The following is a 47,223-nucleotide window of genomic DNA, read 5'->3' as shown; positions in this document are numbered from 1 at the left end:
TCCCAACTCGCAATGACGAGTGGATAGAGCTCTCTCCGTACGTCGAGCAGCTCAACTCGCGGGGGCTCCCCTCACCCGGAATTCGCGCTGCGCGCGGATTCCGACCTCTCCCGGCTGAAGAGCGAGGAGAGGTAAGGACTCACGCGCGCTTGCCGCCGTTCTTCTCGGCTGCGCGGCGCAGGGCTTCGGCGAGCGCGCCGCCGCCAGAGGACTCCTGCTTGCGCGGCGCCGACGATGTCATGCGGGCGGTGTTGCGTGAATTGTCGCGCTGCATGCCGGGCGCATCCTTCTTCTCGCCGACCTCGTCGTCGAGCCGCAGCGTCAGCGAGATGCGCTTGCGTGCGACCTCGAAGTCCAGCACCTTCACCTTGACGATGTCGCCGGGCTTCACCACCTCGCGCGGGTCCTTGATGAAGGTCTTCGACATCGCCGAGATGTGGACGAGCCCGTCCTGGTGCACGCCGATGTCGACGAAGGCGCCGAAGGCAGCGACGTTGGTCACAGTGCCCTCCAGGATCATGCCCTTCTTGAGATGCTTGATCTCCTCGACGCCTTCCTTGAACACCGCGGCCTTGAATGCCGGGCGCGGGTCGCGGCCGGGCTTTTCCAGTTCGCGCAGAATGTCGGTGACGGTCGGCAGACCGAATGTCTCATCGACATAGTCTTTCGGCTTCAGCGTGCGCACGATCTCGCTGTTGCCGATCAGTGCCTTGATATCGCTCTTGGTAGCGCTGAGAATCCGCCGCACCACCGGATAGGTTTCCGGATGCACGCCGGAGGCATCGAGCGGATCCTCGCCGCCGAGAATGCGCAAGAAGCCCGCGCACTGCTCGAACGCCTTCGGCCCGAGCCGCGGCACGTCTTTCAGCGCCTTTCGCGACTTGAACGGGCCGTTGGCGTCGCGATGCTGCACGATGCTCTGCGCGAGGCCCGAGCCTACACCTGACACCCGCGCGAGCAGCGGCGCGGAGGCGGTGTTGACGTCGACGCCAACGGCGTTCACGCAGTCTTCGACCACGGCATCGAGCGAGCGTGCGAGCTTGGCCTCGCCGAGATCGTGCTGATACTGGCCGACGCCGATCGCCTTGGGTTCGATCTTGACGAGCTCGGCGAGCGGATCCTGGAGGCGCCGGGCAATCGAGACCGCACCGCGCAGGGTGACGTCCATGCTCGGCAATTCCTGCGAAGCGAAGGCGGAAGCCGAATAGACCGACGCGCCGGCTTCCGACACCACGATCTTGGTCATCTTCAAGTCGGGCAGGCCCTTGACGAGGTCGGCCGCGAGCTTGTCGGTCTCGCGCGAGGCGGTGCCGTTGCCGATCGCGATCAGCTCGACGTGATGCTTCAGCGCCAGCTTGCCGAGGATCGCGAGCGCCTCGTTCCACTGCCGCTGCGGCTCGTGCGGATAGATCACGGCTGTATCGACCACCTTGCCGGTTGCGTCGATCACGGCAACCTTGACGCCGGTGCGGAAGCCGGGATCGAGCCCCATGGTGACGCGGGTGCCGGCGGGCGCGGCAAGCAAGAGGTCGCGCAGGTTCGAGGCGAACACGCGCACGGCCTCGGTCTCGGCCGCATTCCACAGCCGCATGCGCAGATCGATGTTGAGATGCACCTGGATCTTGGTGCGCCAAGCCCAGCGCACGGTGTCGATCATCCAGCGGTCGCCGGGCCGCTTGAGATCGGCGATGCCGAACCGCTTCATGATCTTCAGCTCATAGGCGCCCGGCACGCCAGGCGGCGGCGCCTCGGCCTCGGCCTGGATCTGGAGGTCGAGGATCTCTTCTTTTTCTCCACGGAACATCGCGAGGATGCGGTGCGAGGGCAGCTTGGTCAGCGGCTCGGAGAAATCAAAATAGTCCGCGAACTTCTCGCCTTCCGTCTTCTTGCCGTCGCGCACCTTGGATGCCATGCGCGCATTGGTCCACATCTCCTCGCGCAAAGCGCCAATCAGGTCGGCATCCTCGTCGAAACGCTCGACCAGGATGGCGCGGGCACCGTCGAGTGCGGCGGCGGCATCCGCGACGCCCTTCTCTGCGTTGACGAAGGCTTCGGCCACGATTTTCGGATCGTTGCCAGGCTCCGCCATCAGCTGGTTGGCAAGCGGCTCGAGGCCGGCTTCCCTGGCGATCTCCGCCTTGGTGCGGCGCTTCGGCTTGAACGGCAGATAGATGTCTTCCAAGCGCGCCTTGCTGTCGGCGGCGAGAATGGTGGCTTCCAGCGCCGCATCGAGCTTGCCCTGTTCGCGGACCGATTCGAGGATGGCCTTGCGGCGCTCTTCGAGCTCGCGCAGGTAAACCAGACGCTCCTCCAGGTTGCGCAATTGCGTGTCGTCGAGCGCACCGGTCGCTTCCTTGCGGTAGCGGGCGATGAAGGGAACCGTGGCGCCGCCGTCGAGCAGCGTCACCGCCGCCTCGACCTGCTCCGGGCGAACCCCAAGCTCCTGCGCAATTTTCAGGTTGATATTCGCCACGCGAGAACCCCTCTATCCAAGCACGCAACGCGGAAACCGAGACCGGGCCGCGGGACGCCGCTTATGGACCAACCAAGGTTGATTCATCAAGGTGCGGCGCGCAACCGTCGACAGAGGTTTTTTCTTGCGGGCGCGATGCGATCTCGCCACAATCGTGCGGGTATGGCGAACGTTGGTGACGTGAAGACTCTATCCCCTTGTCGTCCTGGCGAAAGCCGGGACCCATACCGCGGAATCTATCAATCTCAGTCGGTAGCAGTACCGAACGACGAGTCTTCGCCAAACTGCTCCCTGGGGTAATGGGTCCTGGCTTTCGCCTGCTCTCCAGCGACATCTACGCGAGCCGCCCAGACGCAAGCGACGCTACCAGGCCATGATCAAACTATTTTAGCGCCAATGGGGGCTTTCGCCAGGACGACAACGGGGATTGACAGCCGCCCCCGTTCGACGGCTGGTCTGTCCGCCGGGCCCCTGAACCCCACACGAGGACAATAATGCGGACGACATCGTTCGGCGTCATCAGGATCGCCACCAAGGGCCCCGGCGACGTGTCCGGCCTCATGAGCGTGATCGACTCCGGCGCGATCGATCCGGCATCGATCCTGGCGATCCTCGGCAAAACCGAGGGCAATGGCGGCGTCAATGATTTCACCCGGGAATACGCCGTTGCCGCGCTGTGCACGGCGCTGGCGCCTCATCTCGGCCTGACGCCGCACGAAGTCGAGCAGCGCATCGCCTTCGTGATGTCCGGCGGCACCGAGGGTGTGCTCAGCCCGCACATCACCGTATTCACGCGCCGGGAAGTCGGCGAACAGCCCGCAGGCATCTCCGGCAAACGCCTGAGCATCGGCATGGCGCACACGAGGGATTTCCTCCCCGAGGAGCTCGGCCGTTCCGCACAGATCGCGGAGACGGCCAAGGCGGTGAAGACCGCGATGGAGGATGCCGGGATCGCCGATCCCGCCGACGTCCATTTCGTGCAGATCAAGTGCCCGCTGCTGACCAGCGACCGTGTCGAGGCCGCAAGCGCGCGTGGCAACAAGACGGCGACGACCAGCGCCTACGGCTCGATGGCGTATTCGCGCGGCGCCTCCGCGCTCGGGGTTGCGGTCGCGCTTGGCGAGATCGCATCCGATATCGGCGACGAGGACGTGCTGCGGCGCTACGATTTGTTCTCGAAGGTCGCTTCGACCTCGGCCGGCATCGAGCTGATGCACAATGTCGTCATCGTGCTCGGCAATTCGGCGTCATCGGTGAGCGAATTCGAGATCGGGCACGCCGTGATGAGCGACGCCATCGACTCCGCCGCGGTGATCGCAGCGCTGAACAGCGTCGGACTCGGGATCGCGCCGCAGGCAACCGCGGGGCGCAAGTTCGTCAATATCTTCGCCAAGGCGGAGGCCTCGCCGAACGGCAGCGTGCGCGGCTTGCGCCACACCATGCTGGAAGACACCGACATCAGCTCGACACGCCACGCCCGCGCCGCGGTCGGCGGCCTGATCGCCGGCCTCGCTGGCACCAGTGCGGTCTACGTCTCCGGTGGCGCCGAGCACCAGGGGCCGGCCGGCGGCGGGCCGGTCGCGGTGATCGCAAAGCTCTCGAATTGATGCGTGCGCATGCAATGCCGGCTCGCAAACGACCCCTCCATCCGGCGCAACCCTGCCCTTCGCGCCGGCTCAGTTGATTAAACTGTTCCTGTGCGAAACTAAGATGGTGGCGCACGAAGAGGTTTGGACCGCATGACTTTGCCGATGAGCTGGAACGAATGGGCGCAGCACGATGGCGTGGGGCTGGCGGCGCGCGTCCGCAAGGGCGAGCTCACGGCGAAGGACTTGGCGCGCCAGGCCGCCGCCGGCGTCGCCAAAGTCAATCCGGCGCTGTCGGGCGTGGTCGAGCTGTTCGAGGACGTGATCGCCGACCCGGCCAAGGACGGCGCCAATCTTGCCGGTGTTTTCGCCGGCTTGCCCTTCCTGATGAAGGATTTGGGGCCAACCATGAAAGGGCGGCTTCAGGAGATGGGCTCGCTGCTGATGCGCGGCAATCGCGCCGCCGCCGACACGTTCCTGACTGGTAAATTCCGTCAGGCCGGGCTGAACCTGATCGGACGGACGACGACGCCGGAGTTCGGCGTGTGCAGCTCGGCGGACAATCCCGCCGTTTATGTCACGCGCAATCCTTGGGACACCGACTACACCACCTGCGGCTCGTCGGCGGGTAGCGCGGCGATGGTCGCGGCCGGCGTGGTGCCGATCGCGCATGCAACCGACGGCGGCGGCTCGATTCGCATTCCCGCCGGCGTCAACGGCAATATCGGGCTGAAGGTCTCGCGCGGCGTGTTCTCGCTGGCCCCGCACATGTCGGACCTCACCGGCCTCGTCTCGATCCAGGGCTGCCAATCGCGCTCCGTGCGCGACACCGCCGCCTTTGTCGACCACGCCCGCGGCCCCGCTCCCGGCGAGTTTATGCCGTTCTGGACCACGGCGCAGCCCTACGGCGAGATGATCAAGCGCGATCCCGGCAAGCTTCGGATTGCGCTGTCGCACACCTGGGGCGACTACACCGCGACGCCGCACATCGCCGCCGAGCTGGCCAAGGCCGGCCGTTTCCTCGAAGGCCTCGGTCATCACGTCGACTATGCCCTGCCCGAGCTCGACTTCCGCGCCGCATTCGAGGCGCAGACCACCTGCTACATCAGCAACTTTGCCGTGGTGATCGCCAACGTGCTCGCTGCGCGCGGACTGGAGCGGCCGCCGGAAGATCTCATCGAGCCCGTCAACGTCCGGATCTGGGAAGCAGGCCGGCACACAAGCTTTGCCGAGCGCGCAAAGATGCAGGGCGTGTTCAACACGACGTCGCGCAGCTTCGGTGCGTTCTTCGAGCAGTGGGACGTGATCCTGACGCCGATCACCGCGTTGCCGACGCCGAAGGTCGGGACGAAAGAGTTTCTCACCATCTCCGACAATCCTGACGTGCTCGACTGGTTCGGCAATCTCTGGCGCAACTTTGCGTTTACGCCGCTCGCCAATCTCTGCGGCATGCCCGCGATCTCGATGCCGATGGCGACCCACGAGCACGGCCTGCCGCTCGGCATCCAGGCCATTGCAAAACAGGCGAATGACGGCCTGCTGCTGCAACTTGCTGCGCAGATCGAGCGCGCGCTCGACGGCAAGTGGAACGACGGCAAGAAGCCGAAGGTGCATGTGACGAACGGGTGAGTGCTCATGGCTTCGACTTAGGCGTCTCAGCCGGCGGCCAAATGCCCGTTGCTTTCGTATATTCAGTTTTCATTCGATCGAATGTCTGAGGCCCAATCAATCCATCGGCATTCATGTTCTGCGATGCTTGAAAATCGATGATCGCTTTGCGGTAGGCGTCGTTCCACTCATCATCGATCGCTCCTTGATAGGTGCCAACACGCGACAGGATCATCTTGCCCTGCCGCACTGGAATCAGTCCGGACAGGCCGAGGAAGTCCGGAAGCGTTTTCGGATTGGCGGCCAGCTTGGCGATTTTCTCAGAGTTGAATTGGTTGATCAGCCCGGCATCGACTAGGAATTTAAGATTTTGCGCGGCCTCATCCTTATTCGGGACCGCCAACGCCTTTGCGATCAAGGAAAATTCGAACTTCTCGCGCTCGAGTCTGGTATTCCAGAAGCCTTGCAAGACTGCTCCGGTGCCCGTTCCGATCAGGCCGACCAAGGTTAGCAGCAAAGGTGACGTGAGCCAGGATGGCGTGACAGATCTGTGTTCCTGATCCGGCATGAGAGCCTCCAGTCCGCGGGTCTTCGATCGAGACTAGCGCAGGCCGCGAGCTTACGGTAGTGGACCGGCAATGTTACACGTTACCGGTGTCCCTGCGCTTTTCCCGAGTCGATCGCAACGGGCCAGTTCCCAGGCGTTGAAGTGCAGCCTCAATTCTTCACCGCCGGAATCTCTTCCGTCGGCTGCTGCCGCCCCTGCTGATACATCGCGAGCGCCTTGTCGAGCGCTTCGCGCAGCGCCAGCGCCGCGGCCACGCTGCAGCGCAGATGAGCGGTCTGGACCACGTCGACCCTGACGGCGGCGCCGACCGGCATCAAGAGGTTCGCGGCGAGCTCAATCTGGATCGCACCGTTGTGATGGCCGAAGCAGGAGGCGCCGTCGAAATAGACGATGGGCGCCCGCTCCGCGCTGGAGCTCGAAATGGTGACGGGACCCTGGCTGGTGGCGGGCGTCTCGGGATCGGCCATGGGCACTCCTTGGCAAGCAGTGGACGAACAGGACGTCCACCATCGTTGCTTCGCCCGGCTCTGTCGAGGCCAAACCGCCCTGGCGGACCAGGCTTAGACGGCGCATGCGAGGTTTTGCGTGGCGCTCGGCACTGGTCTAGAACGTCACCATGTCCACCTCTCCGACCACGCTCCCGTTCGAGGAACTCGCCGAGGCCATCCAGGGCCGCCGCTCCGACTACGGCCATATCAGCGGTCTCCAGCTTGACCGGTTCGCGCCGGGCGAGGCCTGGTCGAGCCTGCCCTACCGGCCCGTGTTCGTCGGCGACACCGAGACCGGCGTGCTGCATGGCGGCGTCGTCACGGCGATGCTGGACGAGAGCTGCGGCATGGCGGTGCAGCTCGCGCTCGACGGCACAAGCGCGATCGCGACGCTGGATCTGCGCATCGACTACCAGAAACCGGCGACCCCGGGCCTCGACATCAAGGCGCATTCGGTCTGCTATCGCACCACCCGCTCGATCGCGTTCGTGCGCTCCACCGCCTATCAGGAATCCGAGGGCGATCCGGTGGCGACCGCGACCGCCTGCTTCATGATCGGCGCCAATCGCACCAACATGCTGGCGGACGGCAGGATGGATTCGCGCAACATCCCGACGCTGGATGCGCCGGAGGATCCGGACGGCGCGTTCGCGAGCAGCCCGTTCGCGCGCTGGCTTGGCATCCGCATCAACGACGACGGCACGCTGATGATGCCGTTCTCGCCAAAGATCATCGGCAATCCAATCCTGCCCGCGATCCATGGCGGCATGACCGGGGCCTTGCTCGAGACCACAGCGATCGTCGGCGTGAGGCGCGAGCTCGGGATCGCCGCACTACCAAAACCGATCGGACTCACTGTCAACTATTTGCGTTCCGGCCGCGCGCTGGACAGCTTTGCCAATGTCTCGATCGTCAAGCAGGGCCGGCGCATCGTCGCCTTCGAGGCGCGGGCCTGGCAGGACGATGCGAATAGGCCGATCGCCTCCGCCTTCGGTCATTTCATGCTGCGCCCGACGCCCGGAAGCGACGAGGAATAGGCGTATTTTACTTGACGGACGGGGTTTGCGGCCACAACGATAGTGCGTATCCTGCGAGAGGAATTGGGTTGCGGCATCCGCTCGACATCGTCGCCATGTTCGCCGCCATCTGGCTGTTGGCAGCGATGATGCTCGACGCGCTGACGCCGAAGGAGCTGACGACGGTCATGATCGGCATCGCGATCGGGCCAGCCATCGTCATCACCGCCGTGTTCTACTATCTCCGCTGTCCGCGCCTGGATTTCGCGGTGATGTTCGCCGCGCTCTGGCTGATCTCCGACATCGCGATTGCCTTCATCTCGCCGAAGCAACTGCCGCATTTCCTGATCGCGCTGGGCTTCGTCCCGGCGCTGCTGATCGGCATCGTGCTGCATTGGCAACGCTTCCAGCGCCGCGACGAGCAGCTGCCTCAACCCTCGGCCAAGCGCAGCTAGCGCATGATCGCGGTTTAGCGCGGCAGCAGATTCGTCTTGGCGAGGTCAACGACCTCGTCGCCGCGGCCGTTCATCACGGCGCGCAGGACCCAGAGGCTGAAGCCCTTGATCTGCTCGGGCGTAATCGTCGGCGGCATCGACAGCTCCTGCTTGGCGGTGACGACGTCGAGCAGCGCCGGCCCGTTGTGCGCCAGGATCTCCTGCATGGCGCCCGGGAGCTCGCCGGGATCCTCGACGCGTTTGGCGAAGATGCCCATCGCGCGCGCCATCGCCGCGAAATCCGGGTTCTGAAGATCCACATTGGTGTCGACGAAGCCGGCAGCCTTCATTTCCAGCGCAACGAAGCCGAGCACGCCGTTGTTGAAGACGACGACCTTCACCGGCAGCTTCATCTGCGTCAGCGTGATCAGGTCGCCCATCAGCATGGTGAAGCCGCCGTCGCCCGACAGGGAGATCACCTGCCGGCCGGGTTGCGAGGCCTGCGCGCCGATCGCCTGCGGCATGGCGTTGGCCATCGAGCCGTGCACGAACGAGCCGACCAGCCGGCGGCGGCCGTTCATGTCGAGATAGCGCGCGGCCCACACCGTCGGCGTGCCGACATCGGCGGTGAACACGGCATCGTCGGAGGCGTGGTCGCTGATGACCTTCGCCAGATATTGCGGATGGATCGGCTTACTCCCCGGCGTGCCCTTGGCCAGCGAGTCGAGGCCTTCGCGCGCTTTCTTGTAGTGCCCGATTGCGTCATCGAGATGCTTGCGCTGCGTCTTGCTCTTGAGGAGCGGCAGCAGCGCCTCGATGGTCAGCTTGACATCGCCGACGACGCCGAGATCGATCTTGCAGCGCCGACCAAGATTTTCCGGACGGATGTCGATCTGCGCGACCTGGCAGTCGGTCGGAAAGAACTGCTTGTAGGGGAAATCGGAGCCGAGCATCACCAGGGCGTCGCAGGCGTGCATGGCGGCGTAACCGGAGGAGAAGCCGATGAAGCCGGTCATGCCGACATCATAAGGATTCTCGTATTCGACATGCTCCTTGCCGCCGAGCGCATGCACGATCGGGCTCTTCAGGGCTTCGGCAAACTGCATCAGCGGCGCATGCGCCCCGGCGCAGCCGCGGCCGCAGAACAGCGTGACACGCGCGGCGCCGTTCAGGAGGTTGGCGAGCGCCTTCAGCTCGCCCTCCGCCGGCACGATCTTCGGCGCCGACAGCGCAAGGCCGCGCGTCGTCGACAGCGCGCGCTTCGGCGGTGCACGGAAGGCGACATCGCCGGGCATGCCGACGACGGCAACGCCGCGCAAGCCGACAGCGGCGCGGATGGCGTTTTCGAGCACGTAAGGAAGCTGGCTCGGGTCCGAGACCAGCTCGCAATAATGGCTGCATTCCCGGAACAGGTTTTGCGGATGGGTTTCCTGGAAATAGCCGCTGCCGATCTCGGCGGTGGGAATCTGGGCGGCGATCGCCAGCACGGGAACCCGGCTGCGATGCGCGTCGAACAGGCCGTTGATCAGATGCAGATTGCCCGGGCCACAGGAGCCGGCGCAGACCGCAAGGCTGCCCGTCATCTCGGCTTCACCAGCCGCGGCAAAGGCCGCGACCTCCTCGTGGCGAACATGCACCCATTCGATCGTACGACGGCGCCGCAGCGCTTCGGTTAGAGCATTCAGGCTGTCGCCGACAATGCCGTAGATCCGCTTGACGCCGGCCTGTTCGAGCGTTGCCGCGAACAGATCGGCCACGTTGTTGATCGCCATGTCGGTCTCCTGCTGTCCCGCGCCACATTGTACGATGCTGAAACATCAACATCGCGACAATATGAGGGACAACAGACCAGGCAGGATCACGGCTTGTTTATTGCCGGCTCAGTCTTTCGCAATCGCCCGATCGTAAGCGGCGATCGTCGCCCTGGCGCGGGCCGCGACATCGGCGGCCGTCATGCCGGGCTTGTAGAGGCTGCTGCCGAGCCCGAACGCCGTCACGCCGCCGTTGATGTATTCCGAAAAATTCTGATCGGAGACACCACCGACGGCGGCGATCATCACGCCGGCCGGAAGCACGGCGCGGATCGCGGCAATGCCGGATGCGCCGAGCACGCTCGCGGGAAAGAATTTCAGGCTCGACGCTCCTGATCGCGCCGCAAGCAGCGCCTCGGTCGGCGAGAACACGCCCGGCATCGTCACCATGCCGTGTTGATGCGCGCGCGCCAGCACCTCGGTGTCGACATTCGGCGAGACCATGAGCTTACCGCCGACATCGTGAAGTCGATCGACATCCTGCGCCGTCAGCACCGTCCCGGCACCGATCAGGACGCCGGCCGGCGCTTGCTTCGCGGCGGTCGCGATGGAACGAAATGGATCCGGCGAGTTCAGGGGAATCTCGATTGCGGTCATGCCGGCCTCGATGAGCACGCCGACGACGGCCTCGGTTTCCTCGGGCTTCACGCCGCGCAGGATTGCGACCAGCGGCCGCTTCATCGGCGGAAAGGGAACGCTCATGTCAAAATTCCTTCTATCTTGTCCAGATCGCGGCAGCCGCCATCGACAGACCGCGGCGAACGGCTTCATCGGCCTCGAGCGGTGCGGCGCTCACCGACAGTGCGTCAAAGGCCAGCCGATACAGCATCGCCAGCCGTCCCGACGCGACCAGTGTGATGCCCGCTTTCGGCACAGTGCGGGAGAGGCCTGCCGCCAGCTCGATGCCGATCAGCGTGCCCGAAACCGTCTCGCGCGCCGCGGCCGGCGTACCGCCGAACAGGAGCTGCCGCGACCGCGCGCGAAACAGCAGGTTGGCTGCGTAGGCCGGCGCTTCGAACGCGGCGATCACGGCCGCCTTGAAGCTCGCGACGTCCTCGGCCTCGTCGGCACCGGCCACCGCAAGCGACAAGATCGTCTCGCGCGACACCACGCTGAAGAGCTCGCCGGTCATGAAAGTCGAAAATTGCTCGACGGTGCCATTGTTCACACGCACCCACTTCGAATGCGTGCCGGGCATGCAGACCAGCGCCTCACCCGGGGCATCGAGGCCGAGCGCGCCGAGCAATTGGGTTTCCTCGCCGCGCATTACATCCGGCGTATTGGGATCCCGCTGCGCGATGCCCGGCAGAATGCGGATGTCGCGAACCTCGCCAGGCACGCGCGCGGCCTGCTGCAGGATGGCCGAGAGCGGCGCCGGCGTGTCGACATAGCCGGCCTCAACCCAGCCAGTGCGGGCACCGGCCATGCCGCAAACCAGAACGGGCAGATGATCCGGCGCCTCGACCGCAGCAAGATGCGATTGCAGCACCGCGGCGAAGCCAGCCTTGGCCGCAGCCAGCATGCCCTCGCCGCTGCGGCGTTCGGCCAGGACGTCGCCGGCGCGATCGATCAGCCACAGCCGAAAACTGCTGGTGCCCCAGTCCACCGCGACATAGGCGGGTTCAGTCATATCGCTTCTCGTCTCACCAACGGGACGCCGTCTCGCGACAATGAGACGACGACTGCAAATCTGCCCCGAGATATCGGCAATTGCCGGCGCAAACCAGCATTTTCTCGCATCTTCGAGGCATTGGTGGGCTGGCACACCGCTTGCTCAAGTCTCCTCGATCACGTCCGTGAACCGCGCAACAAGACGCGTCAACATCAGATGAGGAAACCCATGGAGATCGGCTATTTCACGATGCCTTCGCACCCGCCGGAGTGCGGCCTGAAAGAAGGGAACGACTGGGACCTGCAAGTCATGCGCTGGCTCGACGAGCTCGGCTATCAGGAGGCTTGGGTCGGCGAGCACCACACCGCGCCGTGGGAACCCAATCCCACCCCGGACCTGCTGATCGCGCAGGCGCTGATGCAGACCAAGAATATCCGCATCGGACCGGGCGGCTTCCTGCTGCCCTATCACCACCCCGCCGAGCTCGCCAACCGCGTCGCCATGCTCGACCATCTCTCCGAGGGCCGGCTCAATTTCGGCGTCGCGGCGTCGGGCCTGCCGAGCGACTGGGCGATGTTCAACGTCGACGGCATGAGCGGGCAGAACCGCGACATGACCCGCGAGGCGCTGGAGATCATCCTGAAGCTTTGGTCCGATCCTGCGCCCTTCACCTACAAGGGCAAGTACTGGACGGTGACCAAGCCGGACACGATGTTCGATTTCCTCAAGCCCCACATCAAGCCGTTGCAGGCGCCGCATCCGCCGATCGGGGTTGCCGGGCTCTCCAAGAACTCGGACACACTAAAGCTCGCCGGCGAGCGCGGCTTTATCCCGATGAGCCTCAACCTCAACCCGGCCTATGTCGGCAGCCATTGGGACTCGGTCGAGATCGGCGCCGCCAAAACCGGACGCAAGCCGAACCGCCAGGACTGGCGGCTGGTGCGCGAGGTGTTCGTCGCCGACACCGACGCGGAGGCCTGGAAGCTCTCCACCGGCGACATGATGGGCCGGATGATGAGCGAATACTTCCTGCCCCTGCTCGGCCATTTCGGCTTCAAGGATTATCTCAAGCACGCGCCCGACGTGCCCGACAGCGACGTCACTGTCGAATATTGCGCCAAACGGAACTGGATCGTCGGCTCGCCCGCAACCGTCGCCGAGAAGATCGAGAAGATCTACGACGAGGTCGGCGGCTTCGGCGTGCTCCTGGTGTTCGGCTTCGACTACAAGCACAAGGCAGAAGCCTGGCACCACTCGCTTTCGCTGCTCAAGAACGAGGTAATGCCGCGGCTGGCGCATCTCGGCTCCGCGAAGAAGGCGGCTTGACCGGAAACGGGTGCGGCGCGACCGTGCCGCACCCGCTTCATTTTCGGAGGCTCAGGCGTGAGCATCGATGCAAAGGATTTCAAGCAGGCGATGCGCCAATGCGCCGGCGCCGTCGCCCTGGTGACGGTGGGGGCCGAGCACGGCACCCGCACGGGGCTGACGGTGACGTCGGCCTGCTCACTGTCGGACAATCCGCCCTCGCTGATCGTTTGCGTCAACCGCAACGCCAGTGCGCACGCGCGCATCCGCGAGGAAGGCGCTTTTGCAATCAACTTCCTGCACGAGGATCACGCGCTGCTGGCGCTGACCTTCAGCGGTCAGAAGGGCGTCAACGGCGACGACCGTTTTGCCTTCGGCCAGTGGACGCGCGGCGCAACCGGCGCGCCGGTGCTGACGGATGCGGTCGCCGCGTTCGACTGCGTACTGGCTCAGGAATTCGAGACCAGGACGCATTCGATCTTCGTCGGCGAGGTGAGTGGCGTGTCGCACGCGACGGAAGCGACCCCGCTCGTCTATCTCCGCAGCAGTTTCCACACCCCGCGCGAGATGCGCGGCACCGTAACCGTCGGCGATCTCGACTCGCGGCATCTGAGCTGGAGCGATTTTTCTTAGCCGCGCGCACTGCCGTTCCCTTCTCCCCTTGTGGGAGAAGGTGGCGCGAAGCGCCGGATGAGGGGTTCTCTCCTCGTACACAGGGGCGGTGGATTCGCGGAAGCAGACCCCTCACCCGTTTCGCCGCTGCGCGGCGATCCACCCTCTCCCACAAGGGGAGAGGGGAAGAAAAAGCGCCGCTGGCAAGAGCCGTTGTGCGCTACTGCGCGGCCTCGATCTTCAGCGTCTTGATCTTGCGATACAGCGTCGCGCGGCTGAGCTTCAGCGCTCGCGCCGCCTCAGTTACCCGGCCGCCATGCTTGCGCAGTGCTTCCGTGATCGTCGCGCGTTCCGTTGCCGCGAGGTCCGGCTCCGCCCTTCCACCGAACGGCGGCAGATCGAGATCGGCATCGGTGATGATACCATTCTCCGCCGTGCAGCCGGCGAGCCGCAGCAAGTGGCGGAGCTGGCGCATGTTGCCGGGATACGGATAGGTCGAGAGCAGCGACCAGGCTTCCTGCGAGAGCCGGCAAAACGGCGCCTCCTCGCTCGCGATCTGGCGGATGACGTCGTCCCGGTCCGCGCGTTCGCGCAGTGCCGGCAATCGCACTTCCAAGCCGCGCAGGCGAAAATATAGGTCGGCGCGGAAGGCGCCCTCCTCCGCCATGCGACCGAGATCACGATGGGTGGCGCTGATCAGGCGGATGTCGACCGGCATCGGCTTGAGCGCGCCGAGCGGCCAGACCTCGCGGTTCTCCAGCACGCGAAGCAGACGGGTCTGCAGCGCGATCGGCATGTCGCCGATCTCGTCCAGGAATAGCGTGCCGCCGTCGGCCTGCACGATCAGGCCTTTCGAGCCGTCGCGCCGCGCGCCGGTGAAGGCGCCGGCCTCGTAGCCGAACAGTTCGGCGTCGATCAGGCTTTCCGGCATCGCCGCGCAGTTCAGCGCGACGTAGTTGTTGCGCGCGCGGTTGCTAGCCGCGTGAATGGCGCGCGCAAAGACATCCTTGCCGACCCCGGTCTCGCCATGCAACAGCACCGGCAGATTGTGGTCGCCGATGCTTCTGAGCCGCTTCACGCTCTTGATCAGACCGGGATCGCGGCCGGCGAGCCGGTGCAGGGCGTCGAAGCGGTCGACCGGACCCTCGCGGCGCGACGCAATCGGGCGCGCGGACGACCTGGCGCGCAACGGCGGCGTGATATGGCCCTGACCCATCGAGCTGCCATCAGCGCGGCGCAGCTCGACCGGAGCGTCGGTGCCGCGTGCGGCCTGATGATCGAACTTGATGTAGCGCGACAGATCGATGCCTGATGCGATCAGTCCGTCGGTGAGGCCCAGCAGCGCACGCGCCGACCGGCAAGCGCCGACGATGCGGCGGTCGTCGTCATAGGCGAGCAGGCCGCTGCCACCGTCCCCCGGCACGGTCGCGATCCAGGCATTGCGGAAATGGCCGCGGAAGATCGCGGCCTCGATCCGCCGCGCCGCTTCGATGGCCACTGCCAGCGCGAGCTGGTGCGCGGTGCGGCTAAGGTCATCGCGGCAGGACGTGATGTTGACGGCACCGGCGAGGCGACCAGCCTCATCGAACAACGGAGTGACCGCGCAGGAAAACATGCTCCATTGCGCACGGAAATGTTCGTCGCGATGCACAAGGATCGGCTTCTGCTCGGCCAGCGCCGTGCCGAGCCCATTGGTGCCTTCGAAGGCCTCGGAAAAATTCGAGCCGGTGTAGACTTTCCAGCGCATGAAGATCTCGGTATCGGCGGCGCCGGGCAGCCGACTCCAGAGCATCGTGGCGCTGGGGTCGGCGAGATTGACGCAATAGCCGGCGTCACGCAGCACGCGGGCGAGATCCTCCAGTTCCGGCGTTGCCTGCCGGATCAGTTGCTCCATCGGCTCGGCGACGTGCCGGACCTCCGCTTCGGTCAGCGTCTGCGGCGGACCCTGACGGGCGGGATCCAGCTTGTGGCTGATCAGGCAGCGCCGCCAGGAACTGGCGATCCGCGAAGAGGAATCGACATCGGCCACATGACTGGCGACGGACAAGACCCGGGCGACATGGTTCGAGGCCGAAAGGCTGGCCATCGCGGACGTCTCCACCCTGTATTATTGTGCAAAGTCTGGCACCACAGGCAGGGATGTCAATTGGGAACCGGGAACGGGCAGAGCGCAATCAAATTGCTGCACCGCCCTCACCACGTATCGATGCAGGGCCGCTTCTTCGCTGTCCTCGCAGGCGCCTTCGGCACCGAGCGCAGGCCCGCCATGATCCAGCGCCGCGTCTCTGCGGGGTCGATGACGTTGTCGATCTCGAACACGGACGCGATCGAGACCGCCTTGCCGTTGGCATAGAGCTCGGCGACCTTGTTGCGGTAGTAGGTCTCGCGCTCGGCTGGATCGGCGATCGCCTCCATCTCCTTGCGGAAGCCGAGGCGGACATAACCCTCGAGACCCATGCCCCCGAACTCGCCGGTCGGCCAGGCCGCGGTGAAGAACGAGGCATGGAAGCCGCCGCCGATCATCGACTGCGCGCCGAGCCCATAGCCCTTGCGCAGCACGATGCCGAACAGCGGCACGGTGAGGCTCGCCCCGGTGACGAACATGCGGGAGACGTGGCGCACGATCGCGGTCTTCTCGGCTTCGGGCCCGACCATGAAGCCGGGCGTGTCGCAGAGCGAGACGATGGGCAGGTCGAAGGCGTCGCAGAGCTGGAGGAAGCGCGCGGCCTTGTCGCCGGCGTCGGCATCAATCGCGCCGCCGAGATGGCGCGGATTGTTGGCGATCAGGCCGAACGGCTTGCCTTCGATGCGGATCAGCGCCGTGACCATCCCGACGCCGTAGTCGCGGCGCAGCTCCAGCACGGAGTTCTTGTCCGCTACGAGATCGATTACGCTGCGGATGTCGTAGACCCGCAGGCGGTTCTCCGGAATCGCGCGGCGCAGCAGACGCTGGTCGGCAGCCTGCCACTCTGTCACCGCGCCCTGGAAATAGGACAGGTACTTCTGCGCGACCCGCGTCGCCTCCTCCTCGTCCTCGACCAGGATGTCGATGACGCCGTTCGGGGACTGGAACGAGACCGGGCCGACCTCGGCCGGGTGATAGACGCCGAGGCCGCCGCCCTCGATCATGGCAGGGCCGCCCATGCCGATCGAGGCATTCCCTGTGGCAATGATGACGTCGCAGCAGCCGAGCATCGCGGCGTTGCCGGCAAAGCAATAGCCGGAGACGATTCCGATCACAGGCACAAGGCCGGAGAGCCTTGCGAACTGCACGAAGGACGGGCCGTCGAGGCCGGTCATGCCGAGCCGGTCGGTGTCGCCGGGCCGACCGCCGCCACCTTCGGCGTAGAACACCAGGGGGACGCGCCAGTCTTCCGCAAGCGTCAGCATGCGATCGATCTTCTTGTGGTTCATGTGGCCCTGCGTGCCCGCGAGCACGGTATAGTCGTAGGCCACGACCATGCAGCGCGCGCCCTCCGGTCCGAACTTCTCAGCATTCACCGTCGCTACGCCCATGACGAGGCCATCGGCCGGCGTGTTCTTGATGAGATCGTCCAGCTTGCGGCGGCGCCGCTGCGCCGCGATCGCGAGGCTGCCGTATTCCATGAACGAGTTTTCGTCGACGAGCTGCGCGACGTTCTCGCGCGCGGTGCGCTGGTTGGTGTTGCGGCGGCGCTCGACCGAGGCGGGCCGGTTCGCATCGAGCGTGTTGGCCTGGCGCGCGATCAGCTCGGCGAGATCGGGGCGGATGTGATCGAGGTCCACATCGGCTTTCGCCGCCGACGCATCGGCCGCGACGTCGAGCGGTTCGAGATAGAGAATCGGCTCGCCATGCATCAGCGTGACACCGTCGCCGGCAAGAAGCTTCATGACGCGGCCGCCCTGCTCGGCCATGACCAGATGTTCCATCTTCATGGACTCGATTACGGCAAGCTGCTGGCCCGGACGCACGATCTCGCCCTCCCTCACCTGAATGGTGACGATGGTTCCTTGCAGAGGTGCAGCGACCATCACTGCGCCTTCAGGCACTTGTCCGACGAGGTGCGCTTCGGTCCTCGGACCGCCGCTTCGCTCTGTCGCAGCAAAGTAGAGCGGCTTGGCCGCGCCATCGGCCGCCTCCACGAGCTTCGCGATATTGCGATCGATGAAGTCGGTCGCGATGCGGTTGGCCGCGAAATCGGGATGCGACAGCACGGCCTGGAGGAAGCCGATGTTGGTGACCACGCCGTCGATCCGAAACTCGCGCAAGGCGCGCCAAGCCTTGGCGACCACATCGTGCCAGGCATCGCCCGGCGTATGCACGATGACCTTGGCGAGCAGCGAGTCGAACGCGGCGCTGGTTTGGTAGCCGGCATAGCCGAAACTATCGACGCGGACGCCGGGTCCAGAAGGCGGCTCGAACACGGCGAGCACGCCGCCGGTCGGATGCGTCGCGCCAGTCTCGTCCAGCGTCTCCATGTTGACGCGAAGCTGCATCGCATAGCCGCGCGGCTTTGGAATTGCGCTTTGCGCCAGACCGAGCGAGGCCAGCGAAGCGCCTGCAGCGACCGCGAGCTGGGCGCGGACGAGATCGAGGCCGAGCACTTCCTCGGTAACGGTGTGCTCGACCTGGAGCCGCGGATTGGCCTCGATGAAGGCAAAGCTGTCATCCGCGCTGCCATCGACCAGGAATTCGAACGTACCGAGATTGTCGTTGGACGCCGCCGCCGCAAGCTGCTTCGCCGCCTCGATGATGCGCCCGCGAAAGGCTTCGCCCAGCGAGGGACTCGGCGCGACCTCGATCAGTTTCTGGTGCCGGCGCTGGATGGTGCATTCACGCTCCCAGAGATGACTGATCGCGTTATGACGATCGCCGATGATCTGCACCTCAATGTGGCGCGCCTGCCTGATCAGGCGTTCGGCATAAACGCCGTCGAATCCGAACGCCGCCTTGGCCTCGGACTGGCAGCGCGCATAGGCTTCCGCAAGATCGGGAGCGTTCCCGACGACGCGCATGCCGCGGCCGCCGCCGCCGGCCATCGCCTTGATCACGATCGCTGCGTTGCCGCCGAGCGAAGCGAAGAAGGCCGCGATCTCGTCCAGCGTCGATGGGCCGCTGGTGCCGGCGACAATCGGCACACCGCAGCGCTTAGCGAGCTGGCGCGCCGCGACCTTGTCGCCGAACAGCTCCAGCGCGGCCGCCTTCGGCCCGACGAAGGCAAGACCTTCGGCGGCGCAGGCCTTTGCGAACGTCGCGTTCTCGCTGAGAAAGCCGTAACCGGGATGCACGGCATCGCAGCCGGCACCCTTCGCCGCCGTCACCACGGCCTCGATGTCGAGATACGCGCGGGCACCGCGGCCGGGGATTTCGACCGCCTCGTCGGCAATGCGCACGTGCAGCGACAGCGCATCGTCGGCGGGATGGATCGAAACCGTCGCGATGCCGGCATCGGCCGCCGCGCGCGCGATGCGGATGGCGATCTCGCCCCGATTGGCGATCAGGAGTTTCTTGAACGACATGCAGTGGTCTCCATGCCTGCAAGCAAGCGCGACGGCAGGTTCTGTCATCCTGCTTCTTCACTTTGGCCGCAGCCGTCAAGAGAGAGGAAGCCGGTCGCCACGGCCGGTCCCGCGGGCCGGAATATCAGCTGGCCGTACGGGCTGCGATGAGGCGAATAATCCGCGCCACGGCAGACGGGATCGGGGCGATGACCGGCATGGCGAACATCGTCTGAAGCTCGCGCGCGGCCTCGCCGAGCGGCCCGCCGCCGATGATCACCGCCTCGGCCCCGTCCTGCGCGATGCAGGCCTCAACCGCACCGGCGAGGGCTGCACAGAGTTGCGCGGGGTCGCGCATCAGGTCTTGCGGATCGCCTTCGGCAAGGTGGGTGCCGGTATAGCCGGACCGCAATCCCAGCGCGTCTGGCAAGGCGTCGATCTTCGATTTGAGCAGCGGCGTCGTGGTCGCCACGCCGAAACGGCGGCCATTCGCTCCGGCTTCCAGCATCGACGACTCGCCGATGCCGACCGCTAGCGGGCCCGTGGCTGCCCTGATCGCATTTAGGCCGGGATCGCCGAATGCCGCAACGATGATGCCGTCGCATGCACGCTCGCGCGCCTGTGCAATCTCGGCAACTTCAGGCGCTGCCGCCTCAAGCGCGTCCGGCGTCACGATCATCTGCGGCGCGCGGCTTGCGGTGGCGCCGACGATGTCGAAGCCGTCCGTCATTGCAGATTTGGCGATGGCGACCATCATTGCGGTGGTCGCCTCGCGGCAGTTGGGATTGATCAGAAGGATGCGCGTGCGCCGACCGGAATTGGGAGCCATCCTCCTGCTATACTAGGCCGCCCGTACGCCGGCAACGAAGGTGCTGACTTCGTCCTGGAGCGATTGCAGCTTCTGCGTCAGCCGGCCGCTCGATTGCAATACGAGGCCGGCGGCCTGGCCGGTCTCCGCCGTCGCGTCGGTGACGCCGGAGATGTTCCGCGAGACCTGGTCGGTGCCGGAGGCCGCTTCCTGCACGCTGTGGGCGATCGCCTGCGTCGCGGTGCCCTGCTCCTCGACCGCGGCTGCGATCGAGGACGAGATCTCGTTGACCTCCATGATGGTGCTGCGGATGCTTTCGATGTTGCCGACGACCTGGTTGGTCTCGGCCTGGATCGCCGAGATCTGCGCGCCGATCTCGTCGGTGGCCTTCGCGGTCTGGCTCGCCAGCGACTTCACCTCGCTTGCGACCACGGCAAAGCCCTTGCCGGCTTCGCCGGCGCGCGCTGCCTCGATGGTGGCATTGAGCGCGAGCAGATTGGTCTGGGAGGCGATCTGGTTGATGAGATCGATCACCTCGCCGATCTTATGCGCGGCGGCGGCAAGCCCCTGCACGGTGTCGTTGGTGCGTTGGCCATCGGCAGCGGCCTTGTCGGCTACACTTGCTGCCTGCGCTACGCGCTGGCTGATCTCGGAGATCGAGGATGACAATTCGCCGGCGGCGGAGGCCACGGTCTGCACGTTGCTCGAGGCCTGCTGACAGGCGGTGGCGACGAAGGAGGCACGCTCCGTTGCCTTGTTCGCGGTTTCCGACATACCCCGCGCGGCCTGCTGCATCTCCCGCGCCTCGTTGAAGACGTCGCGGACGACGGACTGAACGCTCACCTCGAACCTGCCGGCGAGATCGGCCATCGTCCTGCGCTTCTCGTCGTCGGCCTTGCGCTTCAGCTCGTCCTGCTCTGCATGCATCTGGCGTACCGCCGACGCATTGTCCTTGAAGACGGCAAGCGCCTTGGCGAGCCCGCCGACCTCGTCACGGCGATGGGTGTAGGGCACATCGAACGCGCCGTCGCCGGCGGCGAGGCGTTCAGTGAGCGCAGTGATCTTAGCCAGCGGCCGGGTGACGCTGCGGCCGATCACGAAGGAGCAGCCGAGAACAAGTGTTAGTACCGCAAGGCACACCAGGGCGAGCGTCATGGCATTCTCACGGAAGGCGGCGTCGACGTCGTCGAGATAGATGCCGGTACCGATGATCCAGCCCCAGGGCGCAAAGCCCTTAACATAGGAGATCTTGGCCACCGGCTGCTCGAAGCCGGGCTTGGGCCAGAGATAGCTGTAGAAGCCCGCGCCCTGCTTTTTCACGACGTCGACGAAGCCCATGAATAGCGCATTGCCGGAGGGATCCTTCATTCCGGAGAGATCCTTGCCGTCGAGCTCAGGCTTGATCGGATGCATGACCATCTTGGGTGTCAGGTCGTTGATCCAGAAATACTCGACCTTGTCGTAACGCAGGCTCTTGATCTCCCCGATCGCGGCGGCCTGCGCCTGCTCGCGCGTCAACTTTCCCTCGCTTTCGAGCTTCTGGAGATGCGCCAGAATGCCGTAGCCGACGTCGACCATATGCTGCGTCTTGGCCTGGCGATCGGCGACCATCTGGCTCCGCAGGGTCGAGAGCGCAATTGGCGCCAGCGCGATCATGCCGACAAGGCTGATGGCAACGATCAGAACCAGCTTGAAACTGATGCGGGAAAAAATCATTCGGTGCTCGCATGAATTGGCAATGCAGATATGCCAGTTTATGCTGAACGCCTTAGCAAAGCCTTAAGCATTCGGGTTCCCGAATTCCCCGCAAATATTACGCGAACAGTCCCTCGCTCGCCGGCGAGAGCCGCCGGTGCGAGGCTTGCGCCCCGATTGAATGATTCCAATCAGGCGTCCTTCCTCCTCCGAATCTAGAAGACTTCGATATCGGCCTTCTGCGCGTTGACTTGGGCAAGGCTCTGGCAGAACGATCGGCAAAGATATCCAGCGCCAGCCGCGGTGCTCGCGTAGCCAAAGGCCGAAGGCTCCATGCATCAATCGACACACGCAAAATCCCTCGACCTCCCCACGTTGAGCGCAGCGGAGCGGCTGTTCATCTGGGGTTTCCGGGCCAAGGCTCACAGCGGAAGCGCCGTTCCGACCGCAGCCGATATCCAGCAAGTGTATGACCATTTTCGTGTCGGCGATGCCGTGCCCTCGCTCGAAGCGCTGATCGAGATCTTCGCATGCACGGCCCACACCGCCATCGAGGTTCACTGCCCCATTTGTCCGCGCGTGTCGGACAGCGAGCACGGCATCCTGCGGGCGATCGTCGCCGCGCAGCAGGACCGCGTTGATGTCGCGCGCGAACAGTTCGCGTGCTGGCTCTCGACCGCAGGCGCGGATTGGGCACTGCACCCCGTCCGGGGACTCGCAACGATCTTCCGCACGGCCGGTCTCGTCCTCCCGGACCGGCAGGTTCAATCGCGCGCCCCCGATTGGACGATGGCGATGAAGAGCTGGCCTGTGGGAAGTCCCACGTTGCATTGACGAGATCATCGATGATCCACAATTCTTGCGGACGAGACGCAATCGGATGAGACTGCTCGCGGTGGCGCGCCGCAGGGATGCCGGTGAGCTGGAGGCGGTCGTGCGCGAGATGACGCGCGATCTCGACATGCTGAAGGTCGATGTCGACGTGATCGACACGATGATCCGGCTGCGCGGCGCGCACGGTGCTCCGCCGGTCCACAGGGACGAGACTGTCGAGAAGCCGGCCGAGCCGGAGGGGGAGTGATAGTGCTGCGTTCCGAAAAAGCTGCATCGGAGCTACGAGCCTTCCCCACCTGCAACACACGCCTCCATGATCCCGTCGAGCTCCGCCTTCGAGAGAACGCCGAGCTCGGCGATGAAGACGATGCGGTTCCGCGGCACGCCTGCTGCAGGCGCTTCACCGGGCGCGAGCGTCGCGCGGCCGCCGGCGAATTGAAACACTGTCAGACGCCCGGGCTGCTCGACCGTCTCGAACAGGCCCTTGGCGCGGGCGAGCTTCGGCGCCAGCCGGCCGATGGCCCGCTGTAGGCGCGGCAACGAGATTGGCCGCTCTGAGGTCCAGCTCAGCGTCTCGAAGCGCTCCTCTGCTGGCCGTTTCGGTCCCGGCTCGCGCGGCGCGGGTGCGCGATCGACGCCGGCGGGAAACAGCAGCGCGGTCGGAATCTCGCCGTGTTTCGCATCGACCACCACGGCAGGCACGCGCTGCGCGCGGATGGCTTCGCGCATCCGGACGTCCGTCCCTTCGTCGGCCAGATCCAGCTTGCTCAACGCTACGATATCGGCCGCGCGCAACTGTGCGCGCAGCAGCGCGTCATCCAGGGCAGCCAGCGGTGTCGCCGCGTCCATCACGCAGAGCACCGTCTCCAGCAGCGCCTCACGCAGGATCACCGGGTCCATCAGGTTGCGCACGATGTCGGCAGGATCGGCCACCCCGCTGGTTTCGATGACGATGTAATCAGGCCGCGGATTTCGCCGCAGCAGGGTCGCAAGTGTGCGCAGCAGATCGCCTTCGAGCGAGCAGCAGATGCAGCCGTTGCTGAGGCTCACCACGCCGTCGCTTGCGCCCGCGATCAGCTCCGCATCGATATTGATCGCGCCGAAATCGTTGACCACGGCGGCGATCCGCCGTCCCCCGGCATGCGCCAGCAGGTGGTTCACGACCGTGGTCTTGCCCGCCCCCAGGAAACCCGTCACCAGGAGAATCGGGACCGGCATGTGTCAGCCCTCGACGACGGGCCGGCGCACGGGCCGGCCGGGCCGCGCTGCCACATCCAGAATGCCATCGCTGATCAGCACCTCGCCGCTGACCACGAGATAGCGCACGCCCTCCGAGGGGCGGTTCATCGCCGTGAAAGTCGCGCGGTCGCTGAGCTTCTCGTAGTCGAACACCACGATGTCGGCATCCGCGCCCACCTGAAGCCGGCCCTTGGCACGCATCGCGGGCGTGCTCTGCGACAGGATCTCGGCCGGGATCAGTGCGCATTTGCGCACGCCTTCCAGCAGCGACACGGTTTTACGCTCGCGCACCCATTCGCGGATGAATTTCGTGAAGCAGCCGGCCGAGCGCGGATGCGAGGTGGCGTCGTCCGGCAGCGGCCAGGCGTCGCCAGTGTAGGTGCTGCCGTCGGGCAGCGTCCACGGCATCGCGTCTGACGCGATCGCACCGCCAGGATACAGCACCGACATGTCGAGGAGATCGCGATGATGCGAATTGTTCTCGGTATCGAGGATGTGCCACAGCACCAGCGAGGACGGCTCTTCGGCCTGCGCCTTCAGCAGCTCCTCGCGGCCCTGAAAACGATGGCCGTCGGTCACGCGCTGCACCGAGTCGTAGCCGGTGCCGTTGCGCTCGACGAACTCGGGATCGCTGAAGAAGGCTGCCGCCAGCACGGTTGAACCGGTGCCGTAGGGATAGGCTTCCACCGTGATGGGGAGGCCCTGCGCCTGCGCCTTTGCGATCAGCACGCGGCAACGCTCGACGTCCGTCTTGCTCGACGAATTGAAATGGCAGATGTGCATGTGCGCGCCGGTGGCGCCGGCATAGCCGATCAGGCGGATATAGGCTTCGGCTGCGCTTTCGGGATCGATGCGCGACATGTAGGCGACGTGGGTGAAGGTCGGCACGTCCTGTGCCGCCGCGAGCTGGCAGACTGCGGTCAGCTCCTGCACGCCGGCGCCCGGCGCATAGGCGTTCAAAATGCCGATGCCGATGCCGCCCTCGTTCAGGCCGCGCGCGAGGCGCTCGAGGATGCCGGCGACCTCCGCATCGCTCGCGACGTTATCGATCCAGCGGCGATCGCGCATGGCGTTGCCGAACGCTTCCAGCGAACTTTCCGCATTCGAACCCGTCATCGCGCCGATGCGCGCAAACGCCCAGTTGGCGGCGGCGCCGTAGTTCAGCACGCGTCCCTTCTTGGCCTGGCGCTGATACCAGGACGCGACCGGCAGCACGCCGGCCTCGAGATCGAGCGTCGTTGTCACGCCGTCGAACGCCTGCATACGGTCGGCGGGAAGCGACTGGCCATGCGCATGCAAATCGATGAACCCGGGCGCGACCACGAGCCCGCTGGCGTCGATCACCCGCTCAGCGCCGCCAAGCGAGGAGCCGACCGCGGCGATCCGGCCATCCACCACCGCCACATCGCCGATCGCGTCCGTCCCACTGGCAGGATCCACCACCCGGCCGCCAGAGATCACCAAGCCGCTCATATCGTCACTCCGCAAGCAGATTGCCAAAGCCCCCAAAGGCCGACAGTGGCTCCGAAGGCAGATTCAAGCCGCATAGAGGCAGATTCCGAGGCGAACGACCACCTCCACTGAAGCCGATGCATCATGCTTGAGGGGAAGGTCCGATGCTCGCAGGACGTATATTGGCTGATCAAGCAGCGATGCCGCGGCAACAATTCGGGAGACAGATCGCAGATGCGCGCCCGCGGTCTCGCGGCATGATTTGCCAGTTTGAACATGCAGGCGCGAGCAATCTCGAAACGGCCGAAGACGTGCTCGCACCGGAGATCAAGAAGATCGTTTCCCACAAGGCAGCATAAGACTTTGGTGCACTGTTACCGTAATTCCCCGCCTAATCGAAATGGACCGCGCACCCTACTGTTTGACGAAGTGCGGTCGGGCACTCGCATACGAACTTAGGATTTTTTCCGCACGCCAAGCTGTCGCCTTCCGTCACGAGGCGCGAAATGGCCATGCGACCTGCACCAGGCGTCAAATCAAGGGGCGCGGCCGAGGTCGAGGCATTCCGCAGCACGAAGACAAGCAGCCAACTTACCCGAAATGCGGCCCTGCGAAGATTGAGTCGCTTCCGTGTGGCATCGTCTTCATCGCTCTCCGCTGATGCGCCTCCCGATATTTCCGGAACTGCTCTGGGAGAAACGGCGTCTATCGCGCACATGTAGCGCTCCTGCTTCGTTGGATATGCGCACGATGGGATCCGGTTGTCGCAGAACTTTGCCGATCGCTACCCGGAATTGTCGCGATCTGTCTCAGGGTGCTGCATCTGCATAGGTCACGACAGGTTGGAGCCGGTCTTCGCTGATGACCGCTCCTGTCGGCCACTGTTCAATGACCTTGCTTTCAATGCGGCTTCGCAAATTGCATCAAGTCTTGGCAGTTCATTGAGCTTGCGACAATTTGCGACAAAGACGGCTCACCCGGACGAGGTTCTGCGACAATTCGTGTCCAGGATGTTTCAACCCGGATCCGGATCTGCACAACGGGACAGTTCCTCTCGGAGTAGGCCGGCATCTTGCGGTCCTCACCTGACGCCATGATGCTGTCAGCAAAGCTGTGCCGCAGGATTTGGCTTCGGTCGATCGCACGCGGCCGATACATTCTGTTACACTTTTCCGATGGGCTGGGTGCTGGACATCAGTATGATGCGGAACGGAGCAACGAGATGGACTCGGCACCGCACATCGCCGTCGTGGACGATCATCGCGACATCCGCGATCTGGTCGGCAAATACTTGATGCAGCATGGCTACCGCATCAGCCTCGCGGAGAGCGCCGTGGCACTGCGCCGTTTGCTCGAACGAAGTGCTCTGGACCTGGTGGTTCTCGACATCATGATGCCAGGCGAGGACGGATTGTCGCTCTGCCGCCATCTGCGCAGCACCACAGACCTCCCCGTTATCCTATTGACTGCCATGGCGGAGGAGACCGATCGAATCGTTGGCCTGGAAGTAGGCGCCGATGACTACGTGACCAAGCCATTCAATCCCCGCGAGCTCCTCGCCCGTATCAAGGCGGTTCTTCGACGAGTCCAAAGCCTCCCGCCGCAAAAGGGCCGGCTCGCGACCAAGGTTGTACGTTTCGACCGGTGGACCTTTGACGTCAACCGGCGCGAGTTGGTCGGACATGACGGCGTTGCCGTGCCGCTCAGCACGGCGGAGTTCCGCCTCCTGTGCGCATTTCTCGACCACCCCGGCCTGGTACTCAGCCGCAATCAGCTCCTTGACCTGACGGTCGGCCGAGATGCCGATCCGTTCGACCGGAGCATCGACAATCAGGTCAGCCGCTTGCGCAAGAAGATCGAGGCCGACCCGAAGGTACCAACCTTGATCAAGACTCACTGGGGTGGTGGATACAGCCTCGTCGCGGAGGTCGAGCAACCATGATGAGCTTGTGGACGCGCAGCCTGGCGGCCCGCTTCATCTGTTTCACGCTGCTATCGCTCGTGCTGTCGCAAGCAATCGTGTTCCTCATTTCCTGGGATGAGCATGGGCAGGCGATTCGGAAGGCTGCCAAGGGCGAGATATTCAGCCGGTGCGCCTCGCTCGCCCGGGTCTTGGAAGCGACGCCTCCGGCGCTGCAGACCGATATCCTTAATGCCAGCAACACCAGCTCGGCGAGATATTGGATATCGACCAATGGTCTGAAGGATGCCTTAGCATGGCGGGAGGAAGCATGGGAGCGCTTGGCGCAGCCATTGCCGCGCGTATCCTTTCCCGGCCACAACGTGCCCGCCGAGGTGAGACCGGATTTCGCCCGAAACACTGCCAGCAGTAGCAGCGCCACCTCCTCACATTGGATCGACCTAAAGCCGGAAGCCTGGCCGCTGTCCCGACCAGCGAAGTTTCTTTATCTCGATGACGCCACCGGCATGGGCTTGGCCGTTCAGCTGGCGAACGGCGCGTGGCTGAACACAGCATTTGCCAAACCCGCGCAAGACGGCTTCTGGACCTCCAAATCCACCCTAGCGCTCGGTCTTTCGGCGTTGTCGTTGTCCATCATTGCCGTGTTTGCCGCACGCGGCATTGCGCAACCATTGCGCCGCCTCGCCGTAGCGGCCGAGGCCCTCGGTCGTGGTCAGGAGATCGTACCGCTGCCGGAAACCGGCCCCGACGATATCCGACGGACGGCCGAGGCATTCAATCGCATGCAAGCGCGCCTGCATCGTTTCGTCGGTGATCGCACCAAAATGCTGGCCGCCATCGGCCATGATCTGCGCACACCTCTGACCTCGCTCCGCTTGCGTGCGGAATTCGTACCCGACGAGGACGTCCGCCAGAAAATGCTCGCCACAATTGCGGAGATCCAGACAATGACAGAGGCGACCCTCGCATTCGCTCGCGAAGATGCGGCCGCGGAAAATACCCGGACCGTGGACCTGCCGGCTCTCGTGGAAAGTCTCTGCGACGATCTCGCAGAACTCGGTTATGACGTTTCCTTCTCCGAGGGGCAGAGGATCAGCTACAGCTGTCGACCAGACGCACTCCGCCGCGCGTGCCGAAACCTCGTCGAGAATGCCATCCGTTATGGCGAGCGGGCGCGGGTCAGCGTGGAAAGGCGAGCAGACAGTATCGAAATCATCGTTTCGGACGATGGACCCGGTATTCCTGAGAGCGCCAGAGAGCAGGTTTTTACGCCATTTTTCAGGATGGAGAATTCGCGGAACCGCGAAACCGGAGGCGTGGGTCTCGGTCTGTCCATAGCCCGAACCATTGCCCGCCATCACGGTGGCGATATCAGCTTGATGAACACGCAGAAGGGCCTGCGCGCCGCCATCAGCCTGCCACCGCTGGATGGCTGGCCTCACCCCGTCAACCGTCCGGTCGCGATCGCAGGAGCGAAGGACGTTATCGACGCTCTCGAACCGGAACCGCGCAGCATCTCCGCTTGAAATATGCGGTCGAGATGATGATGGCGCCCAGAACGCCCTGTTGATGTCATTTCGAAAAATCCAGTTCCGGATCGAGCAGATGGCGCGGACCTGCTAACCTGCGGCACGGTCGCGCTTACGCGGCGACTGGGAACTCCGTGATGCGAGCAGGAACATGGCCGGCAAGCACATACTCGAAGGGCTGATAAGGTGGTCTACGCGCGAGCGGTGGGCCGAACGGTTCGAGTGGGTCCTTGAATGTCACCTTGCCCCCACCTGCGAGGAAATCGGCATCGAGATTGCGGATATCGCTTCGGCCATCGGCGAAGACCTGTTCATGAGCACGGTGTGGGCCTGCGCTTTCGAGGACTTCCTGACCCGTGAATTCGACGGCGAGAACGCGACCGATGACTATCTCAAGCGCCGCGGCTGGAAGGAATCCGCATCGGTTCGCAATTACATGGCCGCGCTGCGAAAATCGACGATGAGCCTCTACGAGGTCAGCGACATCGTCCCTGGCACTTCGTTCCTGGCGCGCGACCTGCTCCGCGACGGCGAACCGATCCTGGTCAGCGAGCGGAGCGCGACCCAAAGCCTCAAGCCATGGGACCGCATTGCCGCGCGCGTGGTTGATGTGGGATCGCGGACGCAGATCGGTGGCGGTGTGCTGGGATTCGACCACGAGACATCGGAACTCCTGATCGAGGCCGTTCGGAAGCTGGAGTCGCTCAGCAGCGAGGAAGAGCGAGAATTGGCCGAAGCGAACGGATACGAATTCGACGAGGACGCGTTCTCGGACCTTTCTCCCACCGAGAGGCTGCGCGCAATCGCGCCCATGTTCACCACATTCTGGCTTGTCGACGCGATTGACCGAATTCAGTCGCCGAGAATTCCCGATTTGCGGAACGCCGAGGGGGACGAGGTGATGCTGTGCGAAGCGCGCTTCCCGCTCGCCGCCCGCACCACGGGGCGCGACATCAGAGCGGCTTTGGAAGCACGTCCGGAGTTTCGTGCCACGAGCTCGAAGTCATGGAGCTGGGTTAGCGAAGAAAGAGGCGTAGCCAAGCCGGCCGCCGCCGCATCAGAGCACGATGGGCCATCGCGAGAACCGCTCACCCTCGAAACGTGGTCCGACGAGGGCAGGCTCGTGCTTGGCGACATACGGCTGGAGGACAAGACGTTGGTGCTCAGTGCCAACTCCGAACAGCGCTGCGGCCGCGGATGCGCGCTGCTGTCCGACGCGCTCGGCGGACGCCTGCGCCAGCCCTCGGTCAAGACGGAATCGATCGAACAGATCATGGCGTCGCGAGAACCTGCGATGCCAAACCAGCCCGATATCCCTGCGGAGGAGCAGCGCGCCATTGTCCATGATTACATGGACCGGCACTACCGCGACGTGCTCGATCAACCGGTTCCCGCGCTTGGAGGGCAAACACCGCGTGCCGCGGTCAAGACGGAGGGCGGACGGATCAAGGTGGTTGAGTGGCTCAAGATCATGGAGAACCGGACGGCGAAGCCCGCCGATCCAGATGATCCGATGGCCAGCTACAATTTCGGGTGGCTGTGGACAGAGTTGGGTCTCAGCGAACGGAGGGAGTGAACGAGTCTGACCATGACCGCTGTGCTGGTCGCCGACCCTGGGCTTGCCCGGCTCGCCACGCTATTCCATATTGTCATTTGATTGTCCCTTTATATTGTCCCTTGGCTCGGAACAGAATTTGTCGCTCGGTTAGATCGCTGGCGTTCCCATGGTGAATTCATACAAGGGAGTGGGACGGAACGACCCCTGCCCCTGCGGCAGCGGCAAGAAATTCAAGAAGTGCTGTCTCAACTCACAGGGCTTGAACGAGGCCTCGTCCGGATTACACCCGGTTGATCCGCAGGCGCGGGAACGCGCCCGATCGGCGCTTGAGCAAGCGAAAGAAGCGGCACGAGAATACGATCCATTCACGGAGCCAGACCCGGAGCAGTGGCTCGCGCTGGACGAACAAGAACGGATCGATCTTGTAATCGAGTATCATCGACGTGCGCGGATCCGCTTCCCACGCGAGAAGTTGCATGCCGTTATTCACGCCATCGTCGAGAACCAGATTGCTGATCGTGAACTGCCGGTGCGCGGCACGGCGCAACGGCTTATGTCCGAAGGGCTCGATCGTCACGAAGCCGTTCATGCGATCGGCTCGGTGCTTATCGGATACATCAACGACCTGGTGCGTGGAATCAGATCGGGTGGCGGCGACCTCGATTCGAGGTGCGACCAGGATCCGCATGAGGCTTATTTCGCCGAGCTGGAAGCCTTGACTGCCGAAGGATGGCTTCGGTCCGCGTGACCAGTTGGCGATCGACGCGATCCGGTGCGACTAGACGCAGCACTCATTGCCGCAGGGGAGTTGGTGGTGTCAGCAGAGAGCCCGAACGTTCGGCAGGTGCAAGGGTACTGCAGTCTGTGCATTGCCCGCTGCGGCACCGTCGCAACGGTGACGGATGGTAGATTTGCACGTCTGGACCCCGATCCGACCCACCCTACCGGCGCGGCAATTTGCGCGAAGGGCCGAGCGGCTCCCGAACTGGTCTATCACAAGGACAGGTTGAAGCGACCGCTGCGTCGAACACGGCCGAAAGGCGACTCCGATCCGGGATGGGAGGAAATATCGTGGGATGCAGCGTTCGATCAGATTGCCAGCGCCATGCGGCGCATCGCCGAGCAGCATGGACCTGAAGCGGTGGCGTTCAGTCAATCATCGCCTTCGACGACCGCCATTGCGGATTCTGCTGCCTTTGTTGTCAGGCTGATGAATGCATTCGGCACGCCGAACATGGTGTCGGCGCTGGAGCTGTGCGGCTGGGGACGCGGCTTTGCGACGCGCTACGTCTTCGGCGTCGGCAGCGTTGCGACCGGAAGTGGCGGCGGCGCGATGGCGGACATTGCCGAATCCGGCTGCCTGATCCTGTGGGGGTATAATCCATCGTTTACGCGCATTACGCATGCGACCGCGACGGTCGCGGGCCTGAAGCGCGGAATGAAGTTGATCGTGATCGATCCGCGCAACGTCGGGCTTGCCAACAAGGCCGATGTCTGGCTGCGGGTGCGCCCCGGAACCGACGGCGCGCTCGCGCTGGGTCTGGCCAATATCATGATCGAACGCGGATGGTACGATGAAGCGTTCGTCCGCACATGGAGCAACGGACCTCTTTTGGTGCGTTCCGATACAGATAGGTTGCTCAGGGCGGATGACCTCCTTTATGGCGGTGGCGCAGGACAATTTGTCGCCTGGGATTCAGGATCCAGCCGCGTGGTCAGCTATGATGCGGCGGTTGGCCGCTACGAGGGAGGCGCCGCGACCCTTGCCTTGCGAGGCGAATACACGGTCGCCACCAGGGACGGTCCGACCGCTTGCCGACCGGTCTTCGATCGCTACGCAGCGCTGTGCCGCAAATATTCGCCTGAAATAATTGAATCGACATGCTGGATCACGCGCGACCAATTGCAGGAGGCTGCCCGCACGATCTGGCACGCCCGGCCTGTCTCCTATTATGCCTGGAGCGGGCACGAGCATCACGCCAACAGCACGGAGACGGCGCGGGCGATGGCCATGCTCTATGCTCTGACCGGAAGTTTCGATGTGGCCGGAGGCAATATGCTGTTCCCTGCGGTGCCGGCTGGCTCGATCACCGGGGAGAACTTGCCCGCGGCAAGTCAGCTTGCTCCCGCGGTCGGATTTGCCGAGCGCCCGCTCGGACCGGCCCGCTGGAACCATGTGGCCCCTCGCGACTTTTACCGAGCTGTTCTCGAAAGCAAGCCCTATCCCGTCCGCGGACTCATCGGGTTCGGCGCCAACTTGCTGCTCGCTCACGGCGATCCGGTTCGCGGACGCGCAGCGCTGGCCGCGCTCGATTTCTACGCCCACGCCGACCTGTTCATGACGCCGACGGCGGCGCTTGCGGATATCGTGCTGCCTGTGGCCTCCTGCTTCGAACGCGAATCCCTCAAGATCGGATTCGAAATCAGCGCAGAAGCGCAATCGCACGTTCAGCTCAGGCAGGCCATCGTCGCCCCACCCGGCGAGGCACGGTCCGATACCGACATTGTCTTGGGCCTTGCCGCGCGTCTCGGCCTTGGCGAGCATTTCTGGAACGGCGATGTCGATGCCGCTTACCGGCAGCAACTTGCTCCCAGCGGCATCACCCTCGACGAGCTTCGAGCGCACCCTGCCGGACTACGGAAACCGCTAATCACGCGACATGCCAAGCATGCCGCAAGCGACGACAGCGGAAACGCGCTGGGCTTCGGGACGCCGTCGCGGAAAGTCGAATTCTGGTCGGAAACTTTCCTTGATCACGGCTATTCGGCCATGCCGGATTTTGTCGAACCAACCATGGGCCCGATTGCCCGCCCCGACCTGGCTGCGTCCTTCCCCTTGATCCTGACGTGCGCGAAGCCCAGTCTTTTTTGTCAGACTCAGCAGCGTTCACTGCCGAGCCTGCGCAAGCGCGCACTGGATCCGGAGATCGAGCTGAATCCGGCGACAGCCTCAGCACGCGGAATCAGCAACGGAGATTGGGTTGACGTGCGCACCCCGGCCGGCGGAATGCGAGCCCGGGCGCGCTTCAGTGAAAAGCTCGATCCGCGCGTGGTCGTGGGCGAGCATGGCTGGTGGCAAGGTTGCGATGAACTGGGACTTGGCGATTGCGATCCGTTCGATCCGAACGGCACGAACTTCAACCTGACAATCGACGCCAACGTCCGCGATCCCGTCAGCGGCACGCCGTCGCATCGATCCAATCTTTGCGAAGTTCGGCCGGTACGGGGGTGTTTCACCAGCGCTGCACCGGACAATATCGCAGAATAGCGCGGAACATCCGTAGCGTGGCGCTCCCTAGGGGAATCGAACCCCTGTTTCAGCCTTGAGAGGGCCGCGTCCTAACCGCTAGACGAAGGGAGCGTGAGGGCTACCGAATAGCCTCGAAATTTGTCCGCCGCAAGGACCCGAACCGACGTTTTACGGCTCATTGGCAAATTTCAGCTTTCCGGCCGGCTTCAAGGTCTGGGGGTTGAAAGTGCGGATCTCGGTCACCCCGCCGATCTCGATCGTGATCACCAGGCGGTCCCCGGCCACGCCACTCGAGATGATTTTGGCGCCCTTCGGCAGGGCCACGATGGCGTCGAAGACGGCCTCCGGCGCCCTTCCCTCCGACTTGAAAAGGCGGTAGCCCACCGCGATCAGCACGGCGCAGATTGCCAGCACCGTGGTCAACCCCGCGATCAGCATCATCCGCCGCACCCGCGCAAACAGCGCGGCCTGCTCGGGGCTCGGTTCGGGAACAGCGGTTTCGGTCGTCGTCATGGAAAGCTCGGGTTCAGCGCAGAGGTTGGAGGTCGTGGTCGGCGACGACGAGGGCTCGGTCCGGCTCGACCGCGTGCTGGCGGCGCACCTCGCTGATCTGTCGCGATCAAGGCTGAAGGCCCTGATTCTGGCGGGCGCGGTGAGCCTCAAGGCCGCCGCGGTCCGCGACCCCGCTTATCATGTCGCTTCGGGCGATACGATCACAATCGACGTGCCCGAGGCGGTGCCTGCAGAGCCCAAGGGCGAGGATATCGCGCTCGATATCGTGTTCGAGGACGACGACGTCATCGTCCTCAACAAGCCCAAGGGGCTGGTGGTGCATCCCGCGGCCGGGCACGAGAGCGGCACTATGGTGAACGCGCTGATCGCCCATTGCGGGTCGTCGCTCTCCGGCATCGGCGGGGTGCGCCGGCCCGGCATCGTGCACAGGCTCGACAAGGACACCACCGGGCTGATGGTGGTCGCCAAGAACGACCTCGCGCATGCGTCGCTGACCGCGCAATTTGCCGATCACGGCCGCACCGGGCCGATGCGGCGCGGCTATATGGCCTTCGCCTGGGGCACCCCTGGCCGCCATCGCGGCACCGTGGACGCGCCGATCGACCGTCACCCGCACGCGCGGGAGAAAATGGCGGTGCGCCAGAGCGGCCGCGAGGCGGTGACGCATTGGGAAATCCTGGAGAGTTACGCCGGGCGCGACGGCAAGCCGATCGCCACCCTGCTCGCCTGCGAGCTCGAGACCGGCCGCACCCACCAGATCCGCGTCCATCTCGCCCATATCGGGCACCCCCTGCTGGGCGACGCCGTCTACGGCCCACATTTCAAGACCAAGGCGAACCAGCTGGCGCCTGCGTCGCAGGCGGCCCTGACCGCGCTTGGGCGGCAGGCCCTCCACGCTTATCTGCTGGTATTGGAGCACCCGAGGACCGGAGAACTTCTGCACTGGGAGGCGCCCTTACCGGAGGATTTGCTTCTCCTCCAGGACACTCTGAAAGCGGCGCTATGACGCAGGCCGATTCAGAAAAGCTTTACATTACAAAAAGTTATGGCAGCCACACGGGGACGTGACGTCAGTAATCCTTCCCTAAATGACCCCCCATGGGGTATATTGCGGCTGCGTTGAAATGACCAACGCGGAACATCGCAGCTACGACTGGCTTTAACAAAGTGGTCGTCTGCCTGGCCCGCCGCTATCGGGGGCCTGAACCTGTTTGGAGGGCGCACTATGGCCCGTACCGCTGCACTGCCGGTCCTCAATGGAGAATCCGGCCTTTCCCGTTACCTCGGCGAAATCCGCAAATTCCCGATGCTGGAACCCCAGCAGGAATACATGCTCGCCAAGCGTTGGCGCGAGCATGACGATCGCGACGCCGCGCACCAACTCGTCACCAGCCATCTCCGGCTGGTGGCCAAGATCGCCATGGGCTATCGCGGCTACGGCTTGCCGATCTCCGAGGTCGTCTCGGAAGGCAATGTCGGCCTGATGCAGGCGGTGAAGCGTTTCGAGCCCGAAAAGGGCTTCCGCCTCGCCACCTACGCCATGTGGTGGATCAAGGCGTCGATTCAAGAGTACATCCTGCGTTCGTGGTCGCTCGTGAAGATGGGCACCACCGCGAACCAGAAGAAGCTGTTCTTCAACCTGCGCAAGGCGAAGAGCAAGATTTCCGCGCTGGACGAAGGCGATCTCCGCCCCGACCAGGTGAAGATCATTGCCAAACGTCTCGGCGTCACCGATCAGGACGTGATCGACATGAACCGCCGCCTCGGCGGTGACGCGTCGCTCAACGCACCGATCCGGGACGACGGCGAAGCCGGCGAATGGCAGGACTGGCTGGTCGACAATTCGCCCAACCAGGAAGCCATGCTGGCCGAGCACGAGGAGTATGATCACCGCCGTGACGCCCTCAATGGCGCCATGGGCGTGCTCAACCCGCGCGAACGCCGCATCTTCGAGGCGCGCCGCCTCGCCGATGAGCCGATGACGTTGGAAGACCTTGCCGCCGAGTTCGGCGTGTCGCGCGAACGCGTCCGCCAGATCGAGGTCCGCGCCTTCGAGAAGGTGCAGTCCGCGGTCAAGGGCACGATCGCAAGAGCGGAACAAGCCGCGCTGGAAGCCGCGCACTAAGCGCGGTTTCGCAAGCGCCAGAAGTTGGCGGATCGAAGAGGCAAGAAGCCGGCGGCAACGCCGGCTTTTTTGTTGGGGTAGAGGATCGCGCGAGCTGCTGTCCCTTCTCCCCTTGTGGGAGAAGGTGGCACAGGCGGCCTTCGGCCGCCGTCCTCAAGAGAACGCCGATGCTTCGCATCGGCTATGGCGCCGGATGAGGGGTCTCTCTCCGCGCATTCACCGTAAGAGATCCCTGCGCGGAGAGAACCCCTCACCCGTCTCGCCGCTGCGCGGCGAGCCACCCTCTCCCACAAGGGGCGAGGGTGCAGCGAGTTCGGCGCGGCAGACCTCGCCTTGAACCACGGCTGCCGATCAACCGACCAAAACACATCGGACCGACATCACGAAAGCGGGCAGGCACGCGCCGTGTCGATCATCCTGCAATCCACCGTCGGCGGGTTCTCCGCCCAGTTCATGCGCAACCTGCCGCTGGTCGAGCAGGCGATGCGCGACCACGGGCTCGAGCCGTCGCAGTTCGTCATCTCCAAGGACAACGCCTCGACCGCGACTGTGCCGTTCGTCGGGCCGTTCTTCTACGATTACAGCGTGTTCTTCGGCGACGATCAGTTCACCGTCACCGAGCCGAACGACATGGTGTTCCTGGATTACTTCTTCAAACGCGTGCTCGCCGCCGACGCACCGCCGGAATTGCCGCGGCGGCCGGGCCTGATCCGGCGCCTGTTCGGCTGGATGGCGCAGCCGGTGTGATTGCTTTTTCTCCTCTCCCCTTGTGGGAGAGGATGGATCGCCGCGTAGCGGCGAGACGGGTGAGGGGTCGTATCCGCGAAGACGTCTCTCACTTTGTCATCTGCGGAGCGAACCCCTCATCCGGCGCTTCGCGCCACCTTCTCCCACAAGGGGAGAAGGAACAGAGCCGCCTCACTCCCCCCACATCCTTGCTAGCGTGGCGAGCCAGCAGCCTTCGCAGTAGCGCGCGTCCTTGTAGTCGATCCAATTGTGCGCATAGACGCAGTCGAGCGGAATGCGGTAGCGCGCGCGCAGGACCTGGACGAGGATTTTCCACGCCGCAACCTGCGCCGCGGTCGGACCGGTCGCGACGTCGGGATAGTTGCCGGCGAACTCGACGCCGATCGAATTGTCGCGCACCACCTGGCGATAGGTCGCCTTATTGTCGATGTACTTGTTGTCGTTGCGGTTGGCGCCGTCGCCATGGGTCGGCACCAGGTTTTCCGCGACCGCCCAATAGACGGTGCCGTCAGTCTCGACCCACACCGTGACGCCGCGCCGCGTCGGGCTCTTCGATTGCTCCAGCGCGCCGCCGCGCGCCGAGCCGGCCGGCCCCTCCGTCTGATGCACGATGATATTGCGCCAGGGATGGGCGCTGCGGACCTCGCCCCACGGCGAAAGCCAGACCATTTTCAGGCCGGGAATGTCGGGCGTGCCGGAGGCCTGCGCGATCTTCGCGAGCTCGGCGTCCGTTGCGGCGGCGGCAGCGATCAAAAGGAGGGCGGCGAGAACCGCCGCGAACAGGCGAGACATCATTGTGTGGACCCGATGCGGATCCGAGCCTACAGCATGGTCCGGACAAGTGCGCAGCGGTTTTCCGCGCCAAGTTCAGGCGAATTTGCGCGCGGTCTCGGACAGCTCGGGCGAGAGCGGCGGTGCCGGATCGTAGACGGCAAGGTTGTTCTTGCCGGTCTTCTTGGCGGCATAGAGTGCGTGATCGGCGTGAGCGATCAGGCGGTCAGGCACCTGGCCGATGCTGCGGTCCCATTCGGCCACGCCGATCGAGATCGCGATCGGGATGTCGTTTCCGGTGCAGCCGGCGGCATCCTGGCGGCAGACCTCGAGCACACGGCGGGCGATCGACGCCGCCTCACGCAGGCTAGACGACGGCAGCACGACGCAGAATTCGTCGCCGCCGGTGCGGGCGAGCATGTCGCCGGGCCGCAGCCGCGTCTGCGCCATCAGGGTGAAGTGCCGCAGGCAGGCATCGCCTGCGGCGTGTCCATGGGTGTCGTTGATGGTCTTGAAGCCGTCGAGATCGATCACCAGCAGCGAGAACGCTTCGCCGCTGCGCTCCGAGCGGGCGCATTCCTCGGTGAGGCGCTGCAGCAGATGGCGCCGGTTGGCGACGCCCGTGAGGTCATCGAGCAGCGCGAGATCGGCGACCTCGTTGCGCAGCCGGTCCATCGCCATCAGCAGGAAGCCGAAATTGAGCGTCATCGACAGGAACATGAGCCCCAGCACCATGACGGCGTGGGACTGGCTGCCGGCGATGGATGAGAAGTCGCCCCCAAGCAGATTGCCGACCGTGCGCGCCACGAAGATCGCGATCATGGTGATGATGACGATGCCGGACAGCCGGGCGCCCGGACTGACACGGCCTTCCGGCGGCGACAGCAGCAGAGGCAGCGCCAGCAACAGCGGCAGGGCCTGACCGATCGTGTAGCAGAGCATGCGCAGCGGCATGTGATCGAACACGAACTTGAAGAACACGATGCCGCCGATGCTCAAGGCCGCCGTCGCAATCATGACGCGCCAGGGCACCGGCCGATCGTAGAAGCGCTGGATCCCCACCGCGGCGAAGGAGGTTGCTGCGATGACGCCCGCGCCTCCGATCAGAAGCGGCAGAGGAGATATGACAAACAGGCGGATCAGGGCCGTCATCGCCCCCGCCGCGCCAACGAAGGCCGATGCCATCCAGAACCGCGCGGCTTCGAATTTCGGATAGGAGCGCGTCACGTAGGCCCAGATCAGGCCGAGCGCCAGGAAGTTGACGACGAAAACCGTCCAGAGTGTCGGCACGTTCAGCATCGCGGCCACAGCGCGCGCAGCGTCCCGCCCCCTTCGTTTGGCAGCTGTTCGTCCATCACCCATCCCCGTTTTCTTGCGGGGAAGAATGCGCGGGTTGCGCTTAACGGAGTCTCACTGCGACCCGCGAAAGCTCGGCTTTGGTTTTGATTTCGTGAACGGAGCGTGGCGATTGTCGGATCGTTAGCCATGCCGTCGGCATCGAGTGCGATAGCGTCGCGCACGACGCGAGGCGGATTCGCCGGTGAAAATCAGCCGAAAATGCATCTGAGCTGTGGATAACGTAATGACGGGGATGTGACAGCGCGGGGCAGGCGGGCGCGAATCTGCTGAGTTTGTCGTCGAGGATGTTGCGAGGCTGGCCCTCCGCCGAGCATCCCTCGTGTCGCGTTCCCACCATTAACCTTGAGAGGATACTATGGCTAAGAAAGCGAAGAAGGCGAAGAAGGCGAAGGCGAAAAAGGCCAAGAAGGCGAAGAAGAAGTAACGCAGCTTCTTTTTCTTTGCCCGGGTGGAGCCTCGCTCCGCCCGGGCGTCGGGTAAGCTTGAGATTGAAGTTGGCGGGCGCGAGGCCCGCTTTTTGTTGGGCGCGCTCGGCTGCTGCTCCTCCCTCTCCCCGTTCTTACGGGGCCGCGACGAGCTTTGCTCGCGCTGAGAGGGTTGGGGTGAGGGGCTTCTCTCATGAGATCGACGATAGACCTGTACCCCCTCACCCGGATCGCAAGAGCGATCCGACCTCTCCCCGCAAGCGGGGCGAGGTGAAGAGGAGATCGCCTAGCTCCTCTACCTTTCCGCGAACGCCAGCCTGGCGCCGAGCGCCGCGAAGCCCGCAGCGAAACTTCGGCGCAGCCACGACATGACACGGGGACGGGAGATGACGCGCTCGCGCACCGACGCGGCACAGAGGCCGTAGACGACGAACACCGCAAACGTCATCGCCATGAAGACGCCGCTCAATTCCAGCATCCGCGCCAGCGCGTGCGCCTCGTCCACCGCGATGAACTGCGGCAGGAACGCCAGGAAAAAGATCGAGAGTTTTGGATTGAGGATGTTGATCAGGAAGCCGGTCACGATGACGCGGCCGTTCGAGCGTTCCCTGATCTCGCCGTCGACTGCCAGCGCCCCGGTCTCGCGCAGCGCCTGCCAGGACATGTAGAGCAGGTAGGCGACGCCGCACCATTTCAGCGCGGCAAACGCGAGCGCGCTGGTATGGAGCACGGCAGCAAGCCCGAGCATTGCCGCCATCATGTGCGGCACGATCCCGAGCGTGCAGCCGAAGGCGGCGGCGACGCTGGCCCGCGAACCGCGCGTCAGTGCAGCGGCCAGCGTGTAGAGCACGCCGGTGCCGGGCGAGGCGACCACGATGAGCGACGTGAGCAGGAACGACCAGGACATCTCTGTCCCTATCATCCCTGCGGCGTTACGCCAACTGCGCGATCTCGGCCTCGCGCAGGACGTCGAGCGGCGCCCAGGGTTTGGGCCAGAACTTGGCACCGTCCGGCAAGGCCTGCATCAGCGGGCGGCCGGAGGTGACGACGACCTCGAGCCTCGGATACCGGCCCTTGGCGACGTGCGCAAGCTCGACTCCGGTCATGCGGCCGGCGAGATGGACGTCGGTCAGCATCAGGCAGAGCGCGCCGCCACTCTTCTCAAGCACGCGCTCGGCCGCCTCGGCACTCTCACACTGGATAACTTTGTAGCCGCTCTCTTCGAGCAAGAGACACAGCATCTCGCGCTGCATGACATCGTCTTCGACTATCAACGCGGTCGCCTGATATGGCTGTGCCTGTCCCATTGGCCGCTCCCAGAATGCTCTTGTTGGCCCCGCAACATGTTAAGGGCGCAAGCCGCGATATGGTTCGGTTCAAATCTAAAAAATGGACATGAGACCGCGCGTGGGCGGCAAGCCGGCGTCTCACGGACATGCCGTCACTGACCCATCAGCCGATCGGCAAAATATCCGATCGTCTTGCGGTAGATCAGCGCTCTGTTCCATTCGCGCATGGCCTCGAAATTGGCGGTGCCTTCGCCGTAGGGCTGGCCCATCTTGAAGCCGCTGGTGTGCAGCAGGTTCGCGGTCGAGGCCAGCACATCCGGCACGCTGTGGCGGAGGTCGACGCGGCCGTCGCCGTCGAAATCGACGCCGTACTTGACGTAGGACGACGGCAGGAACTGGGTCTGGCCGATCTCGCCGGCATAGGCGCCGATGAGGTCGCGCAGCGGCAGGTCGCCGCGCTGCACGATCTTGAGCGCGGCAAGCAGTTCGCCCTGGAACAGCTCGGTGCGGCGGCAGTCATGCGCGAGCGTCGCCAGCGTGCGGATCACAGGCAGCTTGCCGATGTCGCCCTTGCCGAAATCGCTCTCCAGTCCCCAGATCGCGACCAGGATGTAGCGCGGCACGCCGTACTGCTGCTCGATGCGCGAGAGCAGCGCGGCATGGCGTTGCAATAGCGCGCGGCCGCCATTGATGCGGCCCGCACCGACGCGGGTCGAGACATATTGCTCGAAGCTCTTGTTGAAGGTGTAGCGCTGGCGCCGGTCGAAGGCGAGCACGGCGCCGTCCTGAGCAATGCCACTGAACGCCGCGCTGGTCACGCTTGCAGAGACGCCGGCAGCCTGCGCCTCCGAGGTCATGCCGGCGACAAAGCTATTGAAGTCACCGCCGCAACGCGCGGCCTCGGCCGAGCCGCCGGCCAGATAAACGACGAAGGCGGCGGCGAGGGCAAATCTCAACATGCGGGAAAATCCTCTGGGACTATGCGCGGAAGGCAGCGCGCAATCATGCCCGGGAATAGGATTCTCGTCAAAGCGGCAAGACCTCGCCACACGACTGATGCCCGCCGGCGAGATCAACCGGCGCGTGGAGCTGGTGGCGCCGTGAAGGCAAGGACAGCGCGAGCTTGATGCCGTCGATATCGCGGCGCGTGCAACACGAGATAAGTAGCCGCGCACTCCTCTCTGGTCATTCCGGGGCGCAACGCGAGCTGTGATGCGCGATTGCGCATCTGAGAATCCATCGGGCTGTAGTGTTGGTGGCGCAATGGATTCTCAGATGCGCAATCGCGCATCACAACTCGCGACGTTGTCGCGCTCCGGAATGACAATCCGTATGGAACCCACGACGCATAACTGATGCGCTCGCCGCGACACCACGAAGATTTGCCTTGCCGCCGCAGAGCGCAAGCGATATAATTCTATTTTAGGTTGTCGCCCTGCCAGCCCCGGGCGGTGCTGAAGACCAAAATAAACGGCGGGCTTTCTCGGCCCGCCGTTTATTGCGGAAGGGGCGGATTGGGCCATACGAGCCGTCTGATGCGAGCCGCCTGACGCTTCCATCCGGCAAACGGCTTTCGGCGGTGGATTGTGCGGGGGTTCGTGGCCTCAGGCCCGGCGTTGACGCCTGCCACCGCCGAAGCCATTTGACTGTGGCACTCATATCGACGACAAGCCGGCCATGGCCAAGAAACCTGGAACCAATCCCAAGGGCGAATTCGCCTTTTTCAACGTCGTCTATGAAGACGGCTCCCAACGCTCGAACCGGCGCGTACCTGCCGATATCCTGGGCGGCCTCGACGGCGACGAGCCCGCGCGCGGGCACATCATGGAGCAGGACCGCGAAATCGCGGAGAAATCCGGCAACACGCCGCTCGCGATCAAGAGCATAGAACGGGTCGGCGCGAAGAAGAAATAGGCTCGCCCGCGAGACACGAGAAGCGTCATCAGCACAAACAAACGGCGGGCTCTGGCCCGCCGCTTTCATTGAGATGGATGCCCGGGTCAGGCCCGGGCACAACGATCCGAATTAGTTATCAAGGAAGCTCCGCAGCTTCCTTGACCTTGACGGATGCTTCAGCTTCCGCAGCGCCTTCGCCTCGATCTGACGGATGCGTTCGCGGGTGACCGAGAACTGCTGGCCGACTTCTTCCAGCGTGTGGTCGGTGTTCATGCCGATGCCGAAGCGCATGCGCAGCACGCGCTCTTCGCGCGGGGTGAGCGAGGCCAGCACGCGCGTGGTGGTCTCGCGCAGGTTCGACTGGATCGCGGCGTCGATCGGGAGGATCGCGTTCTTGTCCTCGATGAAATCGCCGAGGTGTGAATCCTCTTCGTCACCGACGGGCGTCTCCAGCGACAACGGCTCCTTGGCGATCTTGAGGACCTTGCGCACCTTCTCGAGCGGCATGCCGAGCTTTTCGGCGAGCTCTTCCGGGGTCGGCTCGCGGCCGATCTCGTTGAGCATCTGGCGCGAGGTGCGCACGATCTTGTTGATCGTCTCGATCATGTGCACGGGGATGCGGATGGTGCGCGCCTGGTCGGCGATCGAGCGGGTGATCGCCTGCCGGATCCACCATGTGGCGTAAGTCGAGAACTTGTAGCCGCGGCGGTACTCGAACTTGTCGACCGCCTTCATAAGGCCGATGTTGCCTTCCTGGATCAGGTCGAGGAACTGCAGGCCGCGGTTGGTGTACTTCTTGGCAATCGAGATCACGAGGCGGAGGTTGGCTTCCACCATCTCCTTCTTGGCCTGGCGGGCTTCGCGCTCGCCCTTCTGCACGGAGTGCACGATCTTGCGGAACTCGACGATCTCGAGGCCGGTGAGCGCAGCCAGCTGATGCACCTCGTGGCGAAGGTCCTTGATGCGGTCCTTCTCGTGGTGGACGAAATTCTTCCAGCCCTTGGCCGAAAGCTTCGAGACACGGTTGAGCCAGCGCGGATCGAGCTCCGAGCCGGTGTAGTTGCGCAGGAAGTCCTCGCGCGCGACGCCATGGCTGTCGGCAAGGCGCATCAGGCGGCCCTCGTGCGAGACGAGGCGCTTGTTGATGTCGTAGAGCTGCTCGACGAGGCTGTCGATACGGGCCTGGTTCAGGCGCAGCGACTTCACCTCGACGATGATCTCGTCCTTCAGCTTCTTGTACTTGCGCTCCTGGTGCGGCGAGAGCGACTCGTTCTGGAGCTGGTTCTGGATGTCCTGCTCCTGAAGCTTGCGCAGCTTCTTGTAGCTGTCGGCGATCTTGTCGAAGATCTCGACGACCTTCGGCTTGAGCTCGGCCTCGATGGCCGCGAGCGACATCTGGTTCTCGAACTCGTCGTCGTCCATGTCGGACTCGGCGGCAGACTCGGCCGGATCCTTTTCCTCGCCACCTGGCACGCCACCTGCGGCAGGCTGCGCGGGACGGAACGGGGTTGGCGCCGGGGGCGCGGCAGGCGGCGCAACATGCGCCGGCGCACCGACTGCGGCCGCGGCGGGCTGACCGCCTTCGGCCGGCGCTTCGCCGTTCTCGCCGGTGGGCGCGGCGATCATCGCGGTGTTCATGCCGGCCTTGGCGTCGGGCCCGGCATAGGTCGCTTCGAGATCGATGATGTCGCGGAGGAAGATCTTGCCTTCGTTGAGCTCGTCGCGCCAGATGATGATGGCCTGGAAGGTCAGCGGGCTTTCGCACAGCCCCGCAATCATCGCCTCGCGGCCGGCCTCGATGCGCTTGGCAATCGCGATTTCGCCTTCGCGCGACAGCAGTTCGACCGTGCCCATCTCGCGCAGATACATGCGCACGGGATCGTCGGTGCGCTCGCCCGGCTCGCTCTTCTTGACCTCGGTGACGGCCTTCTGGGTGACCTCGACGAGCTCGTTGTCGGTCTCGTCCTCGCCGCCCTCGTCCTTGTCCTCCTCGCCTTCGCTATCGTCGGCTTCGGTGACATTGATGCCCATGTCCGAGAGCATGGACATGATGTCCTCAATCTGCTCGGGCGAGGTCTGGTCGGACGGCAAAACTTCGTTGAGCTGATCGAAGGTCACGAAGCCGCGCTTCTTGGCCTGCTTGATCATCTTCTTCACTGCCGCGTCGGACAGATCGAGCAACGGCGAGGGCGCGTCCTGGGAATCCTTCTCCGGAGCATCCGCTGCCTTGTCGTCTTTTTCCTTGTCCTTCGCCTGCAGCGTCTTTGCCTTGGTGGCCATCCATTGCTCCTAAACGCGTTTCAAACAGACGTTCGCCGCGCCCGCCCGAAATCACTTGAACCTGTTGTTCGACGCTCTCGCTTCGTCAGATCGCGACACGGAAAAGGCGGCGCGCATAACTCTCGCCACCCCGACCGTTCTCTCGCCGGATTTGCCTAACGCTTCGTGAGCCTCTTTGTCGCAGCGGATGCAGGTGAAGTGCCAACAGCGATTGCGCCGATTCATTCCTGACGCGTCTGTTCTGCCTGCGGCCGCCTGGGGCCCAAAGTGCTACAAGACCGTTAAGCCTCGATTAACCCTGTTTTTGCCGCCAAACCTTGGATTTGGCGAGTCTTTTAGCGGTTCCGGCTGAAGCCGTCCGCATGATTCTTTCATCACACGCTCTTCTGGAGCCGGCCCGACAGCTCGCCAAAGCCCTCAATCAGGGCCTCGGTGCCGTCGACTTCGCCTATCCGAGCCTTGACGTCACGCAACCACGCCATGTTGGCCTCGCTGGGATCCTCCCCCAAGGCCAGCTCGGCGTCTTTCAGCTCTCTAAGTAGTGAATGCCACTGCCGATGCAAGGCAACGAGCTGATGCCAAGTGGAGAGAACGTCGTCCCGCGCCGCGCCTTTGCGGGCCCCCCACACCGCCTGGGTCGTGATGCCATTCTCAACCCTTTGAAGAAGCTGAGAAAACCCGTCCTTTTCGATGTCGGAGCGCATTTTCTCGGCCTGCTCGGACGGATCGAGGCTGTGGTGGTGGTCGTTGGCGAAGGCGGCGATGATGCCGGCCCGCAGCTTGTGGGCCTCAGGGTGGGCCAGCTCCAGGGCGGCCACCTCCTCCAGATGCTCGTGCAGGAGCCAGGGGTGGTTGATCAGGATTTGCAGGATCAGGGCTTCGCGGCGGGAAATGGCGCTGCGTTGCCCGCGCATGATCGGGCTGGCGGCAAGTTGCGGGCTCGCCGCCTGATAGGGCCCCGACGGAAGCGAGAGCGGGACTGGCCCGCCGCGGCGCCCCTGGCCCCCGAATCGATTCGCCTGTCCGCCGCCGCGGGGTTGGAACGGGCGGCCCGGGCTGCCGGAGCGGAAATTGCCCCGGCCGGCAAAGCCGCCGCGGCCGCCCTCCGGCGCAAAGGTGCGCTGCAGCCGCTCAGCGAGATCCTGGCGATAATACCGCCGCACCACCTCGTCGCGGATGCCGTTGGAGAGCTCCTTGATGCGCGCCTCCAGCGCGGCGCGGCGCTCGGGGGTGGCGAAGTTGCCGCCTTCGAGCTCGCGCGACCAGATCATGTCGGCGAGCGGACGCGCGGCCGCGATCACCTCCTCGACCGCGCCACGGCCGCCGGAGCGGACGAGATCGTCGGGGTCCTGCCCTTCGGGCAACAGCGCAAAGCGCAGGCTCTTGCCCGGGCTCAGGAACGGCAAGGCAAGGTCCGCAGCGCGATAAGCCGCCTTCTGCCCGGCCTTGTCGCCGTCGAAGCAGAGGATCGGCTCGTCCGCCATCTTCCAGAGCAGCGCGAGCTGGCTTTCGGTCAGCGCCGTGCCGAGCGGCGCGACGGTGCCGGAGAAGCCCGCCGTGACCATCGCGATGACGTCGACATAGCCTTCGACGACGACGAGCGGCGCGCCATTGTGGGAGGCGGCCCGTGCGGTCTGGTGATTGTAGAGGTTATCGCCCTTGTGGAAGAGCGGCGTCTCCGGCGAGTTCAGATATTTTGCCGCAACGTCCTTCTCCAGCGCGCGGCCGCCGAAGGCGATGACGCGGCCGCGCAAGTCAGTGATCGGAAACATCACGCGGTCGCGGAAGCGATCGTAGGGCACAGGGATGTCGTTGCCTGCGACTAGCAGGCCAGTCTCGATCATGTCCTCGACGGAGACGCCGAGCTTGCCGAGATGCTCCTTCAGCGCGAAACGCTCGGGCGGCGGCGGCGCATAACCGATGCGGAACTGCAATTGCGTCGCCGGCGAGATCGCGCGGTCGGCAAGATAGCCGCGCGCCTTGGCGCCGAGCCGCGAGGCCAGCGTCTCGGCGAAGAACTTGGCGGCAAGATCCATGACGTCATGCAGCGACTTGCGCCGCTGCTCATGCCGCGCCGCATCCGGCGTCACCGCCGGCAGCGGCAGCCCCGCCATGCTCGCGAGCCGCTCTACGGCCTCGGCGAACGGCAGGCCGTCGGTCTCCATCACGAAGGTGATGATATCGCCGTGCTTGCCGGAGGAGAAGTCGTGGTAAAATCCCTTCTGGTCGTTGACGTAGAAGGATGGCGTCTTCTCCTGCTGGAACGGCGACAGCCCCTTCCACTCCCGCCCCGCCTTCTTCAGCTTGACGCGCTTGCCCACGACTTCGGAAACCGAAAGCCGGGCACGCAGCTCGTCGAGGAATTGGGGCGTGAAGCGCATAGGGTGAGTCTAGCGGACCGGCTGAGTCGGGGCGAACGGTTAGACATATAGGAAGCGCGCCCTGAAAAGTCAGGAATGTCAGCCTTGTCCGAGTTATTCGACCTGTGCACAGCCGCGTCATTCCGGGGCGATGCGAAGCGTCGAGCTATGATGCGCAATT

At 64.4% G+C, this 47,223-nt stretch carries 37 protein-coding genes, 1 tRNA gene and 1 pseudogene; 18 read left to right on the top strand and 21 right to left on the bottom strand.

The features are described 5' to 3' along the window. Positions 1-139 precede the first annotated feature (139 nt). A complete protein-coding gene (locus tag FXV83_RS24595; RefSeq protein ID WP_148742027.1) occupies positions 140-2,473 on the bottom strand; it encodes a Tex family protein in 2,334 nt (777 codons plus the stop codon). Between the two features lie 494 nt (positions 2,474-2,967). On the opposite strand from FXV83_RS24595, the gene atzD reads away from it, so the two are divergent. Together atzD and FXV83_RS24580 are read left to right on the top strand one after the other, a co-directional pair. Next, positions 2,968-4,080: a cyanuric acid amidohydrolase gene (gene atzD, locus FXV83_RS24585; protein WP_148742025.1), complete on the top strand. Its 1,113-nt coding sequence runs from the start codon at positions 2,968-2,970 to the stop codon at positions 4,078-4,080. 132 nt (positions 4,081-4,212) lie between these two features. Next, positions 4,213-5,688: an amidase gene (locus FXV83_RS24580; protein WP_187436128.1), complete on the top strand. Its 1,476-nt coding sequence runs from the start codon at positions 4,213-4,215 to the stop codon at positions 5,686-5,688. A gap of 4 nt (positions 5,689-5,692) precedes the next feature. Here FXV83_RS24580 and FXV83_RS24575 read toward each other — a convergent pair whose 3' ends face one another. Further along, positions 5,693-6,235 (bottom strand): peptidoglycan-binding domain-containing protein, encoded by a 543-nt coding sequence (locus FXV83_RS24575; RefSeq protein WP_148742023.1) that lies wholly within the window; start codon positions 6,233-6,235, stop codon positions 5,693-5,695. A gap of 149 nt (positions 6,236-6,384) precedes the next feature. Further along, entirely contained in the window at positions 6,385-6,702 is a 318-nt protein-coding gene (locus FXV83_RS24570; RefSeq protein ID WP_148742021.1) for a hypothetical protein, read from the bottom strand. 149 nt (positions 6,703-6,851) lie between these two features. On the opposite strand from FXV83_RS24570, the gene FXV83_RS24565 reads away from it, so the two are divergent. Beyond that, positions 6,852-7,760 (top strand): PaaI family thioesterase, encoded by a 909-nt coding sequence (locus FXV83_RS24565; protein WP_148742020.1) that lies wholly within the window; start codon positions 6,852-6,854, stop codon positions 7,758-7,760. Positions 7,761-7,828: 68 nt separating this feature from the next. After that, positions 7,829-8,194 (top strand): hypothetical protein, encoded by a 366-nt coding sequence (locus FXV83_RS24560; protein WP_187436127.1) that lies wholly within the window; start codon positions 7,829-7,831, stop codon positions 8,192-8,194. Positions 8,195-8,208: 14 nt separating this feature from the next. Here the strand turns inward: FXV83_RS24560 and poxB are convergent, their stop codons facing one another. The 3 genes from poxB to FXV83_RS24545 all read right to left on the bottom strand — a co-directional run bounded on the left by poxB (position 8,209) and on the right by FXV83_RS24545 (position 11,614). Continuing rightward, positions 8,209-9,945, bottom strand: coding sequence for a ubiquinone-dependent pyruvate dehydrogenase (gene poxB / locus FXV83_RS24555; protein ID WP_148742018.1), 1,737 nt, complete (start codon positions 9,943-9,945; stop codon positions 8,209-8,211). 108 nt (positions 9,946-10,053) lie between these two features. Further along, the gene (locus tag FXV83_RS24550; RefSeq protein WP_148742016.1) at positions 10,054-10,686 is read right to left on the bottom strand and encodes a 2-dehydro-3-deoxy-6-phosphogalactonate aldolase; all 633 of its coding nucleotides are present in this window, start codon (positions 10,684-10,686) and stop codon (positions 10,054-10,056) included. Between the two features lie 13 nt (positions 10,687-10,699). Further along, positions 10,700-11,614 (bottom strand): 2-dehydro-3-deoxygalactonokinase, encoded by a 915-nt coding sequence (locus tag FXV83_RS24545; RefSeq protein ID WP_148742013.1) that lies wholly within the window; start codon positions 11,612-11,614, stop codon positions 10,700-10,702. A gap of 210 nt (positions 11,615-11,824) precedes the next feature. Between FXV83_RS24545 and FXV83_RS24540 the strand changes: the two genes are divergently transcribed. Together FXV83_RS24540 and FXV83_RS24535 are read left to right on the top strand one after the other, a co-directional pair. Next, the gene (locus FXV83_RS24540) at positions 11,825-12,922 is read left to right on the top strand and encodes an LLM class flavin-dependent oxidoreductase (protein ID WP_148742011.1); all 1,098 of its coding nucleotides are present in this window, start codon (positions 11,825-11,827) and stop codon (positions 12,920-12,922) included. Positions 12,923-12,979: 57 nt separating this feature from the next. Beyond that, on the top strand, positions 12,980-13,534 hold the full coding sequence (locus FXV83_RS24535; protein ID WP_148742009.1) for a flavin reductase family protein: 555 nt from the start codon (positions 12,980-12,982) through the stop codon (positions 13,532-13,534). Positions 13,535-13,733: 199 nt separating this feature from the next. On the opposite strand, the gene FXV83_RS24530 is transcribed toward FXV83_RS24535, so the two are convergent. From FXV83_RS24530 to FXV83_RS24515, 4 genes are all read right to left on the bottom strand, one after another. Next, entirely contained in the window at positions 13,734-15,599 is a 1,866-nt protein-coding gene (locus tag FXV83_RS24530; protein WP_187436126.1) for a sigma-54-dependent Fis family transcriptional regulator, read from the bottom strand. 107 nt (positions 15,600-15,706) lie between these two features. Continuing rightward, the gene (locus tag FXV83_RS24525) at positions 15,707-19,012 is read right to left on the bottom strand and encodes an acetyl-CoA carboxylase family protein (RefSeq protein WP_148742004.1); all 3,306 of its coding nucleotides are present in this window, start codon (positions 19,010-19,012) and stop codon (positions 15,707-15,709) included. A 124-nt stretch (positions 19,013-19,136) separates the two neighbouring features. Next, a complete protein-coding gene (locus tag FXV83_RS24520; protein ID WP_148742002.1) occupies positions 19,137-19,820 on the bottom strand; it encodes an aspartate/glutamate racemase family protein in 684 nt (227 codons plus the stop codon). A 12-nt stretch (positions 19,821-19,832) separates the two neighbouring features. Then, positions 19,833-21,515, bottom strand: a complete 1,683-nt coding sequence (locus tag FXV83_RS24515; RefSeq protein ID WP_148742000.1) for a methyl-accepting chemotaxis protein — start codon at positions 21,513-21,515, stop codon at positions 19,833-19,835. A 312-nt stretch (positions 21,516-21,827) separates the two neighbouring features. Here FXV83_RS24515 and FXV83_RS24510 point away from each other — a divergent pair, with 312 nt between their 5' ends. Next, positions 21,828-22,328, top strand: coding sequence for a hypothetical protein (locus FXV83_RS24510; protein ID WP_148741980.1), 501 nt, complete (start codon positions 21,828-21,830; stop codon positions 22,326-22,328). 46 nt (positions 22,329-22,374) lie between these two features. Next, positions 22,375-22,575 carry a hypothetical protein gene (locus FXV83_RS24505; RefSeq protein ID WP_148741978.1) on the top strand — a complete coding sequence of 67 codons (201 nt, stop codon included), beginning with the start codon at positions 22,375-22,377 and terminating at the stop codon, positions 22,573-22,575. Positions 22,576-22,607: 32 nt separating this feature from the next. Here FXV83_RS24505 and FXV83_RS24500 read toward each other — a convergent pair whose 3' ends face one another. Both FXV83_RS24500 and FXV83_RS24495 read right to left on the bottom strand, forming a co-directional pair. After that, positions 22,608-23,546: a CobW family GTP-binding protein gene (locus tag FXV83_RS24500; RefSeq protein WP_148741976.1), complete on the bottom strand. Its 939-nt coding sequence runs from the start codon at positions 23,544-23,546 to the stop codon at positions 22,608-22,610. A gap of 3 nt (positions 23,547-23,549) precedes the next feature. Then, positions 23,550-25,055, bottom strand: a complete 1,506-nt coding sequence (locus FXV83_RS24495; protein WP_187436125.1) for an amidohydrolase family protein — start codon at positions 25,053-25,055, stop codon at positions 23,550-23,552. Positions 25,056-25,183: 128 nt separating this feature from the next. Between FXV83_RS24495 and FXV83_RS42960 the strand changes: the two genes are divergently transcribed. The 6 genes and pseudogenes from FXV83_RS42960 (at position 25,184) to FXV83_RS24470 (ending at position 33,295) form a co-directional block, all read left to right on the top strand. Next, positions 25,184-25,378 (top strand): hypothetical protein, encoded by a 195-nt coding sequence (locus tag FXV83_RS42960; protein ID WP_187436124.1) that lies wholly within the window; start codon positions 25,184-25,186, stop codon positions 25,376-25,378. Positions 25,379-26,241: 863 nt separating this feature from the next. Then, on the top strand, positions 26,242-26,961 hold the full coding sequence (locus FXV83_RS24490) for a response regulator (RefSeq protein WP_148741974.1): 720 nt from the start codon (positions 26,242-26,244) through the stop codon (positions 26,959-26,961). Next, on the top strand, positions 26,958-28,466 hold the full coding sequence (locus tag FXV83_RS24485; protein WP_148741972.1) for a sensor histidine kinase: 1,509 nt from the start codon (positions 26,958-26,960) through the stop codon (positions 28,464-28,466). Before FXV83_RS24490 ends, FXV83_RS24485 begins: the two co-directional genes overlap by 4 nt. 154 nt (positions 28,467-28,620) lie before the next feature. Next, the gene (locus tag FXV83_RS24480; RefSeq protein ID WP_148741970.1) at positions 28,621-30,045 is read left to right on the top strand and encodes a DUF7986 domain-containing protein; all 1,425 of its coding nucleotides are present in this window, start codon (positions 28,621-28,623) and stop codon (positions 30,043-30,045) included. Positions 30,046-30,205: 160 nt separating this feature from the next. Then, a pseudogene (locus FXV83_RS45480) lies at positions 30,206-30,280 on the top strand (SEC-C metal-binding domain-containing protein); the annotation flags it as partial. Positions 30,281-30,799: 519 nt separating this feature from the next. Next, on the top strand, positions 30,800-33,295 hold the full coding sequence (locus FXV83_RS24470) for a molybdopterin-containing oxidoreductase family protein (RefSeq protein WP_347341081.1): 2,496 nt from the start codon (positions 30,800-30,802) through the stop codon (positions 33,293-33,295). An 18-nt stretch (positions 33,296-33,313) separates the two neighbouring features. Here FXV83_RS24470 and FXV83_RS24465 read toward each other — a convergent pair. Both FXV83_RS24465 and FXV83_RS24460 read right to left on the bottom strand, forming a co-directional pair. Continuing rightward, positions 33,314-33,388, bottom strand: a tRNA-Glu gene (locus tag FXV83_RS24465). Positions 33,389-33,445: 57 nt separating this feature from the next. Further along, positions 33,446-33,790 (bottom strand): hypothetical protein, encoded by a 345-nt coding sequence (locus FXV83_RS24460; protein ID WP_148741966.1) that lies wholly within the window; start codon positions 33,788-33,790, stop codon positions 33,446-33,448. Between FXV83_RS24460 and FXV83_RS24455 the strand changes: the two genes are divergently transcribed. From FXV83_RS24455 to FXV83_RS24445, 3 genes are all read left to right on the top strand, one after another. Beyond that, complete coding sequence (locus FXV83_RS24455; RefSeq protein WP_148741964.1) at positions 33,789-34,796, top strand: RluA family pseudouridine synthase; 1,008 nt, start codon at positions 33,789-33,791, stop codon at positions 34,794-34,796. The genes FXV83_RS24460 and FXV83_RS24455 overlap by 2 nt on opposite strands. 219 nt (positions 34,797-35,015) lie before the next feature. After that, on the top strand, positions 35,016-35,915 hold the full coding sequence (rpoH, locus tag FXV83_RS24450) for an RNA polymerase sigma factor RpoH (protein ID WP_148741962.1): 900 nt from the start codon (positions 35,016-35,018) through the stop codon (positions 35,913-35,915). A 405-nt stretch (positions 35,916-36,320) separates the two neighbouring features. Further along, entirely contained in the window at positions 36,321-36,662 is a 342-nt protein-coding gene (locus FXV83_RS24445) for a hypothetical protein (RefSeq protein WP_148741960.1), read from the top strand. A gap of 171 nt (positions 36,663-36,833) precedes the next feature. On the opposite strand, the gene FXV83_RS24440 is transcribed toward FXV83_RS24445, so the two are convergent. The 5 genes from FXV83_RS24440 to FXV83_RS24420 all read right to left on the bottom strand — a co-directional run bounded on the left by FXV83_RS24440 (position 36,834) and on the right by FXV83_RS24420 (position 41,465). Further along, positions 36,834-37,457 carry a peptidoglycan recognition protein family protein gene (locus FXV83_RS24440; RefSeq protein WP_148741958.1) on the bottom strand — a complete coding sequence of 208 codons (624 nt, stop codon included), beginning with the start codon at positions 37,455-37,457 and terminating at the stop codon, positions 36,834-36,836. 72 nt (positions 37,458-37,529) lie between these two features. Further along, positions 37,530-38,732, bottom strand: coding sequence for a GGDEF domain-containing protein (locus FXV83_RS24435; protein WP_187436129.1), 1,203 nt, complete (start codon positions 38,730-38,732; stop codon positions 37,530-37,532). Positions 38,733-39,512: 780 nt separating this feature from the next. After that, entirely contained in the window at positions 39,513-40,124 is a 612-nt protein-coding gene (locus tag FXV83_RS24430; protein WP_148741956.1) for a LysE family translocator, read from the bottom strand. A gap of 25 nt (positions 40,125-40,149) precedes the next feature. Continuing rightward, positions 40,150-40,524 (bottom strand): response regulator, encoded by a 375-nt coding sequence (locus FXV83_RS24425; protein ID WP_148741954.1) that lies wholly within the window; start codon positions 40,522-40,524, stop codon positions 40,150-40,152. Positions 40,525-40,658: 134 nt separating this feature from the next. Then, on the bottom strand, positions 40,659-41,465 hold the full coding sequence (locus FXV83_RS24420) for a lytic murein transglycosylase (protein ID WP_148741952.1): 807 nt from the start codon (positions 41,463-41,465) through the stop codon (positions 40,659-40,661). A 718-nt stretch (positions 41,466-42,183) separates the two neighbouring features. Between FXV83_RS24420 and FXV83_RS24415 the strand changes: the two genes are divergently transcribed. Further along, a complete protein-coding gene (locus FXV83_RS24415; RefSeq protein ID WP_148741950.1) occupies positions 42,184-42,420 on the top strand; it encodes a hypothetical protein in 237 nt (78 codons plus the stop codon). Positions 42,421-42,531: 111 nt separating this feature from the next. On the opposite strand, the gene rpoD is transcribed toward FXV83_RS24415, so the two are convergent. Both rpoD and dnaG read right to left on the bottom strand, forming a co-directional pair. Further along, positions 42,532-44,682, bottom strand: a complete 2,151-nt coding sequence (gene rpoD / locus FXV83_RS24410) for an RNA polymerase sigma factor RpoD (RefSeq protein WP_148741948.1) — start codon at positions 44,680-44,682, stop codon at positions 42,532-42,534. Between the two features lie 374 nt (positions 44,683-45,056). Beyond that, the gene (gene dnaG, locus FXV83_RS24405; RefSeq protein WP_148741946.1) at positions 45,057-47,063 is read right to left on the bottom strand and encodes a DNA primase; all 2,007 of its coding nucleotides are present in this window, start codon (positions 47,061-47,063) and stop codon (positions 45,057-45,059) included. Positions 47,064-47,223 lie beyond the last annotated feature (160 nt).

The sequence above is a fragment of the Bradyrhizobium hipponense genome, from assembly GCF_008123965.1.
GTDB lineage: Bacteria > Pseudomonadota > Alphaproteobacteria > Rhizobiales > Xanthobacteraceae > Bradyrhizobium > Bradyrhizobium hipponense.
Note: the sequence above shows the minus strand (reverse complement) of the source record. Positions and strands in the feature narration are given on the sequence as shown.

Bases quoted from the DNA above. Each gene is read 5' to 3' on its own strand.
- FXV83_RS24565 (WP_148742020.1), top strand. From the start codon at position 6,852: ATGTCCACCTCTCCGACCACGCTCCCGTTCGAGGAACTCGCCGAGGCC.
- FXV83_RS24580 (WP_187436128.1), top strand. From the start codon at position 4,213: ATGACTTTGCCGATGAGCTGGAACGAATGGGCGCAGCACGATGGCGTG.
- FXV83_RS24430 (WP_148741956.1), bottom strand. From the start codon at position 40,124: ATGTCCTGGTCGTTCCTGCTCACGTCGCTCATCGTGGTCGCCTCGCCC.
- FXV83_RS24415 (WP_148741950.1), top strand. From the start codon at position 42,184: ATGGCCAAGAAACCTGGAACCAATCCCAAGGGCGAATTCGCCTTTTTC.
- FXV83_RS24490 (WP_148741974.1), top strand. From the start codon at position 26,242: ATGGACTCGGCACCGCACATCGCCGTCGTGGACGATCATCGCGACATC.
- FXV83_RS24480 (WP_148741970.1), top strand. From the start codon at position 28,621: ATGGCCGGCAAGCACATACTCGAAGGGCTGATAAGGTGGTCTACGCGC.
- FXV83_RS24420 (WP_148741952.1), bottom strand. From the start codon at position 41,465: ATGTTGAGATTTGCCCTCGCCGCCGCCTTCGTCGTTTATCTGGCCGGC.
- FXV83_RS24440 (WP_148741958.1), bottom strand. From the start codon at position 37,457: ATGATGTCTCGCCTGTTCGCGGCGGTTCTCGCCGCCCTCCTTTTGATC.
- FXV83_RS24505 (WP_148741978.1), top strand. From the start codon at position 22,375: ATGAGACTGCTCGCGGTGGCGCGCCGCAGGGATGCCGGTGAGCTGGAG.
- FXV83_RS24510 (WP_148741980.1), top strand. From the start codon at position 21,828: ATGCATCAATCGACACACGCAAAATCCCTCGACCTCCCCACGTTGAGC.
- FXV83_RS24425 (WP_148741954.1), bottom strand. From the start codon at position 40,524: ATGGGACAGGCACAGCCATATCAGGCGACCGCGTTGATAGTCGAAGAC.
- FXV83_RS24455 (WP_148741964.1), top strand. From the start codon at position 33,789: ATGGAAAGCTCGGGTTCAGCGCAGAGGTTGGAGGTCGTGGTCGGCGAC.
- FXV83_RS42960 (WP_187436124.1), top strand. From the start codon at position 25,184: ATGCTCGCAGGACGTATATTGGCTGATCAAGCAGCGATGCCGCGGCAA.
- FXV83_RS24545 (WP_148742013.1), bottom strand. From the start codon at position 11,614: ATGACTGAACCCGCCTATGTCGCGGTGGACTGGGGCACCAGCAGTTTT.
- FXV83_RS24520 (WP_148742002.1), bottom strand. From the start codon at position 19,820: ATGGCTCCCAATTCCGGTCGGCGCACGCGCATCCTTCTGATCAATCCC.
- poxB (WP_148742018.1), bottom strand. From the start codon at position 9,945: ATGGCGATCAACAACGTGGCCGATCTGTTCGCGGCAACGCTCGAACAG.
- FXV83_RS24500 (WP_148741976.1), bottom strand. From the start codon at position 23,546: ATGCCGGTCCCGATTCTCCTGGTGACGGGTTTCCTGGGGGCGGGCAAG.
- atzD (WP_148742025.1), top strand. From the start codon at position 2,968: ATGCGGACGACATCGTTCGGCGTCATCAGGATCGCCACCAAGGGCCCC.
- rpoH (WP_148741962.1), top strand. From the start codon at position 35,016: ATGGCCCGTACCGCTGCACTGCCGGTCCTCAATGGAGAATCCGGCCTT.
- FXV83_RS24575 (WP_148742023.1), bottom strand. From the start codon at position 6,235: ATGCCGGATCAGGAACACAGATCTGTCACGCCATCCTGGCTCACGTCA.
- FXV83_RS24550 (WP_148742016.1), bottom strand. From the start codon at position 10,686: ATGAGCGTTCCCTTTCCGCCGATGAAGCGGCCGCTGGTCGCAATCCTG.
- FXV83_RS24525 (WP_148742004.1), bottom strand. From the start codon at position 19,012: ATGTCGTTCAAGAAACTCCTGATCGCCAATCGGGGCGAGATCGCCATC.
- FXV83_RS24540 (WP_148742011.1), top strand. From the start codon at position 11,825: ATGGAGATCGGCTATTTCACGATGCCTTCGCACCCGCCGGAGTGCGGC.
- FXV83_RS24435 (WP_187436129.1), bottom strand. From the start codon at position 38,732: ATGCTGAACGTGCCGACACTCTGGACGGTTTTCGTCGTCAACTTCCTG.
- rpoD (WP_148741948.1), bottom strand. From the start codon at position 44,682: ATGGCCACCAAGGCAAAGACGCTGCAGGCGAAGGACAAGGAAAAAGAC.
- FXV83_RS24515 (WP_148742000.1), bottom strand. From the start codon at position 21,515: ATGATTTTTTCCCGCATCAGTTTCAAGCTGGTTCTGATCGTTGCCATC.
- FXV83_RS24530 (WP_187436126.1), bottom strand. From the start codon at position 15,599: ATGGCCAGCCTTTCGGCCTCGAACCATGTCGCCCGGGTCTTGTCCGTC.
- FXV83_RS24570 (WP_148742021.1), bottom strand. From the start codon at position 6,702: ATGGCCGATCCCGAGACGCCCGCCACCAGCCAGGGTCCCGTCACCATT.
- FXV83_RS24485 (WP_148741972.1), top strand. From the start codon at position 26,958: ATGATGAGCTTGTGGACGCGCAGCCTGGCGGCCCGCTTCATCTGTTTC.
- dnaG (WP_148741946.1), bottom strand. From the start codon at position 47,063: ATGCGCTTCACGCCCCAATTCCTCGACGAGCTGCGTGCCCGGCTTTCG.
- FXV83_RS24460 (WP_148741966.1), bottom strand. From the start codon at position 33,790: ATGACGACGACCGAAACCGCTGTTCCCGAACCGAGCCCCGAGCAGGCC.